This window comes from Amycolatopsis sp. NPDC104587 (assembly GCF_055583645.1).
Window position 1 is genome coordinate 700,982 of sequence record NZ_JBVJNO010000001.1, and the last position, 55,002, is coordinate 755,983.

Consider the following 55,002-nt stretch of genomic DNA (forward strand, 5'->3'; position numbering starts at 1 on the left):
GTTCCATGCCCGCCACCTTAAAGGCGTGAAAGTATACGAACGGTCGTGCTATCTTCGAGGGCATGAACGTCGACAGCGTTTACGTGGGGGAACCGAGCGTGCTGGGGTTCCGGCGGGAGCAGCCGGTTTGGAGTGGCATCACCAAAGCGCGGGTCGCGGCGCCCGAGCTGGAACTGACCGAGCTGAACCTCGACGGTGACCGGCAGGCCGACCTCACCGTGCACGGCGGCCCCGACAAGGCCGTCTACGTCTACCCGGCCGAGCACTACGCGGCCTGGGCCGAGGACGGCTTCGAGGCCTCGACGGCCGACTTCGGGGAGAACATCTCGCTGTCCGGCCTCACCGAGGAGGACGTGCGGATCGGCGACGTCTGGGCCTGGGGTGACGCGCTCGTGCAGGTCTCGCAGCCGCGTTCGCCGTGTTTCAAGCTCGCGATGAAGACCGGCCGCAAGGACGTCGTCCCGGCGATGATCGACTCCGGGCGCAGCGGCTGGTACCTGCGGGTGCTGCGGCCGGGCACGGTCCCGACGTCGGGCGCGGTCGAGCTGGTCGAGCGCGCGGACGGGCCCACCGTCGCCGAGGTGTACCTGATCTCGTTCGCCAACTACGGGCAGCTGCCGCCGGAGAAGGTCGAGCCGGCGCTCGACTTCGCCGATCGCGTGCTGGCGACCCCCGCGCTCGCCGTGTCCTGGAGCGCCGGGATCCAGTCCACTGTGGACCGCTGGCGGGCGCGGCGTGCCGGTTGACGGCCGGCTCGCCCGCGGCGACGCGACCCGGCGCGTGGTGCTGCGCCGGGCGGTGGACGTCGCGTCGGTGGACGGCCTCGACGGGCTGTCCCTCGGCCGGCTGGCCACCGAGCTGGAGCTGAGCAAGAGCGGCGTGTTCGCGCTGTTCGGCTCCAAGGAGGAACTGCAGCTCGCGACGATCGAGGCGGCGCTCGGCATCTTCGAGACGCACGTCGTGGCGCCGTCACGGGCGGTCCCGCCCGGCTTGCCGCGGCTGCGGGCGATCTGCGAGAACTGGCTGGAGTACTCGGAACAGCGCGTGTTCCCGGGTGGCTGCTTCTTCTTCAACGTCGGCGCGGAGTTCGACGCCCGCCCGGGCCGGGTGCACGACGCCGTGGCGGCGGCGAGCGGCGCGTTCGCGGAGTTCATCCGTGAGACGGCCGTCGAAGCCGTTGCCCTCGGCCACCTGGACGCCGACGCCGAAGTCCTGGCGTTCGAACTCCACGCGCTGGGCCGCGCGGCCAACGCCGACGCCGTCCTCAACGGCGGGACCGGCGCTTACGCACTGGCCAGGCGGGCGATCAGGGCCCGCCTGGCCGGCGCGTGAGCTACTTCCAGTCGACCTGCGGGGAGCGGTAGAAGTTGATCCCCTGGGTCACCCAGCGCGGAGACTGCTTCGCCAGCCGCGCGCGGTAGGCGTCCCAGTTGTGCGTCGACTTCGGCGACCAGCCGATCTCCGCGATCCCCGGCAGCCGCGGGAACGCCATGTACTCGAGGTCGGCGCTGGTCCGGAGCGTCTCGGTCCACAGCGGCGCCTCGACACCCGCGACCGACTTCTCGCCGACGCCGGTCACCAGCGAAGCCGGGTCCCAGCTGTAGCCGTCCTTGACCTCGACCAGCGCGGCCCAGTCCTGGCCCAGCGGCGTCGACTCGTCGTACTTCATGTCCAGGTACGCGTAGTTCGCCGGCGACATGAGGATCTTGTTGCCCCGGGCCGCCGCGGCCGCGACCGACTCGTTGTCCCCGCCGAAGTCCCAGTACTGCGGGATCGCCGACGTGGGGAGCGTGGACTTCGCGATCTCGTGCCAGCCGGTGACCTTCTTGCCGTACTTGGCGACGATCGGCTGCACCTTCTGCTGGAACGTCAGGTAGTCCGCGGGCGGCGTCGCGTGGGCCTCGTCGCCGCCGATGTGGAGGTACTGGCCCGGCGTGATGGCCGCGAGCTCGCGCACGACGTCGTCGACGAACTTGTACGTGATCGGCGAGGAGATGCACAGCGAGCTGTAGCCGACCTCGGTGTCCGTGCGCACCGGGACGGCCTTGCCGTCGCAGTTCAGCTCGGCGTAGGTCGACTGCGCCGCGTTCGTGTGGCCCGGCATGTCGATCTCCGGGATCACCGTGATGTGCCGCGAAGCCGCGTACGCGACGATGTCCTTGTACTGCTTCTGCGTGTAGTAGCCACCCGGGTCGCCGTCGACGGCCGTCTTGCCGCCGACCGTCGCCAGCTTCGGCCAGCTCTTGATCTCGATGCGCCAGCCCTGGTCGTCGGCCAGGTGCAGGTGCAGTGTGTTGATCTTGTACTGGGCGATCTGGTCGATGTAGCGCTTGACCTGGTCCGGCTGGAAGAAGTGCCGGGCGACGTCGAGCATCGCGCCGCGCTCGCCGAAGCGGGGGTAGTCGAGGATCGTGCCGCCCGCGACCGTCCACGTCCGGTGCTGGACGCGCTTCGCGTCGATCGCCGACGGCAGCAGCTGCCGCAGCGACTGGACCCCTTCGAAGAGGCCGTCGGCGGTGTTGGCCTTGAGCGAGACGCCGTCCCGCTTGACCTTCAGCTCGTAACCCTCGGTGCCCGTGCGGGCGTCGTGGCCCAGCTCCAGCGAGATCGCGGGCAGGCCCCACGCGTGCGGCACGACCGGCAGCGGGTAGCCGGTGGCCGGGCGCAGCAGGCCGCGCAGGTAGTCCGCGACCTGGCCGGCGCCCCGGTCGGCGCTGATGACGGTGAACGGCGTGAGCCGGAAGTCCGCCTTCGGGTCCGCCTTCGCCGAGACGGGCGCCGGGACCACGTCGGTCACGCTGCGTTCGGGCGCGGCCGGGGAGGCCGCCGCGGCGGCGGGCGCACCGACCGCCGTGAGACTCACGATCGCCGTGGTCAGGACGGCTCTGGACAAGCGCATCAGGGCACCTCCGGTCGGGGACTCCTCCCAAAGGTACAGACCAGCCGGAGCATTTGGAACAGTACTTTACGAACCGCGGAGAGCGGGCCGGATCGCGTCCAGCACCGCTGGATCCTCGATCGTCGAGGGCATCGGTTCGTCGCGGCCGTCGGCGATCGCGCGCATCGCCCGGCGCAGGATCTTCCCGGACCGCGTCTTCGGCAGTCCGTCCACAATGGACACGTCGCGGAAGGCGGCGACCGGGCCGATGTCCTCCCGGACCATGGCCACCAGCTCCGCGCGCAGCTGGTCCTCGGGGATGTCCGCGCCCGCCTTGAGCGTCACGAACCCGCGGGGCAGCTGGCCCTTGAGCTGGTCGGCGACCCCGATGACGGCGCACTCGGCCACCGCCGGGTGCGACGCCAGCACGGCCTCCATCGACCCGGTGGAGAGCCGGTGACCGGCGACGTTGATGACGTCGTCGGTGCGGCCCATGACGAACAGGTAGCCGTCCTCGTCGAAGTACCCGGAGTCGCCGGTCAGGTAGTAGCCCTCGTAGCGGGAGAGGTAGGCCTGGCGATAGCGCTCGTCGTCACCCCACAGCGTCGGCAGCGACCCCGGCGGCAGCGGCAGCTTCAGCGTGATGGCCCCTTCGCGCCCGGCCGGCAGCTCGTTGCCCGCCCGGTCGAGGATCCTGATGTCCGAACCCGGGACGGCCTTCGTCACGGACCCGGCCTTGACCGGCATCGGCTCCAGGCCGCAGAGGTTGGACGCGGTCGGCCAGCCGGTCTCGGTCTGCCACCAGTGGTCGATGATCGCCTTGCCCAGCTTCCCGTGCGCCCAGTGGTAGGTCTCCGGGTCGAGCCGCTCCCCGGCCAGGAACAGGGTCTTGAACGCCGAGATGTCGTACTTCGCCAGCTCCACGGCGTCCGGGTCGACCTTCTTGATCGCCCGCAGCGCGGTCGGCGCGCAGTAGAGCCCCCGGACCCGGTGCTCGGCGATGACCCGCCAGAACGCGCCGGCGTCCGGCGTGCCGACCGGCTTGCCCTCGTAGAGCACGGTCGTCGCGCCGACCAGCAGCGGCGCGTACGCGATGTAGGAGTGGCCGACGACCCAGCCGACGTCCGACGCGCCCCACCAGACGTCCCCCGCGTGGATGTCGTAGACGGCGTCCATCGAGTACGCCAGCCCGACCGCGTGGCCGCCGTTGTCCCGCACGACGCCCTTCGGCCGCCCGGTCGTCCCGGACGTGTAGAGGATGTACAGCGGGTCGGTGGCCGCGAGCGGCACCGGGGCCACCGGCGTGGCGTCCGCGGCCAGCCGGCGCCAGTCCAGGTCACGGCCGGTCAGCTCGGCGAGCGCCTGCTCGCGCTGCAGCACGACGACGTGCTCGGGCTGGTGCTCGGTCATCTTGAGCGCGGTCTCGATGATCGGCTTGTACTCGATCACCCGCGTCGGCTCGATGCCGCAGGAGGCCGCCAGGATCACCTTGGGCTTCGCGTCCTCGACCCGCGCGGCCAGCTCCTTCGGCGCGAACCCGCCGAAGACCACCGAGTGCACCGCGCCGATCCGGGCGCAGGCCAGCATCCCGATCACGGCTTCCGGCACGTTCGGCAGGTAGAGCAGGACGCGGTCACCCTTCGTGACCCCCAGGGAACTGAGCGCGCCGGCGAACCGTGCGACCGTGTCCCGCAGCTCCTCGAAGGTGTAGGTGCGTTGCTGTCCGGTCACGGGCGAGTCCCAGATCAGCGCGGCCTGCTCGCCCCGGCCGGCCTCGACGTGCCGGTCCAAAGTGTTGTACGAGGTGTTCAACTCCCCGTCCGGGAACCAGCGGTAGAAGGGTGGCTGCGAGTCGTCGAGGGCCGTTTTCGGCGCCTTCGTCCAGCTGATCTTTTCCGCCGCTGCCAGCCAGAACGCCTCCGGCTCGGCCAGGCTGCGCCGGTAAGCCTCGGAGTACGCGCCCATTCTCCGCTCCTTCGTGACGCCGGGGTGCCGAAATGGCGGCCCGCTGTCCCTGTCAGGTTTCCGCGAACGGGGGTGCCCCGGCGTCTTCTCGACTGCGCGGGCCGCCGGCGGAACCGGGTGACCACCGGATGCGTCACGGAAAGACCCGGCAACCTCACGGCGGCCGGGAGCGTCCTAAGCTGGACTGCGAGGAAACGCCGCACGGCGGTACGAAGTGAACACGGACAGTGAGGGGAGCCCGGCGGTGAACGGACTCGCGAGCGCGTTGCTCTCGCTAGCCCATTCCTTGTTCGGCCCGGGCTTCTGCCCCGGCGAATGGGTCTGGGCCACGAGTGCGGCCGGCGCGCTCGTCGCACTGTTGCCGCCGATCGGCGCGCTGGCGGTGTCGATCATCCGCAAGGGCACCGGCAACCGGTACGACGTGACGACACTCTCGGTGTTCGGCGGGATCGGCCTGGTCACCACGCTGGTGCTGCCGTGGCTGCTGTCCAACGGCGTGTCGGGGGTCTACCGCGCGGCGTGGGCGGGCGAGGAAAGCGGCCTGACCAGCAAGGAGTGGTCGAGCCTCAACAGCCCCGGCGGCTGCTGGGTGGACAACCAGCGCAACTACCTCGGCGGCGGCCAGTCCGTCTACGACGTGTTGTTCTCCCGCAACGGCAGCGACATCCCGTTCTTCGTCTACCTGCTCGCGTTCGTGGTGCTGGGCGCCGGCTCGCTGCTGTTCGTCATGCTGCAGGGCCGCACGGCCTTCCGCCGTGGTCCGAAGTGGCCGTCCCGGTTCTTCTGGATCCCGTTCGCCGCGATGCTGCTGTTCAGCGTCGGCATGGAGGCGAACACCGCGCTGCACTTCTGGCTCGGGTTCCTGCCGTTCAGCGTGCTGGGCCTGATCCCGGTCGCGATGGTCGGGCCGCCGCCGTGGTCGGTCATCAACCGCCCGGACGTGCCGCCGCGGCGCGACCAGGAGCGGCAGGGCCCGCCGCCGTCGCAGGTCCAGCCGCGGCCCACCCCGCCGCCGCCCCCGCCACCCCCGGTCAACCGGCCGTACCCGAAGACGGCGCTGGCCTCGGCGCCCGAGCCCCCGCCGCCGCCGATGGCCGGCGCGCTGGCCGCGGCCCCCGGCCCGGTCCCGCCGCCGCCCGGCTCGCGCAACGCCGGCGGCAGCCGCTACCGGCGTGTCAAGCAGCTCGGCGCGGGCGGCTTCGGCACGGTCTGGCAGGCCGTCGACACCCAGCTCAACCGCACGGTCGCGCTGAAGATCGCGCACGCGCCGGACCGCGACACCGCCGAGCGCATGCAGCGCGAGGCCCGCGCGCTCGCCGTGGTCAGTCACCCGAACTGCGTCAAGGTGTACGACCTGGCCGAGGAGCCGGACGGCCTCGCGCTGGTCATGGAGTACCTAGAAGGCCGTCCGCTGGCCGAGCTGGTCGACGGCCAGGGCCCGCTCGACGACGTCGCCGCCGGCCGCCTCTGGGCGACGATGGCGGGCGCGCTCGCCGCGGCCCACGAGAAGGGCGTCCTGCACCGCGACATCAAGCCGTCGAACATCGTGCTCGACCCCAGCGGCCTGGCCCACCTCATCGACTTCGGCATCGCCCGCAGCCAGGGCGACTCGAAGATGACGGCGACCGGCATGATGATCGGCACGCCCGACTTCGTCGCCCCGGAGCAGGCGATGGGCGCGACGGCCTCCCCGGCGTCGGACGCCTGGCAGCTGGCCGCGACGATCAGCTACGCGCTGTCCGGCCAGCCCCCGCGCGGCACCCGTGAGACCCCGATGGCGGCGCTGATGGCGGCCGCCCGCGCCGAACCCGTGTCCCGCCTCCCACAGCGCAGCGCCCACGCGCGGCTGCTGGCGGCGTCCCTGGACCCCGAGCCACGCCGCCGTCCGACGCTCAACGCCGTTCGGCGCGAGGTCGAGGGGTGGCTTTCGCGGGCGGGCAAGTCCGCGGACGGCCCGGTGACGCGGGTGGTGCCGCGCCAGCCGGGCAGCCAGCTGCCTCGCCGCTAGCTCACCCTTATGGATCACGTCGAGCTACCGGGGCTCGTGCGATCCTGAAGATCGTGTCCGTTGATGACCTGATCGCAAAGATCGCGGCCATCGAGGATCGGATTCCGATCGAACACCTCGCCACTGCCAAGGGCGCGCTCGTTGCCGCTCGGCAAGCTCTTGCCGAAGCGGTCGAGGGGGCTCGCGCAAGGAGCGCCGGTGAGGCTGTCTCCTCGCTGGACCTTGCGATTGAAACGCTCGAGGGCATCGAAAAAGCACTCTTGGCAGCGAAGCGGGACCTCGAGACCTACCTGGCGAGGCTCAACGGAAAACCGGCATCACACGAAATCGAAGCTTTTCGGTCTCAGCTTCCTCCTTCGGTGCCCAAACCCAACCCGAGAGGCAAGAAGACACATGGGCGCTGGGTTGATTCGGACGGAAACGAGCAGGAAACCGTGAGCGGCATCGACGAGCACTCGAAAGCTGCACGGACGCTCTTGATCGAACGTGACATGCCTCCTTTCATGGGCCCCCTGGCGCTCACGCACGTCGAAGTCAAGGTTGCCGTCCGCATGGTCCAATCCGGTCAGAAGCACGTCGACCTGGTGATCAACAATATTCCCTGCCCAGGTTTCTGGGGCTGTGGAAGCCTGGTCAGCGGTCTGCTTCCGAAGGGCGGATCGATCACCGTGTATGGTCCCGACGACTATGAAGAGACCTTTCACGGAGGCGTGGACCTGTGGTAGCTCTTGACGTTTGGTACAACGAGCAGACTCCCATCCGGGTGACAACAGCCGGCGAGCTGGACGACCTGCTCGCTCGTATCGGTCGCGAGACCGCCGGTAATGACGCTCCGCCGATGATCCAACTGGCCGCCGTCGACGAGCCCCGTCGAGGCCTGGAAGCCGGCTTGGGTCAGGAGAAGGGTTTCCTCAACTTCATGTCGCCTACCGAGGGAGGATCGACGGCTGGAAGCGGTGATCCTGAAGTCATTGTCGAGTATGTGTACGCAGGAAATCTGACCGAGGTCCCCTCGAACGTCGAGGTGTCCATCGACATTGTCCACGCGGGTCTTCACGAATTTCTGGCGACTGGTATGCGGCCGAATTCGGTGCAGCTCGCTCAGTAATTCTTGCCGCCGCTAAGCGGGCTTCACGGCTTCGAAGATCACGAGCTGCTTCGGCTCCAGCTGGACGTCGACCTGCTCGAACCCCGCCTTCTCGAGGCGGCCGGGGAACGTCGCCGCGTCGACGACGTTCATCGTGTCGCCGACGTGCAGCAGGCGGAAGCGCAGGTTGAGCTGGCCGTCGCTGCCGCAGTACGTGCCGCCCGGGCGCAGGACCCTCGCCGCCTCGGCGAAGATCGCGTCCTGCAGTGCCGCGGTCGGGACGTGGTGCAGCATCGTGAAGCAGACGACCGCGGAGAAGCGCCCGGACTCGAACGGCATCTCCGCGCCGCTGCCCTCGACGACGTCGGCGCGGTCGCCGTACTTCCCGCGCAGCAGCTCGGTTGACGCGGGGTCGATCTCCAGGACCGTCAGCTTCGGCACGACGTCGAGCAGCACCTTCGTGGTGGCGCCGAACCCGGGCCCGATCTCGAGGACGTCGTCACCCAGGTCGCGGTCCCGCAGCCACGGCGTCAGGCGCTCCTCGACGGTGTTCGCCCACTTCTCCGAGCTGCAGATCTTGCGGTGGATCAGGTTCATCGGCATGACTTCGACGCTAGGCAGCCCGACGGGTGACCGGTAGCCGATAGGCTGCCAAGTGATGTCGCTGATCGGTCATTCCGGAGCCATGCTGCTGGGCGAGGTCGACCTGCCCGCCGGCACCTGGTTCCCGCTGCACGAGCACCCCGTGCACCAGCTCGTCTGGTCCGCGCGCGGGGTCGTCGCCGTGAAGGCGGGTGACGCGGGCTGGGTGCTGCCGCCGACCCGCGCGCTCTGGATGCCCGCCGGCGTCCCGCACCGCACGGGCGCCCTCGGCCGGGTGGCGCTGCGCGGCATCTACGCCGACCCCGCACTGTCGCCGGTGAGCTGGCCGGAGCCGCGGATGGTGGCCGTCCGGCCGCTGCTGCGCGAGCTGCTGGAGTACCTGACCGGTGACGGCGTCGGGGCCGCCGCCCGGCTGCGCGCCGAAGCCGTGGCGTTCGACCTGCTGGAGCCGCTCGACGTGGTGCCGATCGCGGTGCCCTCACCGGCCGACCCGCGCGCCCGCGACGTCGAGGCGGCGGTGCTGGTCAACCCGGCCGACCCGCGCAGCCTCGCGGAGTTCGGCCGGGACGTCGGCGCGGCGGAGCGCACGCTGGCCCGGATCTTCGTGCGCGAGTGCCGGATGACGTTCGGGACCTGGCGCACGCAGGTGCGGTTGCGTGCGGCGCTGCCGTTGCTGGCCCAGCGGCTGCCGCTGGAGACGGTGGCCCAGCGCATCGGCTACAGCTCGGCGAGCGCGTTCGTGGCGGCCTTCCGCCGCGCGGTCGGCGTCACCCCAGGCGCCTACTTCGCGGGCTGAGCTACCGCCAGGACGGCAGCCAGCGCTCGGCCTCCCAATGGCCGTTCGTGATCGCGATGCCGTTCAGGATCGGCCACAGCCAGGCGAAGTTCGCCACCACCAGGCCGACGTACAGCGACACGACGAGCAGACCGGTCCCGCGTCTCTCGAACCCGCGGCGGGCGCTGCCCAGGACCTGGCCCAGGCACAACGTCAGCCCCAGCACCAGGAACGCGGCCAGCGGCGTCGCGTAGAAGAAGTACATCTGGCGGTCGATGTTGGTGAACCAGAAGACGTACCCGCCGAGGTAGCCGACCAGCACGGCCGCGTAGCGCCAGTCCGCGCGGAAGATCGAGCGCCAGACCGACCAGCCCAGCATCGGGATCGCCAGCCACCACATCGCCGGCGTGCCGACCAGCATCGTCGCGCTGACGCAGCGGGACTCGCCGCAGCCGGTGACATCGCCGTCGTAGCTGTAGAGCATCGGGCGCAGCCCCATCGGCCACGTCCACGGCTTCGACTCCCACGGGTGCGGGTTGTCCTTCGGCGTCACCAGCGTCTCGTGGAAGTGCAGGACGTTCGCCGAGTAGTCGCCGAGCGAGCGCAGCGACGCCGGGATCCAGCCCCAGACGCCGGGCGCGATGTCCTTGATCTCGGTGTAGTGCCGGTCGGTCGCCGTCTCGCTGGCGAACCACGCCCAGTACGCGCCGAGGTACATCACGAGCGGGATCAGCAGGATCGCCCACAGCGCGGGCAGCACGTCTCGGCGGATCGTGCCCAGCCAGGGCCGCTCGACGCCGGCCGCGCGCCGCGCCGCGACGTCGAAGAAGACGCACAGCAGCCCGAACGCGACGATGTAGTACAGCGCCGACCACTTGACGCCGAAGGTGAGCCCGATCATCAGCCCGGTCGCGAACCGCCACCAGCGGAAGCCCAGCTTCGGACCCCACACGGACTCGTTGACCCAGCCTTCGCGCACGGCCGTCGCGAGCCGGGTGCGCACCTGGTCGCGGTCGACCAGCAAGCAGGAGAACGCGGCGAGCACGAACAGCGCGATGAAGATGTCGAGCATGCCCATCCGCGACTGCAGGTGCAGCACGCCGTCGCTGATCACCAGGACCCCCGCGATGCCGCCGAGCAGCGTCGAGCGGGTGAGCCGGCGGGCGATCCGGATGGTCAGGAAGATGATGAGCGTGCCGGCCAGCGCGGGCATGATCCGCCAGCCCCAGCCGTTGTAGCCGAACAGCCATTCGCCGATCGCGATCAGCTGCTTCGCCAGCGGCGGGTGGACGACCAGCTCGTAGCCGTAGTTGTCCTCGTAGCCACCGTTGCGCAGCACCTGCCAGGCCTGCGGCACGTAGTGCTTCTCGTCGAAGACCGGGCTGCCCTTGTCCGTCGGCGTGCCCAGGTTCTGCAGCCGGACGATGCCGCCGATCACGGTCAGCACGAGGGTGACGACCCAGCCGCGCAGCCGGTCGGCCGGCATGCCGCGGCCGAGCAGGGTCACTTCGCGGTCGGTGGGCGGCCGGAGCTCCTCCACCGGGTCCGGCCGGACGCTTTCGTCGTCGGGACGGGTCAGCACGGCGGTCACGGGGGCGATCCTACGGGCGGACCGGGGCGTGCGTCGTCCGGATCAGCTGATCAGCCTAGGCTGGCCGGGTGAGCTCACCGGTTCCTCCCGGCCGCCTGGTCCTGGCGGCGACCCCGCTCGGCGACGTCCGCGACGCCTCGCCCCGCCTGGCGGAAGCACTGGAGGAAGCCGACGTCATCGCGGCCGAGGACACCCGGCGGCTGCGGTCGCTGACCGCGGCGCTGGGCGTGACCCCACGCGGCCGGGTGGTGAGCTTCTACGAGGACGTCGAGACGGCGCGCCTGCCCAAGCTGCTCGAATCGTTACGCGCGGGCGAGACCGTGGTGCTGGTGACGGACGCCGGTATGCCCAGTGTGTCCGATCCGGGTTTCCGCCTGGTTTCGGCGTGCGTCGCCGAGGACCTTCCGGTGACGTGCCTGCCGGGCCCGTCGGCGGTGACCACGGCGCTCGCTTTGTCCGGTTTGCCGTGTGACCGGTTCTGTTTCGAGGGTTTTGCGCCGCGCAAGCCGGGCGAGCGCTCCCGCTGGCTGTCGTCGTTGCGCGACGAGCCCCGCACGGCGGTGTTCTTCGAGTCCCCGCACCGGCTGGCGTCGACGTTGTCGGACGCGGTGTCGGTGCTGGGCGCGGACCGGCGGGCCGCGGTGTGCCGTGAGCTGACGAAGACGTACGAAGAGGTGAAGCGGGGTTCGCTCGCCTCGCTGGCCGCGTGGGCCGCGGACGGCGTCCGCGGCGAGATCACCGTGGTGCTCGACGGCGCGACGCCGAAAGCGGTTTCGGTGGCGGACCTGGTGGACGAGGTCGCGTCCCGCGTGGCGGCGGGCGAGCGCCTGAAGTCCGCGGCGGCGGAGGTCGCCGAGGCGACCGGCGTGTCCAAAAAGGAGCTTTACGACGCGGTCCTGGCTTCGCGGAAGTCCGGGCAGTGACTACGGACTTCGCCGCCGAGCTGGAAGCGCTGGCGGTCGCGGCGGAGTGGGCGGACATCGGCTCGTACCGGCCGTCCGGGCCGTTCGACGAGATCCCGCTCTACGCCCGCGACTCGGAGGTGGCCTTCTTCGGTGATCGGCCGGTGCGGGAGTCGAACGCGGTCCTGGTTCGCTTTGCCGCCGGGTTTCTCCCCGAGGTCGACCGCGCGTCGGACGACGCGCCTCGGTACCTGCGGTTGATCTCGCTCACCGAGTGGTCGGACCACCGCGACGACGGATCCGTGGTGCGCTCGGACGGTTCGCAGCTTCTGCTGGTTCCCCGGTTCTGGGTCGGGGACCTGGCGCACCCGGCCATGCGGTCGTTCGAAGTCTCTCCGGGTGCTTCGCCCGGCGCGCGGTTCGTCGCATCGGCGCTCGGACCGGGCACCGGGTTCGAGGTGTACGAGAACTTCGGCTCGGCCGACCCCGAGGTGCCCGCCCGGGTCTACGTCAGCAGCGCCGTCACGGCGGCGTGGGCCTTCCCGGCGTCGGGCGCGTCCCCGGTGATCACGTCCGTGTACACAAAGGACTCGCCGATCCGCACCAGCAGATAAGCCAGGTCCGGCACCGGAAGCGGCGTGACCAGCCGCCCGGCCTCGACCTCCGACGCCAGCAGCGACTCCAGCTCCGCGATGATCCGCCGCTGGCAGACGCTGGCCCGGGTCGTCAGCAGCCGCAGAGCCCGCTCCGGCTCGCGGCGCAGGAAGTCGCGGAACGGCGGTGAGTCGTTCGCGTACCGGACGTACCCGCTCACGAAGTCCGCGATCCCCGCGGCGCCGCGCCCGGCGCACGACGGCAGCAGCCGGGTGATCGAAGCCGCCGACAGGGACCAGAGGATCTCGCCCAGCAGCCGGTCGCGCGATCCCACCCGGCGGTGGAGCGTCGCGCGGCTGATCGAGAGCGTCTCGGCCAGCTCGCCCATGTCCACCCGCTTGCCGGACAGGAACCACTCGCGTGCCAGTTCGAACCCGTGAGACATATGCCAGAATGTCTCACATCAGCCACCGGGAGGACAGCAGATGCGCGCAGTGCAGGTGACCGAGTTCGGCGGGCCCGAGGTGCTCACGCCGGTCGAGCTGCCGGACCCGGTGGCCGGCCCCGGCGAGGTGCTCGTCAACGTCGAGCGCATCGGCGTCAACTACGCCGACACCCACCAGGCCGAGAACTCCTACCTCGCGCCCAGCAAGCTGCCCCTCGTGCCCGGCGGCGAGGTCGTCGGACGCACCGAGGCCGGCGAACGGGTCGTCGCCCTGCTCAACGGCGGGGGCGGGTACGCCGAGCGGGCCGTCGCGGCCGAGGCCATGACCTTCCCGGTGCCCGACGGCATCAGCGACCTCACCGCGCTGTCCATGCTGGTCCAGGGCGCGACCGCCTGGGTGCTGCTCCGCCGGAACGCCTACCTGGCCGAAGGCGAGTCGGTGGTCGTGCACGCCGCGGCCGGGGGTGTCGGCTCGATCGCCGTGCAGCTCGCCAAGGCGTGGGGCGCCGGCCGGGTGATCGCCACCGCCAGCAGCGAGGAGAAGCGCGCGCTCGCCCTCGAGCTCGGGGCCGACGTCGCGATCGACTCGCGCGCGGAAGACATGACGCAGGCCCTGATCGCGGCGAACGACGGCCGCCGCGTCGACATCGTGCTCGACATGGTCGGCGGGACGACGACCGACCAGAGCATCGCCGCGCTCGCGCCGTTCGGCCGGCTGGTGTTCTACGGCATGGCCGGGCGCGAAAGCCCGAAGCCGGTCGACCTCCGCAACGTCCTCGGGCACAGCACGACGATCAGCGGGATGTGGCTGCCGCACGTCTTCCGCCTGCCGGGCAACGTCTTCGGCTCGGCGCTGCGGGAGCTGTTCGGCCTGGTGCTGACCGGCCGGCTCAAGGCGATCGCGGGCGGCGAGTACGCGCTGTCGGACGCCCGCGGCGCGCACGAGGCCCTGCGCTCGCGCGCCACCGTCGGCAAGCTACTGCTCGACCCCGGCAAGTGATGTCGTGAGTGGTAATTAGGGTTCTAACCCGAATTACCACTCACGACCTCTTGGCGAGCAGAGCTTCCAGGGGTGCCGCCTTGTGCAGGCACTCCTGCCACTCCGCCTCCGGGTCCGAGTCGGCGGTGATGCCGCCGCCGACACCCAGGGCGATCCGGCCGCCGGCGATCTCGAACGTCCGGATCGCGACGTTCAGCTCCAGCCCGGCGGCCGGCGAGACCAGCCCGATCGCACCGGTGTAGACCCCGCGTCCGACGGGCTCCAGCGCCGCGATCAGGTCCAGCGCGCGGATCTTCGGCGCGCCCGTCACCGAGCCGGGCGGGAACGTCGCCGCCAGCAGGTCGGCGTCCGACACCGAAGGCCGCAGCACGCCCGTCACCGTCGAGTCCAGGTGCCAGACGCCCGGCGCCGGCCGGACCTCCAGCAGCGACGGCACCGTCACCGTCCCGACCTCGCACACCCGGCCCAGGTCGTTGCGCACCAGGTCGGTGATCATCACGTTCTCCGCGACGTCCTTGGCGGACCGCCGCAGCAGCCGGGCGTTCCCGTCGTCCTGCGGCCCGCGGCGGGGGAGCGTCCCCTTGATCGGCGTCGAACGCACCGCCCGGCCGTGCCGCGCGAGGAACAGCTCCGGCGAGAACGAGACGACCGACCCCCACGAGCCCGAGAGGAACGCCGCCCGGCGAGGCGCCAGCGAAGCCACACCGGCGGCGAACAGACCGGCGGGAGAGCCGGAGAACGACCCCGTGAACCGGCTGCAGATGTTCGCCTGGAACAGCTCCCCGGCCTCGATCGCGTGCACGCACGCCTTCACCGCGTCCCGGTGCTCCGAGGGCAGCGGCCGGTGCAGTGGCCCGGCCGTCCACGACGCGGCGGGCGGCGGCACGGCCAGCAGCGACTCCATTGTGGACACCGAGGGCCCGCCGCCGTCCAGGGACTCCAGGTGGCAGGTGCCCGAAGCGGACCACCGCAGCACGTGGTCCGCCCAGCCCCACGCGGCGCCCGGAAGCGAGCCGGAGGCGTCGTAGGCCAGGTAGCCGAACCAGCCACCGCCGACGACGTCCGGTGGAGCGTCGACTTCGTCGACCGAGGGGAAGACACGGGGAGAAACGGCGAGGGACGGCGCGATCACCGCCGGTGAGCCGAACCAGTCGCCCGACAGCATCGCCGGCGGCGGGAGCCCGCGCGAGGCGTTGTGGTGGGCGAGGGCCGAGAAAGCGCGCGCGGGTGTCACCTTCGTCCGAAGTGCCCTGCTCGTCACGCGCATGGCGCCATACCACCACACGTCAAAGCAGAAGGTCACCCAATGTGAACGGGTACACGACGGCGTTCTGCTCGACCGGCCCGGTGATGCCCGGCACGTCCGGCGCGCACGCGTGCTGGTGGATGCCGAGCCGCGAGTGGAACCAGCCCGCCCGTCCGGGGATGCCGTTGTGGCGGATCAGCCAGAGCACCACTTCGGAGTCGGCCCAGCGGTCCGGGTGCAGCCGGTGCTGCCAGCAGTCGTAGTCGGCGTAGACGAGCACACGCTCGAGGCGCGCCGCGTGCCGGACGTGCTTGATCCACGCCTTGATGAACCGGTCGTCGACGCTCGGGGCCGCCACCTCCAGCGCCGGCGCCAGCGAGCCGGGCGCGAACGCGCCGAGCTTGCTGGCCGTCCGGACGAAGTGGTCGGCCTGGTCGTGCACCGCGCCGGGCCGCGCGTAGTGCCGGCCGCCGACGTGCAGCCCGGCCTCCTGCGCGCCCGCCATGTTCCGTTCCGCGGCGGAGCTGCTCCAGTTGACGTTCTCGCTGATCGTCACCGACACGAACCGGTTCTGCGCGGCGCGCACGGCCTGCCAGTCGGCGACGCGCTCGCGGTGGGACAGCGAGATGCCGAGCTCGGCTTCCGGCTCCGTCACAGTCCGCCCCCGGCGCGTAGATGAGAGCACACCATACGTCGCCGGGAGCGGACCCGCAGTCAGCAACACCGGGTTGATCAGGCGTTTTCGCGTCGGAACGTTCTGGTGCCCCACCACACCGACAACACCGCCATCACCAGCACCACGACACCGCCGGTGAACAACGCGTCCATCGTGAAGTCGCCGCGGAAGGCGTTGCGCTCGACGTCCACCACGTGCCGGAACGGGTTGATCTGCGACACCGTGTACAGCCACTGCGGCGCCTTGCCCGCCGTGATCGGCAGCAGGATCCCGGAAAGCAGCAGCAGCGGGATGAGCACGGCGTTGAGCAGCGCCGGGAACGTCTCCTCGCTCTTCAGCGTCAACGCCAGCGCGTAGGAGCACGATGCGAGCGAAACCGCCAGCAGGAAGACGATCACCAGGCTCAGCAGCACCCCGCCGACCGGCGCGTCGAGGTCGAACGCCAGGTACGCCAGCACGATGATCAGCACCGCCTGCACGATCGCCTGCAAGGCGCTGGCCAGCACCTTGCCCAGCAGCAGCGCGCCGCGGCTGACCGGCGTCACCCGGAACCGCTCGACCACGCCGGAGCGGTACTCGGCCAGCAGCCCGAACCCGACGAACGAGCTGCCGAACAGCGCCAGCTGCGCGACCAGCGCCGGGGTGAGCAGCATCCAGCCGTCCGCTTCGGGCAGGCCGACGGCCTTGACCATCAGCGGCCCGAACAGGAACAGGTACAGCAGCGGCTGCATGATCCCGATCAGGATCCACGTCGGGTTGCGCAGCGCCGCGGCCATGTCGCGGCGGAAGATCAGCCAGGTGTCACGCAGCACGGGTGCCCTCCTCGGCTTCGCGCAGCGAGCGCCCGGTCAGGGTCAGGAAGACGTCGTCCAGCGTCGGCCGGTGGACCTGCATCGACACCATCGGGATGCCCTTGGCGTCCAGCGCCCGCAGCAGCTCCGGCAGCGCGACGTCGCCGCGCGGCACGCGGAAGCGGACCAGTCCGTCGGTGACCGACAGCTCGTGCGCGCCGGCCAGCCGCCCGGCGATCTCGGCGGCGTCCGTGCCCTGCTCGGGGTCGACGCCGACCTCGACGCGGTCGCCGCTGACCCGCGCCTTCAGCGCGTCCGGCGTGCCCTCGGCGACGATCCGGCCGTCGTCGATGACGATCAGCCGGTCGGACAGCGCGTCGGCCTCGCCCAGGTAGTGGGTCGTGAGGGAGACCGTGACGCCCTGCTCGGCGCGCAGCCGGCGGATGTGCTCCCACAGGTTGGCGCGGCTCTGCGGGTCGAGCCCGGTCGACGGCTCGTCGAGGAAGACCAGGCCGGGCGAGTGGATCAGCCCGAGCGTGATGTCGAGCCGCCGCCGCTGCCCGCCGGAGAGCGTCTTGGTCAGCCGCTGGTCCAGCCCGGTGAGATCGAGCTGGTCGGCGAGCTCGGCGCCGCGGGCGATCGCGTCGGCCTTGCTCATCCGGTAGAGCCGCCCCTGCAGCTCCAGCTCGTCGGCGACCTTGCTTTCGGGCGCGCTGCCGCCGCCCTGGGCGACGTAGCCGATCCGCTCGCGCACGCCCAGCGGGTCGGTCAGCAGGTCGCGGCCGCCGACGGTCGCGGTGCCCGCCGTCGGCTTCAGCAGCGTGGTCAGCATGCGCAGCGTCGTGGTCTTCCCGGCGCCGTTCGGGCCGAGGAAGCCGACCAGCTCGCCCGCTTCGACGTCGAGGTCGACGCCCTTCACCGCGTGGACGTCGCCCCCAGTGCGGCCCTTGCGGCGGAACCGCCGCTCGAGGCCGCGTGCCGTGATCATGAGTGCCCCTCTCTAATCAAGTTTGACTAGCGTGAGCGTCCGCTGTGCCCCGGGAAGGGCTCGCTAGTCAAACTTGATTACCGGGGCGGTCCCTCGTCGGCCATCACGTACTCGCCCGCTTCGAGCCGGGCGATCAGGCCTTCGAGCCAGGTCAGGCTCGCGTCCGTGATCCCGCCCCACAGCCGGTACAGCTCACCGACGTGCTCGGGCGTGCCCAGCTCCATGCTGGCCTTCACCTCGTCGAGCATCAGCACGGCCTGCCGCTGCTCGGCCTCCAAGTGCACCAGCCGGTGCCGGAGCAGGTTGACCACCCGGGCCCGCGGCAACGTCGTCATGAGCGAGATCCCGGCCGACAGGTCCGGGTGGTTGAGCTCCGGGTCCGACAGGGCCTTCGAGAGCAGGACCTGGTACTCCTGCTCGCCGACGTCGGTGAGCCGGTAGGCGACGCGGTCCGGGCCGCCGTCGCCCGGCTCGACGTCGACCTGCTCCAGCAGCTCCTCGGTGGTCATCTTCTTCAGCGCGTGGTAGATCGACCCCGGCTGGACGTTGGCCCACTTGTCCGCCGACCAGCTGAGCAGTTCACGCCGCACCTGGTACCCGTGCGCGCGGCCGTACATGCGGACCACACCGAGCACCAGCAACCGTGTCGCGGACAACTGGGCCTCCCTCCCGACAAAGCGCGTGACGCCCTCCGTAGGCTAATAAGGTATGAGCACCCCCGTGTTGACCGCGGTGGCCTGGCCCTACGCCAACGGCCCCCGCCACATCGGCCACGTGTCCGGATTCGGCGTTCCGTCCGACGTCTTCTCGCGCTACCAGCGAATGGCCGGCAACCGGGTGCTCATGGTGTCCGGGACCGACGAACACGGCACCCCGATCACGGTCCAGGCCGACAAGGAGAACTCGACCCCGCAGCTGACGGCGGACAAGTACACCCGCCAGATCGGCGCCGACCTGCAGGGCCTCGGCCTTTCCTACGACCTGTTCACCCGGACCACGACCGGCAACCACGCCGAGGTGACGCAGCAGATCTTCCTCGCGCTGCACCGCAACGGCTACGTCGTGCCGAAGACCACGCGCGGGGCGATCAGCCCGTCCACCGGCCGCACGCTGCCCGACCGCTACGTCGAAGGCACCTGCCCGATCTGCGGGTACGACGGCGCGCGCGGCGACCAGTGCGACAACTGCGGCAACCAGCTGGACGCCGCGGAGCTGATCAACCCGAAGTCGCGGATCAACGGCGAGACGCCGAAGTTCGTCGAGACCGAGCACTACTTCCTCGACCTGCCGGCGTTCACCAAGACCCTCGGCGACTGGCTGGGCACCAAGACCGACTGGCGCCCCAACGTCCTCAACTTCACCAAGAACCTGATCGACGACATGCGGCCCCGGCCGATCACCCGCGACCTCGACTGGGGCGTCAAGATCCCCCTCGACGGCTGGCGCGACCAGCCGCTGAAGCGGTTCTACGTCTGGTTCGACGCGGTGATCGGGTACTTCTCGGCCAGCGTCGAGTGGGCCCGGCGCTCCGGTAACCCGGACGCGTGGCAGGAGTGGTGGAACAACGCCGACGCCCGGTCGTACTACTTCATGGGCAAGGACAACATCACCTTCCACGCCCAGATCTGGCCGGCGCTGCTGTTCGGCCACAACGGCGAGGGTGACAAGGGTGGCGAGCCCGGCAAGTACGGCAAGCTGCACCTGCCCGACGAGATCGTCTCCAGCGAGTTCCTCACCATGAGCGGCTCGAAGTTCTCGACCTCGCGCGGGCGCGTCATCTACGTCGAGGACTTCCTGCGCGACTTCGGCCCGGACACGCTGCGGTACTTCATCTCGGTCGCCGGCCCGGAGACCCAGGACACGGACTTCACCTGGGACGAGTTCGTCCGCCGGACCAACTTCGAGCTGGCCAACGAGTGGGGCAACCTGGTCAACCGGTCCATCTCGATGGCGCACAAGAACGTCGGCGCCATCCCGCGCCCGGAGGCTCCGACGGCGGCCGACGAGGAGCTGAAGGCCCTGTCCCGCAAGGCCTTCGACACCGCGGGCGCGCACCTGGCCCGGTCCCGGTTCAAGCTGGCGGCGGGCGAGGCGATGAAGGTCGTCACCGCGGCGAACAAGTACATCTCCGACCAGGAGCCGTGGAAGCTCAAGGACGACCCGACGCGGCGCGACACGGTGCTGCACACCGCGCTGCAGGTGGTCTCCGACGCCAACACGCTGCTGACGCCGTTCCTGCCGCACTCGGCGCAGAAGGTGCACGAGGCCCTCGGCGGCACCGGCGTCTGGGCCGCTCAACCAGAGCTGCGCGAAGTCGACGACCTCGACATCGACGGCCGGGTCAACCCGATCCTCACCGGCGACTACGCGGCCGAGCAGGCCAGGTGGGAGTCGAAGCCGATCGAGGTCGGCAAGCCGCTGGCCAAGCCGACCCCGCTGTTCACCAAGCTCGACCCGGCGCTCGGCGAGACCGGTCCGGAGTGGGCGCCGATCACCAAGGAGTAAGAAGAACGCATGGGTGACGAGAAGCGCGAGCTGCCGCCGGTCCCGGACCGGCTCCCGGTGTCGGTGGTGGACGCGCACACCCATCTCGACGCGTGCGGCGCGGTCACCGCGGCCGAAGTCACGGCCATGGTCGACCGCGCCGAGCGCGCCGGCGTCGCCCGCGTCGTCACGGTCGCCGACGACCTCGCCTCCGCCCGGTGGGCGGCCGAGGCGGCGACCTGGGACCCGCGCGTGTGGGCCGCCGTGGCGATCCACCCGACGCGGACCAAGGCCTTCGGCGAGGCCGAGAAGTCCGAAGTGGAGCGCCTGGCCGGCCAGGACCGCGTGGTCGCCGTCGGCGAGACCGGCCTCGATTACTACTGGGACTACTCGCCGCACGACGCCCAGCAGGAGGCGTTCCGCTGGCACATCGACCTCGCCAAGCGGCTGGACAAGCCGCTGATGATCCACGACCGCGAGGCCCACGACGACGTGCTGCGCATCCTGGCCGAAGAGAATGCGCCGAATGCCGTAATCTTCCATTGTTTTTCCGGGGACGCGGAAATGGCGCGCAAGTGCGTCGATGCGGGGTACGTCCTTTCCTTCGCGGGCACGGTCACGTTCAAGAACGCGAAGGGGCTCCACGAGGCGGCCCGGCTCTGCCCGGCGGACCAGTACCTCGTCGAGACCGACGCGCCGTTTCTGACCCCCCACCCGTTCCGTGGGCGGCCGAACGAGCCGTTCGGCGCGGCTTACACCGTCCGTCACCTCGCCGCGCTCAGGGGCGAAGCTGTCCACGAAGTCGCCGAATCGGTCCGGACCACTGCCGAGCGGGTCTATCGACTCCCCAGTGTCACAACGGGATAAACGCACTGCGACATCGGTGTTCCTTGATCGCCCACTCGATCTAGTGACCCAGATCACGACACTCCGGGGGGTGTTTGCGCAACCCGGCGAGACCCGTTACTGTCCCGTGATCGTGCCGGTCGGGCCTGCGCTCAGCAGCTTCCGATCGTCACGCCCAGTCGTAGAGACGGCGCCCCCGACCGCCGTCTCGTGAAAGGGAACGATCCCCGGTGACAGGTAGCAGACAGGCTGGAGCACGCTCCGCCGTCCTCGAACGGAGCTATTTCGAGGACACCGCGTACGGCCAGCTCGACTTCTCCGACGACCCGAACATCACGCAGCAGGACATCCTCGCCGCGCTCGGCCCCGACGCCGACGCGATGATGGCCGAGATCGACGTCGACGTCGACGAGCTGATCCGGCTCATCAACGCCGAGACGACCTACCTGCCGCCGATCGTCATCCCGGACGAGATCGAGGCGGACCGCACCGCGTCTCCGCAGGCCAAGCGGGCCATGCTGGACGAGGGGCTGCGCGAGACCACCAAGGTCTGGAAGCGCCGGTTCCTGAAGGGCGCCGTCCTCAGCGTCATGATCAGCATCGCCGGTGGTGGCGCCGCCGCGCTGGCGATGAACAAGAGCGTCACCGTCGACGTCGACGGTCAGCAGCAGACCGTGCACTCGTTCGGCGACACCGTCGGCGAGGTGCTCGAGGACGCGGGCCTGTCCGTCGGCGCGCACGACTCGCTCTCCCCGTCCCCGCAGGCCGAGGTCGGCGACGGCGGGGTCATCAAGCTCGAGCGCGGCCGCCAGCTGAAGATGATCGTCGACGGCGCGGAGCACACCTCCTGGGTCCGCGCGACCCACCTGGGTGAGGCGCTCAGCCAGCTCGGCATGACCGGCATGGACAAGCCCGGCACGTGGATGTCGATGGCGAAGGACGGCGAGCTGCCCCTCCAGGGCGCCACCGTCGAGATCAAGACCCTCAAGAACATCACGCTGTACGACGGCGCCAACGCGCCGAAGCCGGTCAAGACGACCGCGGTCACCACGAAGGAGTTCCTGGGCGAGTACAAGCTCACCCTGGGCCCGGAGGACGCCGCCGAAGGTGGTCTGGACGTCAAGCTGACCGACGGCGCCGAGGTGCACATCAGCCGCACCGGCGTCTCGACGGTCGTCCAGAAGGAGTCCATCGACCCGCCCGAGCAGAAGGTCGACGACCCGAACCTCGAGAAGGGCAAGACCGAGGTCGAGGACCCCGGCACGCCCGGCGAGAAGATGGTGACCTACAAGGTCACGCAGAAGAACGGCAAAGAGGTCTCGCGCGAGAGCGTCTCCGAGCAGGTCATCACGGAGGCCAAGCCGAAGATCATCCACGTCGGCACGAAGAAGCCGGCGAACCCGGTCATCGGCGACGCGTCCTCGTGGGACCGCATCGCGCAGTGCGAGTCGGGCGGCAACTGGGCCACCAACACCGGCAACGGCTACTACGGCGGCCTCCAGTTCGACAAGCAGACCTGGAACGCCTACGGCGGCTCCCAGTACGCGGCGCTGCCGAGCCAGGCGACGCGCGAGCAGCAGATCTCGGTGGCCGAGAAGGTCCGCGACGCCCGCGGCGGTTACGGCGCCTGGCCGGTCTGCGGCAAGAAGGCCTGACCCGCTTTTCCGAACCGGCCCCCGTCCTCCCCGGACGGGGGCCGGTTCGCGTGCGCCGAGGGGCATCACGCGTGTCCGGAGAGGCATCACCCGTGATTGGCGGGGCATCACACCCGATGCCCGCCCAATCACGCGTGATGCCCGCTCAATCACGCGAGATGCCCCGCCAATCACGCGAGTTCTGCGCTCAATCACGCGAGTTCCGTCCCTGATCACGTGAGTTCCGTCCTCGATCACCGCGTACGGACCGTCCGGGGGCGCTAGATGTCCCCTCGGTAAGCTCGGCCGGTGGTTGAACTGCTGGGACCTGCCGAGATCCGCGGGCTGGCGGCCGAACTGGACGTGCGGCCGACGAAGAAGCTCGGGCAGAACTTCGTGCACGATCCCAACACCGTCCGCCGGATCGTCGAGCTCGCCTCGGTCGGTCCGGACGACGTCGTGCTCGAGGTCGGGCCCGGCCTCGGGTCGCTGACGCTGGGGCTGCTCGCCACCGGCGCGCGGGTCGTCGCCGTCGAGATCGATCCCAAGCTCGCCGAACGGCTGCCGAAGACCGTCGCCGAGCGGGGGCCGGACGCCGCCGGGCGCCTCACCGTCCTCGAGGCCGACGCCATGCGCGTCACCGACGCCGAGCTGCCGGCGCCGACCGCCCTCGTCGCCAACCTCCCCTACAACGTCGCCGTGCCGGTGGTGCTGCACCTGCTCGCCGAAGTGCCGTCGCTCACCTCCGGCCTCGTGATGGTCCAGACCGAGGTCGCCGACCGGATGGCGGCCGGCCCGGGCAGCCGGATCTACGGCGTGCCGAGCGTCAAGCTCGCCTGGTACGGCCCGGCGCGCAAGGTCGCCGCGGTGCCACGCTCGGTGTTCTGGCCGGTACCGAACGTCGACTCCGCGCTCGTTGCCTTCGAGCGCGGCGACGCGCCGGCGTCCGACGACCGGGAACGGCTCTTCGGGCTCGTCGACGCCGCTTTCTCACAGCGCAGGAAGACGCTCCGCGCCGCGCTGGCGGGCTGGGCGGGCTCGGCCGAGCGCGCCGGCGAGCTGCTGGCGGCCGCCGGGATCGACCCGAAGACGCGCGGCGAGCAGCTCGACGTCCACGACTTCGCCCGGCTCGCCGCCGCCCGCTAGCCCCGGGCGACGTCCACTGTGGATGTCAACCGGCACGGTGCTCGCCGACGTCTCCCGGCGTGCGCGTCTCGTCATCCGGACGCCGCCAGTCGTGTGATCTGGGCCAACGGGCTTGCGTTCGCTCTGCGGGATCGGTTTACTCAGTATGTCCATCCCGAGCGACTGAGAGACCTGGCTCGCCGAAGTCGCAGCAACCACCCTCCACAGGGCAGGTGCTACCGCCAGGACCGATGGAGGCCGTTTCCGATGAAGAGGGTAGCTCGCCCCCTGCTGCTGACCAGGCGTCGCGTAGTCGACGAAGGCCGCCGCTCCGTGACCGCATGTCGACGCTCCAACTGAGCTTTCCCGAGCCGGTCCACCTCTTCTTCTCGCACCGTCCATAGAGGACGGATTTCGCATGCGGCCGGGCGCCTCCGAGTGAGCGCGCCCCGTTTTCTGGAGCCTTCGTGATCACCGTCGAAAATCTGTCCAAGTCCTTCGCCACCAACGGAAACTCAGTCGTCGCCCTGCGCGACGTGAGCGTCGACGTCCAGGCCGGCTCGCTGTTCGGCGTGGTCGGTCCCGCCGGTTCGGGCAAGTCCGTCCTCGCCCGTTGCATCGCGCTGCAGGAGCGTCCCGACCGTGGTGTCGTCCGGCTCGACGGCCTCAACACCGGCACCCTCGACGGCCGCCGGCTGCGGGAGATCCGCCGCCAGCTGGGGATCGTCGGCTCGAAGCCGGAGCTGATCGCCGAGCGCACCATCGCCGGCAACATCGCCTCCCCGCTGGAGCAGCTCGGGGTCGACGGCCCGCAGCGCCGCAGCCGGGTCGGCTCCCTGCTCGACCTCGTCGGCCTGACGCCGCGCGCCGCGCAGCGCCCCTCGGAGCTGTCCGTCGGTCAGCTCCGCCGGGTCGCGGTCGCGAAGGCGCTCGCAGCGGCCCCCGCCGTGCTGCTCGCGGACGACCCGACCGCCGGCGTCGACCCGGAGGAGGCCGGCGCGGTGCTCACCGTGCTCGACCGGGCCCGGTCCGAGCTGGGGGTGACCGTGGTGGTCACCACGCCGGACGCCGGGGTGGTCCGCCGGGTCTGCGACGACGTCGCGGTCCTGGAGGACGGCACGGTCGTCGAGCGCGGCACGGTGCTCGACCTGATCTCCAACCCGGCCAGCCGCACCGCGCAGGCGCTGCTGCCGGCCATCGAGACCCCCCGCTCGCAGGGTGCGCGGTACGACCGTTCGGTCGACGTCGTGCTGGTCGGCTTCGCGTCGGTCGGCGCGCTGCTGCCCGAGGCGGCGGGCCGGTTCGACGTCGAGTTCGCCACCATCGGCGGCGGCCTGACCCGGATCGGCGACACCCCGGTCGGCCGCTTCCGCCTCGGCGTCCGTGGCGAGCGCGCCGACGCGGCCCTCGCGTGGGTCACCGAGCGCGGTGGCCACGTCACGCACACGGCTCGTGGCCCCCAGGGTGTCGCGGCCGCCTGACCCCAGCGCCCCAAGGCGGCCTTGGGTGCGTTGAACGCACCGAAGGCCGCCTTGGGTGCGTTCAACGCACCGAAGGCCACATTGGGGCGCTCCGGGGTCAGCGGGTGCCGCGCGGCAGGACCAGCAGCGCGGTGAGCGCCGCGGCGCCGATGAGGCCCGCCGCCCAGGCCGCGGCCGTCGTGTAACCGTGGACGATCGCCGCCGGCGTGGTCAGCCCGGCCGCCGCCGCGGTGGCGATCGTGTTCAGCGCCGCCGTCCCGAGCGAGGCTCCCACCTGCTGTGACGTCGTCACGAACGCCGACGCCGCGCCCGCGTCACGCGCGCCGACCCCGCGGGTCGCGACGTTCAGCACCACCGGCATGCTCAGCCCGGCGCCGACCCCCAGCAGCAGCTGCATCGGCAGGATCACCTTGACGTACGAGGCGTCCGGCGTCAGCCGCGTGGCGAGCAGGAGCCCGCAGCCGAGCACGAACAGCCCGCCCGCCAGCAGCGGCCGCGGGCCGACGCGGGCCAGCAGCCGGCTCGACACCTGCGTGGACGTCAGCATGTTCGCGCCGAGCGTCGGCAGGAACGCCAGCGCCGCGGCCAGCGCGCCGTACCCCATCACGACCTGCAGCTGGTAGGTCAGGAACAGGAACATCCCGAACGCGCCGAACGACGCCGCCCCGATCGTCAGGTACGCGACGGCGCGGGCGCGGGCGCGCACCACCGTGAGCGGCAGCAGCGGGTGCGGGTGCCGGGCCTGCCGGCGCACGAACAGTCCGAGCAGCACTATGGACGCCGTCAGGGAACCCAGTACCACCAACGAGTTCCAGCCCTCAGTGGCCACTTCGGACAGTGCGTGCACGAGCAGCACGACCCCGCCGCAGCTGAGCAGCGCACTGGTCCAGTCCAGCTTGGTCTCCCGGTGCGCGGCGGCCGCGGGCACGGCGAACCAGGCGCCCAGCCCGGCCAGCACGGCGATCGGCACGTTGACGTAGAGGCTCCAGCGCCAGTCGAGGAACTCCGTCAGCGCGCCGCCGACGGTGAGCCCGAGCGCGGAGCCCGACATCATGATGGCGCTGAAGATCCCGAACGCCCTCGCGCGTTCACGCGGTTCGGTGAAGGTCAGCGTCAGCAGGGACATCGTCGACGGCGCGAGCAGCGCCGCGAACACGCCCTGCGCGGCCCGCGCGCCGATCAGCCAGGCCGGCGACGGCGCCGCGCCGCCGATCGCGGACGCGACGGCGAACCCGGCGACCCCGACCATCAGCGTGGTGCGGCGGCCGATCCGGTCGGCGAGCCGGCCACCGAGCAGCAGCAGGCCGCCGAAGGCCAGCGTGTACGCCGAAATCGTCCACTGGCGGCCGGTGTCGGACATGCCCAGTGCGCGTTGCGCCGACGGCAGGGCGATGTTCACGACGGTCGTGTCGAGCACGACCATGAGCTGGGCCAGGCCCAGTGCGCCGAGGGCGAGCCACCGGCTCGCTGTGCGTGGTGGTGCGGTTGTGGTCATGACGGACCCCCGAGGTAAGCTGTGGATACATTGCTTGTCGGCCGACAAGCAATGCCTAAGCTAAGCCATTACTAGTCGGCCGTCAAGTAAGTTGAGGGGTGAGGCATGGCCGGGCGGCGCACCGACACCCGCGAGCGCATCCAGCGCGTCGCGCTCGAGCTGTTCGCCGAGCAGGGGTACGAAGGCAGTTCGCTGCGGGAGATCGCCGAGCGGCTCGAAGTCACGAAAGCCGCGCTGTACTACCACTTCCGCACGAAGGAAGACATCGTCTCGAGCCTCCTCGAGGACTGGGGCGCCGCGCTCGACGAGCTCCTGGCGCGCGAAACCCGGCCGGCCGAGCTGCTCACCGCGTACGCCGCGCTGGTCGAAGATCGTTTCGGCCCGGTGATGGGCCTGGTGCAGCGCAACACGACGGCGTTGAAGGCCATCGCGGCGGGCGCCGGGCTGGCCGAGCGCATGCTCGAGCTGCACAGGCGGCTGAGCGGCGGGTCCGGCGACCCCGAGGCCGGCCTGCGGGCGCGGCTCGCCCTGGTCGCCGTCCAGCTCAACAGCGTCGAGGCCGAGCCGAGCACCCCGCCGGACGTCGCGCTCGCCGTCGCGCTGGACGTCCTTTCTCCTGGCCGGAGCGCGACCGGTGCGGGGACGTAGGCTGGTCGCGTGCTCGCCGTAGTTCCGCCCCCAGTCACCGTCCGGGTCCCGGCCAAGGTCAACCTGCACCTTTCGGTCGACGACCTGCGCGACGACGGTTACCACGAGCTGGTCACCGTGTTCCAGGCGCTTTCGCTGACCGACGAGGTGACCGTCGCGGTCGCCGACGATCCCGGCCTGGAGATCTACGGCGAGGGTGAGGGCACGGTGCCCACCGACGGCACCAACCTGGCCTGGCGGGCGGTCGAGGCGCTGGCGGCGCACGCCGGCCGCACCGAGGAGCCGAAGGTCCGCGTGGTGCTGCGCAAGGGCATCCCGGTCGCGGGCGGCATGGCGGGCGGCAGCGCCGACGCGGCGGCGACGCTGGTCGGGCTGGCCTCGCTCTGGAACCTCGAAGTGACGCGTGACGAGCTGGCGGAGATCGCCGCCGGCCTGGGCAGTGATGTCCCGTTCGCGCTCTACGGCGGCACCGCGCTCGGCACCGGGCGCGGTGAGCACCTGGTGCCGGTGCTGTCGCGACACACCTTCCACTGGGTGCTGGCTTTCGACTCCGAAGGGCTCTCGACGCCGAAGGTGTTCGGCGAGCTGGACCGCCTGCGCGCGGACGGCAACCCACCGCGCATCGGCTCCCACACGCCGGTCGTCGAGGCGCTGGCCTCGGGCGACCCGCGCCAGCTGGCCTTGCTGCTGGGCAATGACCTCCAGGCGGCGGCGGTTTCGCTGCGCCCCGGCCTGCGCCGCACGCTCCGGGCGGGCGTCAACGCGGGTGCGTTGGCGGGCACGGTGTCCGGCTCGGGCCCGACGTGCGCGTTCCTCTGCGAAGACGCGCATTCGGCGGTGGAGGTGGCGGCCGAGCTGTCGGGCGCGGGAGTGTGCCGCACGGTCCGGGTGGCACACGGCCCGGTCCCGGGAGCCCGGGTGGTCGGCGGCGACGACGCGCCGCGGCCGACGCCGCCGCGGGTGCACGCATGAAGAAGGCGGAGTTCGCGTTTCCGGGGCCGCTGCGGGACAAGCTGGTCGCGGCGATCTTGCGCGGGGAGAAGACGTCGACGACCGGCCTGGTCGCCGAATACGAGAAGTACGGCGAAGAGCTGCCTGTCGTCGGCGAACGTGAGCTGATGATCGACTCGGCGGGTGTGGGCGTCGCGGTACTCGAAACCACCGAGGTGCGCGTGCTTCCGCTGTCCGAAGTGGACTTGCGGCACGCGCTCGACGAGGGCGAGGGCTTCACGAGCGTCGCCGAGTGGCGCGCCGACCACACGGACTACTGGCAGAGCGCCGAACTGCGCGCCGCGCTGGGAGATCCGGAATTCACCGTGGACGACACGACCCAGGTCGTGGCGACGCGGTTCGTCATCGTGGAAAGGAACGGCTGAGCGGATGGCCAACCTGGTCAACCTGGAGGCGGTGAGCAAGTCCTACGGGGTGAAGCCGCTGCTGGACGGCGTCTCATTGGGCGTCGCGGCCGGGCAGCGCATCGGTGTTGTCGGCCTCAACGGTGGTGGCAAGACCACGCTCCTGGAAGTCCTTTCCGGACTCGCCGAGCCGGATTCCGGGCGGGTGAGCCATGTCGGCGGCCTGCGGATGGCCGTCGTCACGCAGCGGACCGAGCTCCCGGATGGCAGCACCGTCGGCGAGGTGGTGCTCGAACGCTACGGCGCCGAGCACGAATGGGCCGCCGACGCGCGGGTCCGATCCATTGTGGACGGACTGGGCATCACCGCGATCGGGCTCGACACGCCCACCGCCAACCTCTCCGGCGGTGAGCGGCGGCGGGTCTCGCTGGCCGCCGCGCTGACCGGGGAGCTCGACCTCGTCGTGCTCGACGAGCCGACCAACCACCTGGACGTCGAAGGTGTCCAGTGGCTCGCCGACCACTTGCTGACCCGGCGGATCGCGGTCGTGGTCGTCACCCACGACCGGTGGTTCCTCGACACCGTCGCGAGTGTGACCTGGGAGGTCGCCAACGGCCGCGTCGAGAGTTACGAAGGTGGTTACGCCGACTGGATCTTCGCGCGCGCCGAGCGGGCGCGGCTGGCCGCGACGGCCGAGGAGAAGCGGCAGAACCTGGCGCGCAAGGAGCTGGCGTGGCTGCGCCGCGGCCCGCAGGCGCGCTCGTCCAAGCCGCGCTACCGCATCGACGCGGCCGAGGCGCTGATCGCCGACGTGCCGCCGCCGCGCGACTCCGTCGAGCTGATGGCGTTCGCGAAGCGGCGCCTGGGCAAAACCGTGCTGGAGCTGGAAGACACGACGTACACGGTCGGCGACCGGACGCTGCTCGACCACGTCACCTGGCGGGTCGGGCCGGGTGACCGGATCGGCCTGGTCGGCGTCAACGGCTCGGGCAAGACGTCGCTGCTCAAGCTGCTCGGCGGCGACGTCCAGGGCTCGACCGGGCGCCGGATCGAGGGCAAGACCGTCGCGCTCGCGCACCTGCGCCAGGAGCTCGACGACCTGCCCGGCGACCTGCGTGTGCTGCAGGCGATCGAGCAGGTGGCCGGGCGCGTGGTGTTCGGCAAGCAGGAGATGACGGCGTCACAGCTGGGGGAGAAGCTCGGTTTCCCGCAGGCGCGCCAGTGGACCCCGGTCGGCGACCTGTCCGGCGGCGAGCGCAGGCGGCTGCAGCTGTGCCGGCTGCTGATGGCCGAGCCGAACGTCCTGCTGCTCGACGAGCCGACGAACGACCTGGACATCGACACCCTGCAGCAGCTGGAGGACCTCCTCGACGGCTGGCCGGGCACGATGGTCGTGGTTTCGCACGACCGCTACCTGGTCGAACGCGTCTGCGACACGATCGTCGCCCTCTTCGGCGACGGCCGCATCACCCACCTCCCGGGCGGCATCGAGGAGTACCTGAACCGCCGGGCGGTCGCCAAGGAACCGGCGGCCGCGACCGCCCCGACGGCGGCGAAGGCCGAGGCGAAGAAGTCGGCGGCGGACCTGCGCGCGGCCCAGAAGGACCTGGGCCGGCTTGAGCGCAAGCTCGACCAGCTGCACAGCAAGGAGCAGAAGCTCCACGCGTCGCTGCTGGAGGCCGCGACGGACCCGGCGAAGCTGATGGAGCTCAACGCGGAGCTGAAGGGCGTCCAGGGCGAGATCGAGGACGTCGAAGGCCGCTGGCTGGAGACGTCCGAACTGCTGGAGTGACACGGCTGCCAGTAATGTCTGCCCCATGAGCAGGTTCGTGGACACGCTCGTCGCCACCGCGACGGCGCGAGGTCAGCAGCGGGGCATGGTCACCGGGGAGCCGAAGGAGCCGGTCCGGCGGACCTGGGCCGAGGTGCACGAACAGGCCCGGCGGATCGCCGGCGGCCTGGTCGCCGGCGGGTTCGAGCGGGGCGGGGCCGTTGCGGTGCTGGCCGCCGCGCCGGTGCTGATCGCGCCGACCGTGCAGGCCGTCTGGCTGGCCGGGGGCAGTGTCACCATGCTGCACCAGCCGACTCCGCGGACCGACCTCGCCGAGTGGGCCGAGGACACCGTGCGGGTGCTCGGCATGATCGGCTCGGACCTGGTCCTGCTGGGCGAGCCGTTCGACCAGCTCGCCCCGGTGCTCGCCGAGAAGGGCATCGGCTTCCGGCTCATCAACGAGCTGGCCGACGCCGAGCCGCTCGCCGACGTCGTCACCACCGACGAGGACGAGACCGCGCTGCTGCAGCTGACCAGCGGCTCGACCGCCGACCCGAAGGCCGTGCGGATCACCTACGGGAACCTGTACTCCAACGTCAAGGCCATGGTCGACCGCGCGGAGTTCGACTTCGACACCGACGTGATGGTGTCCTGGCTGCCGACGTTCCACGACATGGGGATGGTCGGCTTCCTGACGGTGCCGATGACCTTCGGCGTCGAGCTCGTCAAGATCACGCCGGTCGAGTTCCTGTCCGGGCCGCTGATCTGGCCCGAGCTGATCACGAAGTACCACGGGACGACCACGGCGGCGCCGAACTTCGCGTACGCCATCGTCGGGCGCCGGATGGCGCGCGTCGACGACGACAACGCCTACGACCTCTCGAAGCTGCGGATCGCGCTGAACGGCGCCGAGCCCGTCGACGAGACCGCCGTCCAGACCTTTGTGGACGCCGGCGCGCGGTTCAAGATGCCCGCGGAATGCGTGTTCCCGGCCTACGGCATGGCCGAGGCGACACTCGCGGTGTCGTTCGCGCCGCTGTTCACCGGGCTCACCCTGGACGTCGTCGAGGCCGAAGCGCTGGAGGCCGGCAACCGCGCGGTCCCGGTCCCCGAAGGCGATCCGCGGCGCGGCACCGAAAACGTCCGGTCGTTCGCCGTGCTCGGCCGCCCGCTGGACGGCCTCGAAGCCGAGATCGTCGACGACGCGGGTGCGCGGCTCGGCGAGCGGGAGGTCGGCGAGATCCGGCTGCGCGGAGAGGCCGTGACACCCGGCTACCTGACCATGGACGGCCCGGTCGCCACGCAGGACGCCGACGGCTGGCTGAACACCGGTGACCTCGGGTACCTGGTCGACGGCCAGATCGTCATCTGCGGCCGCCGCAAGGACGTCATCATCATGGGCGGCCGCAACCTGTACCCGACGGACATCGAGCGCGCGGCGACGTCGGTCGAGGGCGTGCGCGCGGGCAACGCCGTGGCGGTGCGGCTGGACGCGGGAAGCCGTCGCGAGCGCTTCGCGGTCGTTGTCGAGTCGAAGCTGGCGGGCGACGCCGAGGCCGAGAAGAACCTGACGAAGCAGGTCTCGGCCCGGGTCCGCGACGCCGTCGACATGCGGCCGTACGCGGTGGTGGTGCTGCCGGCGGGGAGCCTGCCGAAGACGCCGTCCGGCAAGGTCAAGCGCGCGGCGACGGCGCAGCAGTTCGCGGACAAGATCAAGAAGAACGCCGACTCCTGACCGACCCGAGCGCCCCAATGTGGCCTTCGGTGCGTTCAACGCACCGAAGGGCCCCTTGGGTGCGTTGAACGCAACCAAGGCCACATTGGGGTGCTCGGGTTTAGCGCTGCTGCAGGCGTTCGGCGCGGATCGTCGGCGGGGCCGCGCGCTCGGCCGTCGCCTCCGAAGGCGAGCGGGCGCCCGGGAGGTCCGGGGCGTGGCCCGTGCGGGCGGCGAGCTGGTCCTCCACCCGGTCGAGGAACTCGTCGACCTCGCGCTCGTCGTAACCGCGCTTGCCGATCAACGGCTTCGCGAACATCACGTGGTGCACTTCGGCGGCGGTCAGGTCGTCCTCCTCGGTGATCGTCTTGGCGATCCGCCGGACGAACTCGTCGACCTCGTGCTTCGCGTAGCCACGGCGGCCGATCGGGGCGTTACCGAAGGTGACCTCGGCGAGGTCTTCGGCGGTGAACGACATGGAGTCTCCGATTCCGGGGTTGGGCGGTACGAAACTGCCGTACACCGTCCTAGCCCGGGGACGGGCTTCCCGGAAGGGGCCGACCTCGAAGCTCACCCCGACGGGCGCCTGCCGTCCGCCTGTGAGTGAGCCGGGACTACGCAGCGCTGTGTGGGCGGACTCACACCGTCAGGACCGGCCGAACCACTTCCGCGGCCCCTGGGGCCGCCGCTCCTCGGCCACCGGCTGCGGGTTCCGCAGCGCCACGAGCGCGGCCTCGGCCTCGTCGAGGAACAGGTCGACCTGGGACTGGTCGTAGCTGCGCATCCCGACCGCCATGATCGTGAACTCGACGTAGTGGATGTCGTCGGCGGTCAGGATGTTGCGCCCCGCCAGCGCCTCGGCGATCAGGTCGAGGAAGGCGTCGACCTCGTCCTCGTTGTAGCCGCGCCGGCCGAAGCGGGGTTTGCCGAACGCGATCGCCCGGACTTCGTCAGGGGTCATGGCCTTACCTAACCACCGTTGTCAGCCTGCATGGAAGGCGTTTTGCGCGGCCGCGAGACCGGTGCCGACCAGCGCTTCGGTCGCGTCCGCGCAGCGGTCCACCTCGAACGGGAGCTCCTTGCGCTCGACCGTCGAGAAGTCCTTCAACACGAAGTCCGCCGGGTCCTGCCGGCCGGGCGGGCGGCCGATGCCGAACCGGACGCGGTAGTAGTCACGCGTGCCGAGCGACTTCGTGATCGAACGCAGTCCGTTGTGGCCGTTGTCGCCGCCGCCGAACTTCAGCTTCAGCGCGCCGAAGTCGACGTCCAGCTCGTCGTGGACCACGACCACGCCGGTCGGCGGCACCTTGTAGAACCGGGCCGCGCCGACCACCGGGCCGCCGGAGAGGTTCATGTACGACCGCGGCTTCACCAGCACGACGCGGCGGCCACCCAGCCGCCCCTCGAGGACTTCGCCGCCGCTCTTGTGCGTCTTGAACTTGCCGCCGATGCGGGCGGCGAGCTCGTCCAGCACCATGAACCCGACGTTGTGCCGGTTTCCGGCGTACTGGGGCCCGGGATTGCCAAGGCCGGCGAGCACAATCAGCTCGCCGGCCCCGGGCAGGTCTTCGGTCATGCGGAAATGCTATTCGGCGGCTTCGGCCGACTCTTCGCCCGCCTCGGCAGTGGCCTCGTCCTCGTCGGCCTCTTCACGCTGCGGCTCGTTGACGGCGGCGACCAGCGACTCGGGGTCGGTGACCAGGGTGGCGCCCTTCGGCAGCTCGACCTGGCTGGCCAGGAACTGGGTGCCGATCTCGGCGCCCTCGATCGAGAGCTCGAACTGCTCCGGGATGTGCAGCGCCTCGACCTCGACCTGCAGGGTGTCGATCGCCTGGTTGACCAGTCCGCCGGGGCCGGGGTTGCCCGAGACGACCAGCGGGACGTCGACGACGATCTTCTCGCCGCGCTTCACGACCAGCAGGTCGACGTGCTCGATGTAGTTCTTGAGCGGGTGCACGACGATCGTCTTCGTCAGCGCGAGCTCGTCGGAGCCCTCGAGGGCGAGGGTGATGACGGCGTTGGAGCCGTTCTCACGGACGACGCGGGCGAACTCGATGGCCGGCAGCGCGAAGTGCCGCGGGTCCGAGCCGTGGCCGTACAGGACGGCGGGGATCTTGCCGGCGCGACGCGTGCGGCGCGCGGCGCCCTTGCCGAACTCGGTGCGCGGCTCGACGGACAGACGTACCTCGGACACGGTGTGGCACTCCTTCAAATCAAAGACAGCATGCTGCGGCGGGGGGAAGCCGGTGTTTTCAGAAGTTTCGGCGGCGAGTTTCCGGGCGTGCACGACGACGGGGGCTACTCGAGCCGCCGCGTCGATCACGCCGGGCACCCCAGAAGGGCCCCGCCTCGCCGAGACAACCTCAAGAGTGTAAACCAACCTCATCACGGTGGGTTGCGGCGGGTGCCCACGCCACGCTAGAACCCTCCTGGACCCCGGTTTGTGACGACACAAATCCGGTGGCGGGACTTCGCCGGCCGAGGTGTGCTCGGGTGGCGGCAGAGCAGGGGGCGGGGAAGATGCGGGCTCGACAGAGCAGGGTGGCGGCGGTGCTGCTGCTGGGCGGGCTGCTGGCCGGCTGCCAGGTGGCGGTCCCCGGCACCGCCGGCGTCTCCGCGGCCGGGCAGCAGACGGCCGATCGCCGCGCGGAGCAGCGCGCCGCCGTCGACGCCGCCCTGACCGCGCTCGCCCAGGCGCCGGCGCTCTCGCTGAAGTCGACGACCAAGGGCGCCGACCAGCAGTTCCGGGTCACCCGCGGCGGCAGCGCCGTCGGCGGGCTGCCGCTCGAAGGCCGCGTGGTGCACGTGACGGCCGCGGCCGGTCAGTTCTACCTGCAGGCCGACGCCGACTACTGGAAGGCCCACGCCATCGACGAGGGCACGCAGTTCGGCACGAGCTGGGTGCGTTCGCTCGGCTCCGAACTGCCCTTCGACCCGGCGGCCCGGTTCGCGCCCAAGGCCCTCGCCGACGGGCTGCGCAAGGCGCTGGCCGGGCTCGACCGGTTCAGCGAGCCGGTGAAGGCGAAGCTCCCCGACGGCACCGAGGTCTACCAGCTCGGCGCCGTGCCGAGCGTCCTGCGGGTCACGACGGCCAAGCCGAACCGCGTGGTCAGCTTCGCCCCGGTGCTGCTCGACCCGCAGGCCGGGCCGAAGTACGGCGCGGAGTTCCGGGTCGACCCGGTCACCGGTGACGCGCTCAAGACGTTCCACACCGACCTGGACAACACGGTCGGCGGGCTGGGCCAGCCGTTCGAGGGCCTGGTGCAGGCCAGCGCGGTGGTCACGAACGACACCCTCGACTGCAAGGACTTCGTCGGCTCGTGCACGACGACGGTCGACGTCTCGACCAGCGTGGTCGGCACCCCGGCCTCGGGCGAGAAGAGCGTGGTCCACATCACCCTCTCGGTCGAGGTGAGCGCCGACTCGCTCGGCGCGCAGACCTGCACCTCGGCGGCCGACGCCGAGCCGTACGCGACGATCAAGATGTCCTGCACGGTCAAGTTCAAGCTGCCCAACCGCACGGCCAGCTACCAGGTGCTGTCCAAGCCGAACGCGACGGCGGAGGTCCGCGCGGCCCTCGACGTCAACGCGGTGAAGCAGAAGGTCGCGGCGGAGTTCGCGGGCCTGGGCGGCTGAGCTGGACACCTACCCGGGGGTGCGTTGCTTCCGTTGAAGTAGGTGATCTTCCGTTCTTAGCATCGGCTGGAGACAGCCGAATTCGAACGGGAGAAACAGACATGGCCAAGCTGGTGGTTTTCGGGGGGACCGGGTACGCCGGGGGCAGGATCGGCGCCGAGGCGCTGCGGCGCGGGCACGAGGTGGTCGGCGTCGCGCGCACCACCGGCACGGTGCCCGAAGGTGTTGAAGCGGTGCAGGGTTCGTTGCACGACGAGGAGTTCGTCTCGCGAGTCGTCAAGGACGCGGAAGTCATCGTCGTCGCCACGCCGGCCCGCGCGCTCGACGGCGAGAAGCTGATCGACGCCGTGCCGTCGCTGGCGCGGATCGCGCGCGAGAACGACGTCCGGCTGTCGTTCGTCGGCGGCGCGGCGAGCCTGCTGGTCGCCGAGGGCGGCCCGCGGCTGTTCGACACCCCGGAATTCCCGGACGAGTACAAGGAAGAGGCCGGCAACCACGCCGAGGTACTCGGCCTGCTGCGCTCGCAGCCCGAGGGCCTCGACTGGTTCTACGTCAGCCCGGCCGCCGAGTTCGGCGCCTGGATCCCGGGCGAGCGGCGCGGCGGGTTCCGCGTCGGCGGCGACATCCTGCTGACCGACGAGAACGGCAAGTCGCACATCGGCGGTGACGACTTCGCGACCGCGTACGTCGACGAGATCGAGCAGCCGAAGCACCGCCGCGCACGGTTCACCGTCGCTTACTGAAGCTCTTTCAGGACAGGCGCGAAGGTCTCGAGGAACGGCTCGAAGACGGTGATGTATTCGAAGCCGTAGCGCTCGCGCCGGGTTTCCAGCTGTCCGGCGATCTCCTCGACCGTGCCCAGCAGGAGCTGGGGCGCGTCGAGGAGATCTTCGGCGGTTTCGACGGCACTTCGCTGGGTTTTCTCGTGCCACGCCTCGGCGGCCGTTCGCCGGTCGTCGGTGACCTCGACGTGCTGGACCAGCATGTTGTACTCGACGTCTCGGTGCGCTTTGGCGCGGAAGTACGCGACGCGCTCGTCCATGTCGACGTCGAGCTTGAAGGTGCCGGGTGGCTTGCCGGGCTGCTGCCTCAGGCCCGCGAAGCCGACGACGTCGGCGTGCTCGGCGGCCAGGTCGAGGACGCCGTCGCTGTTGCCCGCGAGGAGCAGCCGGGGCATGGGGATGCCCTCGTCGTCGAAGTGTTTCCGCAGGTAGGCGAGGCTTTCTTCGAGGTAGCCGATGCGGCCGGCGGCGTTCTGCCACGGCAGCCCGGCGTTGTCGAACTCGGCCTTCATGTGCCCGGCGCCGAGGCCCAGGTCCAGGCGCCCGTCGAGCAGCGCGGCCGTCGAGGAGGCTTCGCGGGCGAAGAGGGCGAGGTTGTAGAAGGGCACGTTGGAGACGAGAGTGCCGAGCCGCGGCCGTTCGGTGACGGCGGCGGCCATGGCCAGCGCCGGGAACGGCGCCGGCGACCCGGCGCCCAGGTGGTCCGGGATGGTGATGACGTCGTAGCCGAGCTCTTCGGCCCGGCGGCACTTGGCGATCCACGCGTCCCGGCCGCCGATGCCCCGGAGACTGACGCCGAACTTGAACTGGCTCATGTCGGCGACGGTAACGCCGGAAACCCCCGCCGGGCGCGAAGTTCGCGCCCGGCGGAAGGGTTCTCAGGCGTTGCCGTCGAAGAGGGACGTGACCGAGCCGTCCTCGAAGACCTGCTGGATGGCTTCCGCCAGCATCGGGGCGATCGACAGGACCGTCAGGCCCGGGAACCGCTTCTCCTCCGGGATCGGCAGCGAGTTCGTCACGATGACCTCGCGCGCCTTGCAGGCCGAGAGCCGCGAAGTGGCCGGGTCGGACAGGATGCCGTGGGTCGTCGCGATGACCACGTCCGCCGCGCCCTCGTCGATCAGGGCCTCGGTGGCCTTCACGATCGTGCCGCCGGTGTCGATCATGTCGTCGATCAGGACGCAGAGCTTGCCCTCGACCTTGCCGACCACGCGGTTCGCCACGGCCTGGTTCGGCTTGTCCGGGTCGCGCGTCTTGTGGATGAACGCGATCGGCCGGTCACCCAGCTGCTGCGCCCACTTCTCGGCCAGCCGCACGCGGCCCGAGTCCGGCGAGACGACCGTGATGTCGGCGTTGCCGTAGGTCTTCTTGATGTGGTCGGCCAGCACGGACTGCGCCATCAGGTGGTCGACCGGGCCGTCGAAGAAGCCCTGGATCTGCGCGGTGTGCAGGTCGACCGTCATGATCCGGTCGGCGCCCGCGGTCTTGAACAGGTCCGCGATCAGCCGCGCCGAGATCGGCTCGCGGCCCTTGTGCTTCTTGTCCTGGCGCGCGTACGGGTAGAACGGCATCACCACGGTGATCCGCTTCGCGCTCGCCCGCTTGAGCGCGTCCACCATGATCAGCTGCTCCATCACGTACTCGTTGATGGGCGTGGTGTGTGCCTGGATGACAAAGGCGTCGGTGCCGCGGACGGACTCCTCGAACCGGACGAACAGCTCACCGTTGGCGAAGGTGTGCGCCGTCTGGGGGGTGATCGTCACGTTGAGGTGCTCGGCGACCTCTTCCGCGAGCTCCCGGTGCGCCCGTCCGGAGAAGAGCATCAAGTTCTTCTTCGGCGTACCTGACTTCGGACTCATGCTGGCGACTCCCCGTCGGTTCCTGCTGCTGACTCGGCGTCGAGGGCGGCCTGAGCCGCCTCCGCCGCGGGCGTACCCGGCCGGCGCCGGATCGCCCAGCCTTCGATGTTGCGCTGGGGCGGCGCCGACACCGCGAGTGTGCCCGGGGGGACGTCCTCGCGGATCACGGCACCCGCCCCACTGTAAGCGCCGTCACCGACCTGCACCGGGGCGACGAACGTGTTGTCCGCGCCCAACCGGACATACGACCCGATAACGGTCCGGTGCTTGTGCACGCCGTCGTAGTTCACGAACACGCTGGAGCAGCCGATGTTGCTGTGCTCGCCGATCGTGGCGTCGCCGACGTAGGTCAGGTGCGGCACCTTCGTGCCGGCGCCGATGTCGGCGGCCTTCGTCTCGACGAACGCGCCGAGCTTGCCCTTCTCGCCCAGCTTCGTGCCGGGACGCAGGTAGGTGAACGGGCCGACGTTGACGCCGTCGCCCAGCTCCGAGTCCGAGCCGTGCACCCGCACCACGGAGGCGCCCGCGCCGATGGTCATGTTCGTCAGGGTGCTGTCCGGCCCGACCGTCGTGCCCTCGCCGACCGACGTGGCGCCCTTGAGCTGCACCCCGGGGTTGATGACGACGTCGCGCGACAGCGTTACGCCGGCGTCGATCCAGGTCGACGCGGGGTCGACGACCGTGACGCCCTCGCGCTGCCAGCGCTGCACGATCCGGCGGTTCAGCTCGGCGCCGAGCACCGAGAGCTGGACGCGGTCGTTGACCCCCTCGGTCAGCCACGGGTCGTCGACGACCAGCGCGCCGACGTGCAGGCCGTCGCCGTTCGCGATGCCGAGGACGTCGGTGAGGTAGAGCTCGCCCTGCGCGTTGTCGGTCGACAGGCGCGACAGGCCGTCGCGCAGCACAGCGGCGTCGAAGGCGTAGACGCCGGAGTTGATCTCGGTGATCTCCGCCTGCTCCGGGGTGGCGTCCTTGTGCTCGACGATCCCGGTGACCTTGCCCGCCGCGTCACGCGTGATGCGGCCGTAGCCCGTCGGGTTCTCGACGACCGCGGTCAGCACGGTGACGGCGTTCTTCGCCTCGGTGTGCTCGTCGAGGAGGGCGCCCAGCGTCGCGGTGTCGAGCAGCGGGACGTCGCCGTAGCTGACGATCACGGTGCCGGTGAGGTCGGCGGGCAGGGTGGCGAGCGCGCAGGACACGGCGTGGCCGGTGCCCTTCTGTTCGGCCTGCACGGCGGTGCCGACCGCGCGGCCGAGGGCTTCCCCGACCCGCGCCAGGTGCGCTCCGACGGCTTCGCGGCCGTGACCGGTCACGACCACGAGGTGCTCGGGGTCCAGACCGGCGGCGGCCCGGACGGCGTGCTCGACGAGGGGCCGCCCGGCGATCGGGTGCAACACCTTCGGGGTCGCGGATCGCATGCGGGTGCCCTCACCCGCGGCGAGGATCAACGTGCTCAGCGGGCCGGTCAACGGCGCTCCCAACGATGGCTCTTGCCGGCACTTTCACGTGAAAGTGATCCGGAGGCGCCCTCCAGATCACTTTCACGTGAAAGTGCGCTTTGGTCGGGGACCGATCCTAACTGGGCTCTTCGGGCTCCCACGTCGGGTCGGTGGGTAGGCCTTCACCGGCCCACGCGGCCTGCGGGTCGGCGGCCATCGAGTTGGCCGACGCCACCTGGTTGCCACCCCCGCGTTTCGCCTGGTACATGGCCGCGTCCGCGCGGGCGAGGACCTGCTCGCCCCGCTCCTGCGGCCGGAGGGAGACAAGCCCGATCGACAGCGTGACGCCGTGCGAAAGGTGGTGCGGCAGGCCCGCGACGGACTTCACCGCGCGGCCGAGCGCCATCTTCGCCGCGGACGCCGGGGTGCCCGGCAGCAGGACGATGAACTCGTCCCCGCCGTAGCGCGCCACGAGGTCGTCACCGCGCAATGCGTCACGAAGCGTGCTCGCGACAACACGCAGCACGTTGTCACCTTCGGCGTGCGACTGCTTGTCGTTGACACCCTTGAAGCCGTCGAGGTCGACCAGCGCGACCGCCAGTGGCTGCGCGTCCGCCGACGACGCGAGCTGGCGCAGTTTCTCGTCCAGCGCGCGCCGGTTGGGCAGGCCGGTGAGCGGGTCCTGCAGGGCCTGCTGGGTGATCGCGCCGTGCTCGGCCGACAGCCGCTCGTGCTCGCGGCGGGCGTTCAGCGTGGCGATCTGCGACTCGCGGAGGCTCCACATCTCGGTCTCGAGCCGCCGCGCGTAGTCGATCAGCGACTCGCTGGCCCCGGACGCGTAGTCCGGGCTCGTGTCGAGCCGAGCCAGCTCACGCGCGATGTTCAGCCGCATCGACGGCTGCGAGGTGTCGTCACCGAGCGACTCCCGGGCCGACCGCAGCACGTCGAGGGCCTCGCCGCGGCGGCCGGCCTTGTCCAGGCACCGGGCCAGCGCGATCGCGACGATCTCGCGTTCACCCGGGTAGCCGGTGCCCTCGTGCAGCTGCCGGAGCCGGTCGATCTGGTCGGCGCTCGGGCCGTGCAGCGCCTGCGCCGCGGCGAGCACCCCGACCTGGTCGACGGCCGGGACGTTCGCCTTCCGCGGGAACAACGACTCGGTGAACGGACCCTCGGCGGCCACGGCCATGGACGCGGCCGTGCGGAACTTCTCGGCGCTTTCGTCGTACTCGTCGATGCGCTCCAGCCGCAGGCCCCAGCCGAGCAGCATCTTGACGCGGTTCATCAGCTGCAGCGTGATCTCGTGCGGGCTCGCGCTCTCGCGGATCGCGGCGGCCGCGCGGCCGATGACCTCCTCGGCGGCCTCGTACACGCCGAGCTGGTTGAGCACGATCCAGCAGTCGTTCAGCGTCGACCACAGCATCCGGTTCCAGGCGCGGATGCCGATCTGGCGGTTCGGGATCGCCGAGTCGTCGAGGATGGCCAGCGCGCGGGCGATCTCGGTGAGCGCGGGGTCCTCCTGCGCGGCGATCACCAGCCGGCGGCCGCGCAGCGCGTGCGCGTCGGCCCGCAGCAGGGCCAGGCCGTGGCGGCGGGTGTGCGCGAGCATCTCGTCGAGCCGGGGCTCGGCCTCCGCGGCCAGGCCGCGGGTGATCAGCCGGGCGATCGCCGACGCGCGCAGCAGCTGCGCCACCATCGTCGGCTCGCCGCGCCGCTGGGTCTCGTCGAGCAGCTCGTCCATCAGCTCGACGATCTGCAGCTGCTGGGTGTACTCCTGTCGCTGGACCGCGGCGATCAGCTCGCGCGCACGTCCGACCAACCACGCGTCGGACATTTCGGCGAGGGCGGGCCGTCTGGCCGCCACCGGGTCGGTCGCCTCTTCGGTCAGCGCCAACCTCCCGGTGTCGTGGGTTCGGTCCTACTGCTGCTCCGCCGCCAGGATTCGAACCTGAACTGTCAGAACCAAAATCTGAAGTGCTGCCGATTACACTACGGCGGATCGATCCTGGTCAGGATAGCGACGATCGGGTGTAGCCCGCGCGCGGGATGCGTTAGGTGCCCGTCCGCCGGGCACCCGGTTCCGAAGTACCGGTGTGAGGTTCCGGCACTCCCCAGCCGCCGAAACCTCCTGTACCGTAACTTACGGCATCGTAGGTTAGGCGACCCTATGCAGGGCACCGCGCAGGAAGAAGTGAAGCGTATGACGGCCACGCTCGACCGTTCGCAGCCCACCGGGGAGCCTCCGGCGCCCAAGGGGCCCAAACCTGTCATCGAGGGCAAGCGCGGCATCGGCGTGCAGCTTTCGGTCTACTTCGGCGTGATCGCGCCGTTGGTGGCACTGCTGGTCGCGGTGCCGTTCGCCTGGGGCTGGGGACTGAGCTGGGTCGACGTCGGCATCTTCGTGGTGTTCTACGCGATCAGCGGGCTCGGCATCACGGTGTCGTACCACCGCTACTTCACGCACGGCTCGTTCAAGGCCAAGCAGTGGCTGCGCGTGGTCATGGCCATCGCCGGCAGCATCGCCCTGCAGGGCCCGGTGATCACCTGGGTCGCCGACCACCGCCGCCACCACGCCTTCTCCGACCGCGACGGCGACCCGCACTCGCCGTGGGCGTTCGGCACTTCGCCGTGGGCCATCGCGAAGGGCTTCTGGCACGCCCACATGGGCTGGCTGTTCGAGCGTGACCAGACCAATGCCGAGCGCTTCGCGCCGGACCTGGTCAAGGACCCGGCGATCAAGAAGGTCGACGACCTGTTCTGGCTGTGGGCGCTGATCAGCCTGGTGCTGCCGGGCATCGCCGGCGGCCTGATCTCGTGGTCGGTCTGGGGCGGGGTCACCGCCTTCTTCTGGGCCGGCCTGGTGCGCATCTGCGTGCTGCACCACGTGACGTGGTCGATCAACTCGATCTGCCACATGATCGGCGACCGCCCGTTCACCGCGCGCGACAACTCGGCCAACTTCTGGCCGCTGGCGATCTTCAGCTTCGGCGAGTCGTGGCACAACCTGCACCACGCCGACCCGACGTCCGCGCGCCACGGCGTCAAGCGCGGCCAGATCGACATCTCCGCCCGGCTGATCTGGATCTTCGAGAAGTTCGGCTGGGTGCACGACGTGCGCTGGCCGACGCCGCAGCGGCTGGCCCGTATCACGACGGAGAAGCACTAGTCCCGTAGGCTGCCGAGAGTGGCGGGGAGACGACGTTCGAAGCGTGAGCAGCAGGTCACCGGGGCACGTCCGGCCGCCCCGGTGACCCGTGTCCGGATGACGGGCAGCGAGCGCCGTCAGCAGCTGCTGAACGTGGCGCGTGCGCTGTTCGCGGAAAAGGGGTTCGACGGCACGTCGATCGAGGAGATCGCGCACCGCGCCAACGTCTCGAAACCCGTGGTGTACGAACACTTCGGCGGCAAAGAGGGCATCTACGCGGTGGTCGTCGACCGCGAAACCCAGCTGCTGCTCGACCGCATGGTTTCCACCCTGCACGGCGGCCACCCGCGCGTGATGCTGGAACAGGCCGCGATCGCTTTGCTTTCCTACGTCGAGGATTCCCACGACGGCTTCCGGATTCTCGTCCGCGACTCACCGGTGGCGAGCTCGACGGGGACGTTTTCGACGGTGCTGAACGACATCGCGAGCCAGGTGGAGCACATCCTGGCCCAGCAGTTCGCGGCCCGAGGGTACGACGAGAAACTGGCGGCGCTGTACGCACAGGCGTTGGTGGGGATGGTCGCGCTGACCGGCCAGTGGTGGCTGGACGCGCGCAAGCCGAAGCGTGACGAAGTGGCGGCGCACCTGGTGAACCTGGCGTGGAACGGGCTGTCCCACCTGGAAGACAAGCCGAAGCTGCTCGGGTGACGGTCGCGGTTTCCGGGCCGGGGGACACGGTGGTGTATTTCCTGGCGCGGGCCGAGTGCGCCGGTTTGTCGGCGTCGGTCAGCGTGGAGACCGACCGGGGTGACGGCCTCGGCGCGTTCGCCACCGGTCTTGAGCGGGACTTCCGCGGCCGGGCGAGCGGGAGTGGAGCTGGCGTGGACGCGGGCGAAGAGCTGCGGCGCCTCAGCGCGGACCTGGCGGAGTTCCTGGCTACCTGAGCCCGCCGACGGTGTGCAGGTGGTCGAAGATCAGCAGCGCCACCAGCGAAACCCGCGGCCGGTCGGCGTACCCGAGCCAGTCGATCTCCTCGATCTCGCTGCAGGCCCGCGGTGTTCCCTCGTACTCCGCCGAATAGCACGTCGTTCGCACGACCGTGCCTTCCGCGCGGCCGTGCGCCTGGCCTTCGAAGACACCCGCCGGGGTGATCGACTCCGGCTTGATCTCGACGCCGACCTCCTCGCGGATCTCGCGGACCAGCGTCTCGACGTCCGTCTCGCCCGGCTCGCGCTTGCCGCCCGGCAGGTAGAACAGGTCCTTGCCGCGAGAGCGCGTGGCGAGGACGCGGCCGTCCACGACATGCAGCCAGGCGATCTTGTCGATCACGCCAAGCCCGCCAGCGCTTCTTCGGTCGTCACGACCGTGCCGAGGCGGGGGAAGATCTTGGTGATCGCGTTTTCGTGGGAGATCTCGGCGAGCGCGGTCATGGCGTCCGACACCGCGACCGTGTCGTAGCCGTGGTCGGACGCCGCGCGCAGCGTGGACTCGACGCCGAACTCCGTCGCGATGCCGCCGAAGTAGACGGTCCGGACTCCCTTTCCGCGCAGGTACTCGTCCAGGTCGGTGTTCGCGAAGCCGCCGATCGTGTACTTGGTGACGATCTTGTCGTCCTGGGCGTCGAACACCAGCTCGTTGCCCGGCGGGTTGTCCGGCCGCGACACCTGCACGACCACGACCGGCGCCCCGGCCGCGCGGAAGGCGGCCCGCAGCCGCAGCGCGTTCGCGACGACTTCTTCGCCGCTGTACGGCGTGGTCGGCAGCGCCACGATCCGCTCCTGCAGGTCGACGAGCACGAGCGCCGAGGTGGCCGGGTCGATCTTGGTCATGCCCCGATCCTAGGCGCACCCCGCGATCCCCGGTTTCTGGCGAGGCCCCGCCGCCGGGCACGACGCCGGTCCGGCGGTGCACGTCAGCGGCGGGGCCCACCTCGGCAACCAGGCACGGTTTGGAATGCCGGTCCCCGACCGCCAGGTCGGCGGTGGCGCTCGGGGACCGGCGCGGTGCTGCCGCGGGAACGCTATCTTCGGACCGCGTCCAACACTCGTCGGTGGCGGGCGAAAACTCCTGGTACCGACCATGTTCCGCGATCCGGTGGCCGGGCGACAGTGTCCGTGACACCGGCTCGGCGTGGCTTTTTCATACCCGGGTCAGCAGCCGGCCGAGGGTGCGCGCGGCCGAGCGCCGCATCGATCGCTTCGGCGCGAACACCGACGCCAGCGCGACGGCGGAGAAGGTGAAGACCACCACCACGACGACACAGCCGGCCAAGAGGAGCAGCAGCCGGTCACCGGCCAGCACGGCGACCGTGCCGGGCGCGACCAGGCGCCCGGCGAGCGACCGGCGGGGGTCGCGATCCGAGGTGGACTTCATGGGGACAGTCAGCCAGACCGGGCCGAGTTTTTTCGGGAGGACTTCGCGGGGTTCTAAAGTGGCGCATGGTCCGAACTGGTCCGAGCATCGCCGACCGGGCGTTGCTCGACGAGCTGGCTGCGCGAGGCGTACGGGTGTCTCCGGCCCAGCTGGAGCGCTGGCGCGGGCACGGCTTGGTGCCCGGCAACGATCGCCACGGCCGCGGTCGTGGGCCCGGGACGACTTCCGAGGTTCCGCCGGGCGTGCCCGAGACGGTCGAGGCCCTGGTGCGGCACGCCCGCCAGGGTCGTGACCTGCGGCTGACGGTAGTGGACTGGTTCGCCGAAGCCGGACGGCCCGCGCTGCGCGCGTCACCGGTGCCGGAGCCGCCGGACGATGCGGTCCGGGAGGCGATGACCTGGGTATTGGAGGGCGATCCGTTGTACTCGCTGCTTCGGACCGCACGGTCGGCGAAGACCGATGAGGAGCGTGACGAGGTCTATCGCGACCTCGACGAGTTTGTCGCAAGACACGGCGCGCTGGAGCGGCTGTCCGACCCGGACGCGGTTCGCCGCGCGCTCGCCGAGGACACCGAGCTCCCCGAACGCGAAGAGTCGGCCGAAGAAGCGCGTTCGGCCACGATCCAGGTTGCCGCCGCCACCGCGCTGGGTGTCGAGGAGGTGGGAACCGACCTGTTCTCCGCGGGGTTCGAGCGGCTTTTTTCGATACCGGGAGCTGCGAATCTGAAGGTCGTCACGAACAACGACCCGCTCGAAGACCTGAAGCGGTGCACTGCCGACCAGCTTCGCTACGCCCGCACGGTCGCCGACGGTCTGAGTGGCTTCGGTGCCCTATATGTTTTCCACATCCTGCAAATGCCCGACACCCCCGGGCTGTCCCGGCTGCGGAAGGCGATCGATTCCCTGAAGGTGCGAGACGTGCTGATCATGAGTGCGTTCCGGACGTGGCGCACCAAGTGGTACGCGACCCACGTCGCTTCCTGCCTCGACGAATCGATCGCCAAGCTGTACGAATTCCTCGTGCAGGTGGTGAAGTCCGGGCCGAGCCTCGTGGACCGGCCCGGCACCGACGCGACCGCCCACGACTACCTCGCCGACTGGCTCACCGCCGTCGAAGCACTCAGGCGGGCGTGACCTTCAGCAGCTTGTCATCCGTCCCATCCGACGTGGTCACGTACAGCGCGCCATCCGGCCCGCTCCGAACCGCCCGCAGCCGGCCGAACTTGTCGTCGAACTCCGGGGGCAATGTCACGTCCAGGACCTTGCCCGCCGGGTCCAAGTGGTACAGCAGCAGCTTCTGCCCCTTCAGCGCCACCACCACCAGCGCGCCGTCGTTCGGGCCCCACTGGGGGCCCGTCAGGAACGCGTCGCCGCTGATCGCCTCGGTGATCTTGCCGGACGTCCACAGTGGACTCACCGCGTCCGGGAAGCGCTTGAGGTCCGTCATCGGGACGCTCTCGTCGTAGCTGGAGTCCGTGCCGCCCTTCGACGGGTCCCAGCCGTAGTTCGCGCCCGGCTTCAGTAAGTTGACCTCGTCGTCGAAGGTCGGGCCGTGCTCTGCCGTGATCACCTGGCCGCTGCCCGGGCGGATCGCCACGCCCTGGACGTTGCGGTGCCCGTAGGTGTAGATCAGCCGCTCGTGCGGGTCGGCCGAGGTGATGAACGGGTTGTCCGGCAACGGGTTCCCGGTCTTCGCGTCCAGCCGCAGCACCTTGCCACCCAGGGAGTGGCGGTCCTGCGCGATCGTCGAGCGGGCCGTGTCGCCGGTGCCGACCAGCAGCGCGCCGTCCGGGGCGAACGTCGGGCGGCAGCCGGAGTGGCGGCCGCTCGGGTTCACCGGCAGCCCGGTCAGCAGGGTCTTGACGCGGGTCGCGCTCGCGCCGTCGTCGGCCAGCTTCCACGTCACCAGCCGGATGTCGACGGCCTTGCCGCCCTCCTGGTGGTCCTGGCAGGTGATGAACTCGCGGCTGGTCGCGAAGTCCGGGCTGATCACCATCCCCAGCAGCCCGCCCTCACCCTGCACGAGGACGTCGGAGAAGTCGGCGCGGACCTCGCTCGCGCGCCCGTCGCGGACCAGCGCGAGCTTGCCGGGCCGCTGCGGCACGAGGAAACCGCCGTCGGGCAGGAAGCCGATGTCCCAGCCGTGCTCCAGGCCGGCGGTCACCGTCTCGACCTTGAACTTCCCGGTCGTCGCGGCCGGCGTGGCCGCGGGCGGGACGCTCTGGACCGGCTGGCTCGCCGCCCCCGAGCAGCCCGCGACCAGCAGGGACACCACACCGAGGAGACCCAGCACACTCCGCATACGGCCCATCCTGCCAGCAACCGGTGAAATCGCCGTGCGGGATCGGGGCCCGGCGTCAGGAACCCGGTCGCACCAGCCCGGACTCGTACGCGAAGACGACCGCGTGCACCCGGTCGCGCAGCCGCAGCTTCCCGAGGATCCGTCCGACGTGCGTCTTCACCGTCGTCTCGCCGATGTACAGCTTCGTCGCGATCTCGCCGTTCGACAGCCCGCGCGCGATGAGCCCGAGCACGTCCTTCTCGCGCTCGGTGAGCGCGTCGAGCTTCGCGGTGTCGACGGGGTCGCGCTCGTCGGCGAGGTAGCGGTCGAGCAGCCGCCGCGTGACCGACGGCGAGACCATCGAGTCGCCGCGCAGCACCCCGCGGACCGCGACGAGCATCTCCTCCGACGGCGCGTCCTTCACCAGGAACCCGCTGGCCCCGGCCCGCAGCGCGGCGTAGGCGTACTCGTCGAGGTCGAACGTCGTGACGACGAGGACCCGCACGTCCGGCAGCTCGGCGCAGATCCGCCCGGTCGCCGCGACCCCGTCGAGCACCGGCATCCGGACGTCCATGAGCACCAGGTCCGGCCGCAGCTCCCTGGCCTTCGCGACGGCGTCCTCGCCGTTCACCGCCTCGCCCACGACCACGAGGTCGTCCTGGCTTTCGAGGATCATCCGCAGCCCGACGCGGACCAGCTCCTGGTCGTCGCAGAGCAGCACCCGGATGGTCACGGCGCGACCACCAGGCTCGCGCGCACCCGGTAGCCGCCGTCCGGCAGCGGCCCGGTCTCCAGGTCGCCGTGGAACATCTCGACGCGCTGGCGCATCCCGCCCAGGCCCCGGCCCGACGCCGGCAACGCCGCGGCCGGCGGGGCGCCGCCGCCGGTGTTCGTCACCTCGATCCGGACGTCGCCGGGCCCGAAGGCGACCCCGACGCGGCCGGTCGCGTCGGCCGGTGCGTGCTTGATCATGTTGGTCAGCGCCTCCTGGACGATCCGGTACACCTGCAGTGCGGCGCTCGCGGGCAGCCCGGCCGGGTCGCCGGTGACGTCGAGGCTGACGTCCCGCCCGGCCTGCTCGACGAGCCGCCGCAGCTCCTCGACCGTCGGCTGCGGGCTGCGCGCGGCCTGGCCGGCGTGCAGGACTTCGAGGAGCCGCCGCAGCTCGGCGAGCGCGTCGCGGCCGGTGCGGCTGATGGTGTCGAGCGTGCGGTCGACGGCGGCGGGATCGCGGTGCCTCGCGAGCTTCGCGCCTTCGGCGTTCAACACGATCACGCTCATGCTGTGGGCGAGGACGTCGTGCAGCTCGCGCGCGATCCTCGTGCGTTCTTCGGCGGCGGCCGCGCGGGTCTGGGCGTCGGCCCGCTTCTCCTCCTCGACGGTGAGCTGCTCCTTGGTGTGGAAGAACTCCCCGAGCGCCCAAGCGGCGATGTGCAGCGGGATGATCCCGACGATCGTGAGGGTCGGGTTCGGCGAGTACGTGCCCCACGCGAAGCCCCACATGAAGTCGAGGACGACGATGCACGCGCCGATCAGCGCGGCGAAGCGCCGGTCGCCCAGCTTCACGAGGGTGAACAGCACCACGGCCATGCTGAGCTCGGCGCGGCCGCGGTCGAACGCCCAGATCTCGTTCGTGTAGGTGGCCGTCGCCCCGGCGATGATCAGCGCCGCGGCGATCCGCGGGAACCGCCGCCGGACCAGCAGCGGGAGCAGGAACAGCATCGGGACCGCGCGCACCGTCCACGGGGTCTGGCCGGTCAGGTTGGGCGCGAGGAAGAGGAACACGGCGTACAGCGGCAGGTCCACCGGCCACCGGTGCCGGCGCACCCAGACCACGAGTCGTTCCACGCACCGAACGTAACGCGATCCGCCCGCCACGGCGTCCTACCCGAGGGCGGTCCTTGTCCTCTCGCGGGCGGACAAGGGCGGCCGGACCGGGGGATTCGCGGCCACCCGGGTGGTTCCTAGCGTCGGGGCCATGTCGATCACCAGGGAGTTCCTCCGCCACCCGATGCTGACCGGCGCGATCGCGCCGAGCTCGGCCCGGCTGGCCGAGACGATGACCGCGGGCCTCGGCCTGGAGCGCGCGACGTCCGTCGTCGAGCTCGGGCCGGGCACCGGCGTGTTCACCGAAGCGGTCCTCACGCTGCTTCGCCCCGAAGCGCGTCTCACGGCTTTCGAGATCAACCCGCGATTCGCCGACGCGCTGTGCGCACGGTTTCCGCAGGTGGACGTCGTGACCGCCTCCGCCGAGAAACTGGCCGCCACGGACGTCGACGTCGTCGTCTCGGGCCTGCCGTGGACGGCCATGACCGCGGACCGGCAGTGGCGCATCCTCGACGCGGTCACCACGGCGCTGGCCGCGAACGGCCGGTTCACGACGTTCGTGTACGCCCACACGGCCTGGACACCGCCCGCGCGTCGCTTCGCCGCTTCGCTGCGAAGCCGTTTCGCGGTCGTGGAGCGCACTTCGGTGGTCTGGGGGAACCTGCCGCCGGCGTTCGTCTACCGCGCGGCGCTGCCGGTGGCGGTGGGAAGGACCCGGCATGGACAGCCTGCTGCGGCCACTGCTTGACGCGCCCCCGCTGGTCGTCTACCTGGTCTGCGCCGCCCTCGTGACGGCGGAAACTGCGCTGCTGCCGGGCATCGTGCTGCCGACGTTGTCGGCGTTGCTGCTGATGGGGTTCCTCGCCGAGCGGGGCACGCTCGACCTGGGCCTCGCGCTGGCGGTCGCGGTCGCGGCGGCCGTCCTCGGCGACCAGCTCGCCTACCTCGAAGGACGGCACTGGGGACGTCGGCTGGCCCGCCGCGTCGGCCAGGACCGCTGGGAACGCGCGGAGGCGGCCGTCGCGCGCTACGGCGTCCCCGCGGTGATCGCCGGGCGCTGCCTGGTCGGCGTCCGGACGGTGATGCCGCGCGTCGCGGGCTCCGCCGCGATGCCGTACCGGCGGTTCGCGGTGGGCAGCGTGAGCGCCGCGGTGCTGTGGGCGAGCGCGGAGCTGCTGGTGGGTCACCTGACCGGGCTGGTGGTCTGAAGCCGTTCCGCGGTTTCGGCGTCCGCGGGCAGGAACGTCTCCAGCTTCAGCTCGGACACGGTCACGTCCGCCGCCGTCGCGAACGTCGTGATCGCGGTGATCAGGCGCAGCTCGCCAGCCGAGGTGGCCAGCCGGACCGGCACCGCGAACCCCAGGTGCTCCGGGCCGGGCGCCGACGCCGGCGGCAGGTAGCCCGTCAGCTCGGCGAGCTGCCGCGCGAGCCGGTCGTCCGGGGTGCGGGCCAGGTCGTTGCGGATGCGCTCGAGGATGTGGCGCGCCCAGTCGTCGAGGTTGCGGACGCGCCGCGCCATCCCGCGCGGGTGCAGCGCGAGGCGCAATGTGTCGACCGGCTCTTCCAGGAGCTCCGGCGCGACGTCTTCGGTGAGTAGGCCGAAGGCGTCGTTCTTCGCGACCAGCACGCCGTAGCGGTCGACGACGATCGCGGGGTAGGGCCGGTGGCCGTCGAGCAGCCGCCGCAGGCCGTCGAGCACCGGCCGGATCGCCGGGTCGTCGAGCCGCGTCTCGGGGTACGTCGGCGCGTAGCCGGCGGCGTGCAGGAGGCCGTTGCGCTCGCGCAGGGGCAGTTCGAGCGACTCGGCGACCCGCAGCACCATGCCGCGGCCGGGCACCGAGCGCCCGCTCTCCATGAAGCTGACGTGCCGCTGGGTCGTGCCCGCGCGCAACGCCAGGTCGAGCTGGCTGAGGCGGCGCCGGGTCCGCCAGTCCTTGAGCGCCGTTCCGAAGTCCACGGGTCCATCCTGCTCGGGCGGGCCATTCCCCGTGGGGAATTGAGCGCATACCCCGGTTCGCGGAGGCTTCCGGCATGACGAAATACGGCCTGGTCGTGCCGACCTACCAGCCCATCCTCGACGCCGGGCGGACCGCGCCCGAGCTGGTCGACGCCGCGGTCTCCGCCGAAGAGCTCGGGCTCGACTCGGTGTGGGTGGGCGACACTCTCGCGCGGGCCCCGCTCGACGCTTTCGCGATGCTCGCGGCCTTCGCCGCCCGGACGTCGCGGGTGACTCTGGGGACGTCCGCGCTGCTCCCGGCGCTGCGGGACCCGCTGCTCTCGGCGAACCAGCTGCTTTCCCTGGACCTGCTCAGCGCCGGCCGGCTCACGGTCGCCGTCGGCGCCGGGTTCGCGGGGCGCAGCGAACCGGAGTTCGCCTTTGTCGGCGTCCCGTGGGAGCGGCGGCGGGCGCGACTGGACGACATCGTGGGCCTGTGGCGGGCGGCGTGGAACGGCGAGCCGTCGTTCCACGGCGAGGTGCTGCACTACGACTCGCTGCCGTCGTTCCCGGCGCCCGCGCGGCCGGGCGGGCCGCCGGTGTGGCTGGCGGCGTACACGCCGGGCGCGCTGGAGCGCGTCGGACGGCTGTACAACGGCTGGCTGCCGTACCCGCCTTCGCCGGCCGACTACGTGTCAGGCCTGGCGAAGATCCGGTCGTCGCGCCCGATCACCCCCGCCTTGTTCGCGACGGTTCTGGTGGAGGACGACGCGGACCGCGGCCGCGCGCTGCTGGAGGAGTACTGCCTGACCAACTACGGGATGCCCGCTTCGTTCGTGCAAGGGATCCAGATGCAGGTGACGGGTAGCGCGGCGGAGGTCGCTTCGCGGCTTCGGGAGTACGAAGGCGCGGAGCACGTTCTGCTGCGCATTGCGAGCACGGAGCCGAAGGTGTTCGACGAGCAGCTGCCCCGGCTCGCGGAGGTGGCGGAACTGGTGCGCGACCAGCCGTGATCGGAAACCTGTCGGGGGTGGCACGTAGGCTGGGACCGTGACCGACGCTCCACTGTCCGGACTCCTCACCGCCATCCTTCCCGACCCGGCGCTGCGCGGCGTGGTCGAGCGCGCCGGTGCGCCGCTGCTCGAATTGCAGGGCCCGATCGCCGCTCGCCAGCTCGTCGCGGCCGCCCTCGCCAGTGACGAGGGCGCGGCCAGGCCCGTGCTCGCCGTGACCGCCACCGGCCGCGAGGCCGACGAGCTGACCGCGTCGCTCGGCGCCCTGCTCGGCCGCGGCCGCGTCGCCGACTTCCCCTCCTGGGAGACCCTGCCGCACGAGCGGCTCTCGCCGCGCGCCGACACCGTCGGCCGCCGGCTCGAGGTCCTGCACCGGCTCAAGACCGGCGAGGACGACCTGCGGGTGGTCGTCGCGACCGTCCGCAGCCTGATCCAGCCGATGGCCCCCGGCCTCGGCTCGCTGAAGCCGATCGACCTCGTGGTCGGCGAGGAGCAGCCGTTCGAAGAGCTGCTCGAACGGCTCGTCGAGCTGGCCTACTCCCGCGTCGACATGGTCGAGAAGCGCGGCGAGTTCGCCGTGCGCGGCGGCATCCTCGACCTCTTCGGGCCGACCGCGCAGCACCCGGTCCGCGTCGAGTTCTGGGGCGACGAGGTCAGCGAGATCCGCGCGTTCGCCGTCTCCGACCAGCGGTCGCTGCCGGGCGAGATCGCGAGCGTGACCGCGCCGCCGTGCCGTGAGCTGCTGCTCACCGCGCCGGTCAAGGAGAAGGCCGCGGAGCTCGCGAAGACGTACGAAGCCGACGCCCACCTGGCCGAGATGCTCACCAAGCTCGCCGACGGCATCCCCGTCGAGGGCATGGAAGCGCTCATCCCGGTGCTCTGCGAAGACGAGCTGGAGCTGCTCACCGACGCGATGCCGGTGGGCTCGCACGTGCTGCTCACCGACCCGGAGAAGATCCGCGCCCGCGCCGCCGACCTGGTCCGCACCGGCCAGGAGTTCCTCGAGGCGTCCTGGACGACGGCCGCCGCGGGCGGCCAGGCCCCGATCGACCTCGGCGCGTCCGCCTACCGCGGCCTCGACGAGATCGCGTCCCACGCCCAGGACACCAAACGCGCCTGGTGGACGCTCACCCAGCTGACCAGCGAAGACCCCGACGTCTTCCGTGTTTCGGTCGAGGCTGCGCCGTCTTACCGCGGCGAGCTCGAACGCGCGACGACGGACTTGCGCGCGCACATCGCCTCGGGTGGTACGGCGGTGCTCGTCGTCGCCGGGCACGGCACGGCGACCCGCGCGGTCGAGCAGTTCTCGGCCGCCGACGTCCCGGCCGCCCTGGCGGGCGACGGGCTGAAGAGCGCGCCGGCGCCGGGGGTCGTCACGGTCACCTGCGGCGGCCTGACCGACGGCTTCCTCTCGCCCGAGCGTGCGCTGGTCGTGCTCACCGAGGCGGATCTGACCGGCCGCGGCGCGGGCGCCGGAACGTCCACAAAGGACCTGAACACCAAGATGCCGTCGCGGCGGCGCAACGCCGTCGACCCGCTGGCGCTGAAGAACGGCGACTACGTCGTCCACGAGCAGCACGGCATCGGCCGGTTCGTCGAGATGGTGCAGCGGACGGTCGCGGGCGCCACCCGCGAGTACCTCCTGCTGGAGTACGGCTCGTCCAAGCGCGGCCACCCCGGTGACCGCCTGTTCGTGCCGACCGACCAGCTCGACGAGGTGTCGAAGTACGTCGGCGGCGAGCTGCCGACGTTGAACAAGCTCGGCGGCTCCGACTGGAAGAACACCAAGGCGCGCGCCAAGAAGGCGGTCAAGGAGATCGCCGCCGAGCTGGTGCAGCTCTACGCCGCGCGCCAGGCCGCGCCCGGGCACGCGTTCGGGCCGGACACGCCGTGGCAGGGCGAGCTCGAGGACGCCTTCCCGTTCACCGAGACCAACGACCAGCTCGCCGCGATCGACGAGGTCAAGTCGGACATGCAGCGCGGCGTCCCGATGGACCGCGTCATCTGCGGCGACGTCGGCTACGGCAAGACGGAGATCGCCGTGCGCGCGGCGTTCAAGGCGGTGCAGGACGGCAAGCAGGTCGCGGTGCTCGTCCCGACGACGCTGCTCGCGCAGCAGCACCTGAGCACGTTCCACGAGCGGATGCGCTCGTTCCCGGTGACGATCAAGGGACTGTCCCGGTTCACGAACAAGCAGGAGTCGGACGTCATCCTCGAGCAGCTCGCGAGCGGCGAGGTCGACATCGTGATCGGCACGCACCGCCTGCTGCAGACCGGGATCCGCTACAAGGACCTGGGCCTGGTGATCGTCGACGAGGAGCAGCGCTTCGGCGTCGAGCACAAGGAACACATCAAGGCGCTGCGCACGCACGTCGACGTGCTCACGATGTCTGCCACGCCGATCCCGCGCACGCTCGAGATGTCGCTGGCCGGCATCCGCGAGATGTCGACGATCCTGACCCCGCCGGAGGACCGCCACCCGATCCTGACCTACGTCGGCGCGTACGACGACAAGCAGGTCGGCGCGGCGATCCGGCGCGAGCTGCTGCGCGACGGCCAGGTGTTCTACGTCCACAACCGCGTCTCGTCGATCGAGAAGGCCGCGCGGCACAT

General features: G+C 70.9%; 56 protein-coding genes, 1 tRNA gene and 1 riboswitch (2 of these 58 only partly in view). Of the genes, 29 read left to right on the plus strand and 28 right to left on the minus strand.

Features of this window, described 5'->3' with window-relative positions; genetic code table 11:
• Positions 1-7, minus strand: partial view of a M20 family metallopeptidase gene (locus ACZ61C_RS03430; RefSeq protein ID WP_465302335.1) — the 5' end (the start) only. Its footprint begins 1,349 nt before the window's first position; only the first 7 of its 1,356 coding nucleotides appear in the window; the start codon lies at positions 5-7; its stop codon lies beyond the left edge, outside the window.
• 55 nt (positions 8-62) lie between these two features.
• On the opposite strand from ACZ61C_RS03430, the gene ACZ61C_RS03435 reads away from it, so the two are divergent.
• Positions 63-746 (plus strand): MOSC domain-containing protein, encoded by a 684-nt coding sequence (locus ACZ61C_RS03435; protein WP_465302336.1) that lies wholly within the window; start codon positions 63-65, stop codon positions 744-746.
• On the plus strand, positions 736-1,332 hold the full coding sequence (locus ACZ61C_RS03440) for a TetR/AcrR family transcriptional regulator (RefSeq protein ID WP_465302338.1): 597 nt from the start codon (positions 736-738) through the stop codon (positions 1,330-1,332). Before ACZ61C_RS03435 ends, ACZ61C_RS03440 begins: the two co-directional genes overlap by 11 nt.
• A gap of 1 nt (position 1,333) precedes the next feature.
• On the opposite strand, the gene ACZ61C_RS03445 is transcribed toward ACZ61C_RS03440, so the two are convergent.
• Both ACZ61C_RS03445 and ACZ61C_RS03450 read right to left on the minus strand, forming a co-directional pair.
• Positions 1,334-2,899, minus strand: a complete 1,566-nt coding sequence (locus ACZ61C_RS03445; protein ID WP_465302340.1) for a beta-N-acetylhexosaminidase — start codon at positions 2,897-2,899, stop codon at positions 1,334-1,336.
• A 66-nt stretch (positions 2,900-2,965) separates the two neighbouring features.
• A complete protein-coding gene (locus ACZ61C_RS03450) occupies positions 2,966-4,843 on the minus strand; it encodes a propionyl-CoA synthetase (RefSeq protein WP_465302342.1) in 1,878 nt (625 codons plus the stop codon).
• A gap of 244 nt (positions 4,844-5,087) precedes the next feature.
• On the opposite strand from ACZ61C_RS03450, the gene ACZ61C_RS03455 reads away from it, so the two are divergent.
• Genes ACZ61C_RS03455 through ACZ61C_RS03465 form a run of 3 tightly spaced genes read left to right on the plus strand, consistent with a single transcriptional unit; the run spans position 5,088 to position 7,959 of the window.
• A complete protein-coding gene (locus ACZ61C_RS03455; protein ID WP_465302344.1) occupies positions 5,088-6,851 on the plus strand; it encodes a serine/threonine-protein kinase in 1,764 nt (587 codons plus the stop codon).
• 53 nt (positions 6,852-6,904) lie between these two features.
• Entirely contained in the window at positions 6,905-7,576 is a 672-nt protein-coding gene (locus ACZ61C_RS03460; RefSeq protein ID WP_465302346.1) for a DddA-like double-stranded DNA deaminase toxin, read from the plus strand.
• The gene (locus tag ACZ61C_RS03465) at positions 7,570-7,959 is read left to right on the plus strand and encodes an Imm1 family immunity protein (RefSeq protein ID WP_465302348.1); all 390 of its coding nucleotides are present in this window, start codon (positions 7,570-7,572) and stop codon (positions 7,957-7,959) included. The genes ACZ61C_RS03460 and ACZ61C_RS03465 overlap by 7 nt, the downstream gene beginning before the upstream one ends.
• 12 nt (positions 7,960-7,971) lie before the next feature.
• Here ACZ61C_RS03465 and ACZ61C_RS03470 read toward each other — a convergent pair whose 3' ends face one another.
• Positions 7,972-8,541 (minus strand): class I SAM-dependent methyltransferase, encoded by a 570-nt coding sequence (locus tag ACZ61C_RS03470; RefSeq protein ID WP_465302350.1) that lies wholly within the window; start codon positions 8,539-8,541, stop codon positions 7,972-7,974.
• A gap of 82 nt (positions 8,542-8,623) precedes the next feature.
• Here ACZ61C_RS03470 and ACZ61C_RS03475 point away from each other — a divergent pair, with 82 nt between their 5' ends.
• Positions 8,624-9,337: an AraC family transcriptional regulator gene (locus ACZ61C_RS03475; RefSeq protein WP_465302774.1), complete on the plus strand. Its 714-nt coding sequence runs from the start codon at positions 8,624-8,626 to the stop codon at positions 9,335-9,337.
• Position 9,338: 1 nt separating this feature from the next.
• On the opposite strand, the gene ACZ61C_RS03480 is transcribed toward ACZ61C_RS03475, so the two are convergent.
• Positions 9,339-10,907, minus strand: a complete 1,569-nt coding sequence (locus ACZ61C_RS03480; protein WP_465302352.1) for a dolichyl-phosphate-mannose--protein mannosyltransferase — start codon at positions 10,905-10,907, stop codon at positions 9,339-9,341.
• Between the two features lie 68 nt (positions 10,908-10,975).
• On the opposite strand from ACZ61C_RS03480, the gene rsmI reads away from it, so the two are divergent.
• Together rsmI and ACZ61C_RS03490 are read left to right on the plus strand one after the other, a co-directional pair.
• Positions 10,976-11,830 (plus strand): 16S rRNA (cytidine(1402)-2'-O)-methyltransferase, encoded by an 855-nt coding sequence (gene rsmI / locus ACZ61C_RS03485; RefSeq protein ID WP_465302354.1) that lies wholly within the window; start codon positions 10,976-10,978, stop codon positions 11,828-11,830.
• On the plus strand, positions 11,827-12,423 hold the full coding sequence (locus tag ACZ61C_RS03490; protein WP_465302356.1) for a hypothetical protein: 597 nt from the start codon (positions 11,827-11,829) through the stop codon (positions 12,421-12,423). The genes rsmI and ACZ61C_RS03490 overlap by 4 nt, the downstream gene beginning before the upstream one ends.
• Here the strand turns inward: ACZ61C_RS03490 and ACZ61C_RS03495 are convergent.
• A complete protein-coding gene (locus ACZ61C_RS03495; RefSeq protein ID WP_465302358.1) occupies positions 12,315-12,848 on the minus strand; it encodes a QsdR family transcriptional regulator in 534 nt (177 codons plus the stop codon). The two genes, ACZ61C_RS03490 and ACZ61C_RS03495, sit on opposite strands and share 109 nt — an antisense overlap.
• Before the next feature lie 40 nt (positions 12,849-12,888).
• Here ACZ61C_RS03495 and ACZ61C_RS03500 point away from each other — a divergent pair, with 40 nt between their 5' ends.
• Complete coding sequence (locus ACZ61C_RS03500) at positions 12,889-13,848, plus strand: quinone oxidoreductase family protein (RefSeq protein ID WP_465302360.1); 960 nt, start codon at positions 12,889-12,891, stop codon at positions 13,846-13,848.
• Positions 13,849-13,888: 40 nt separating this feature from the next.
• Here the strand turns inward: ACZ61C_RS03500 and ACZ61C_RS03505 are convergent, their stop codons facing one another.
• The 5 genes from ACZ61C_RS03505 to ACZ61C_RS03525 form a co-directional block, all read right to left on the minus strand.
• Positions 13,889-15,115, minus strand: coding sequence for an aminodeoxychorismate synthase component I (locus ACZ61C_RS03505; RefSeq protein WP_465302362.1), 1,227 nt, complete (start codon positions 15,113-15,115; stop codon positions 13,889-13,891).
• Between the two features lie 19 nt (positions 15,116-15,134).
• A complete protein-coding gene (locus ACZ61C_RS03510) occupies positions 15,135-15,749 on the minus strand; it encodes a glycoside hydrolase family 25 protein (protein ID WP_465302364.1) in 615 nt (204 codons plus the stop codon).
• 77 nt (positions 15,750-15,826) lie between these two features.
• Complete coding sequence (locus ACZ61C_RS03515) at positions 15,827-16,582, minus strand: ABC transporter permease (RefSeq protein ID WP_465302366.1); 756 nt, start codon at positions 16,580-16,582, stop codon at positions 15,827-15,829.
• Positions 16,572-17,549: an ATP-binding cassette domain-containing protein gene (locus ACZ61C_RS03520; protein WP_465302368.1), complete on the minus strand. Its 978-nt coding sequence runs from the start codon at positions 17,547-17,549 to the stop codon at positions 16,572-16,574. Before ACZ61C_RS03520 ends, ACZ61C_RS03515 begins: the two co-directional genes overlap by 11 nt.
• A gap of 77 nt (positions 17,550-17,626) precedes the next feature.
• A complete protein-coding gene (locus ACZ61C_RS03525) occupies positions 17,627-18,205 on the minus strand; it encodes a PadR family transcriptional regulator (RefSeq protein ID WP_465302369.1) in 579 nt (192 codons plus the stop codon).
• 52 nt (positions 18,206-18,257) lie between these two features.
• Between ACZ61C_RS03525 and metG the strand changes: the two genes are divergently transcribed.
• From metG to ACZ61C_RS03550, 5 genes are all read left to right on the plus strand, one after another.
• Positions 18,258-20,054 (plus strand): methionine--tRNA ligase, encoded by a 1,797-nt coding sequence (gene metG / locus ACZ61C_RS03530; protein WP_465302371.1) that lies wholly within the window; start codon positions 18,258-18,260, stop codon positions 20,052-20,054.
• 9 nt (positions 20,055-20,063) lie between these two features.
• A complete protein-coding gene (locus ACZ61C_RS03535) occupies positions 20,064-20,900 on the plus strand; it encodes a TatD family hydrolase (RefSeq protein WP_465302373.1) in 837 nt (278 codons plus the stop codon).
• Between the two features lie 209 nt (positions 20,901-21,109).
• Positions 21,110-22,534: a transglycosylase family protein gene (locus ACZ61C_RS03540; protein ID WP_465302375.1), complete on the plus strand. Its 1,425-nt coding sequence runs from the start codon at positions 21,110-21,112 to the stop codon at positions 22,532-22,534.
• A gap of 288 nt (positions 22,535-22,822) precedes the next feature.
• Positions 22,823-23,659, plus strand: coding sequence for a 16S rRNA (adenine(1518)-N(6)/adenine(1519)-N(6))-dimethyltransferase RsmA (gene rsmA, locus ACZ61C_RS03545; protein WP_465302377.1), 837 nt, complete (start codon positions 22,823-22,825; stop codon positions 23,657-23,659).
• A gap of 146 nt (positions 23,660-23,805) precedes the next feature.
• Positions 23,806-23,912: riboswitch (SAM riboswitch) on the plus strand.
• A gap of 193 nt (positions 23,913-24,105) precedes the next feature.
• Positions 24,106-25,119, plus strand: a complete 1,014-nt coding sequence (locus ACZ61C_RS03550; RefSeq protein ID WP_465302379.1) for a methionine ABC transporter ATP-binding protein — start codon at positions 24,106-24,108, stop codon at positions 25,117-25,119.
• A gap of 97 nt (positions 25,120-25,216) precedes the next feature.
• On the opposite strand, the gene ACZ61C_RS03555 is transcribed toward ACZ61C_RS03550, so the two are convergent.
• The gene (locus ACZ61C_RS03555) at positions 25,217-26,614 is read right to left on the minus strand and encodes an MFS transporter (RefSeq protein ID WP_465302381.1); all 1,398 of its coding nucleotides are present in this window, start codon (positions 26,612-26,614) and stop codon (positions 25,217-25,219) included.
• A 105-nt stretch (positions 26,615-26,719) separates the two neighbouring features.
• Here ACZ61C_RS03555 and ACZ61C_RS03560 point away from each other — a divergent pair, with 105 nt between their 5' ends.
• The 5 genes from ACZ61C_RS03560 to ACZ61C_RS03580 are packed head-to-tail and all read left to right on the plus strand — an operon-like array spanning position 26,720 to position 32,123.
• Positions 26,720-27,262, plus strand: coding sequence for a TetR/AcrR family transcriptional regulator (locus ACZ61C_RS03560; protein WP_465302383.1), 543 nt, complete (start codon positions 26,720-26,722; stop codon positions 27,260-27,262).
• Between the two features lie 9 nt (positions 27,263-27,271).
• Positions 27,272-28,234, plus strand: a complete 963-nt coding sequence (locus tag ACZ61C_RS03565; protein WP_465302385.1) for a 4-(cytidine 5'-diphospho)-2-C-methyl-D-erythritol kinase — start codon at positions 27,272-27,274, stop codon at positions 28,232-28,234.
• Positions 28,231-28,638, plus strand: coding sequence for an ASCH domain-containing protein (locus tag ACZ61C_RS03570; RefSeq protein WP_465302387.1), 408 nt, complete (start codon positions 28,231-28,233; stop codon positions 28,636-28,638). Before ACZ61C_RS03565 ends, ACZ61C_RS03570 begins: the two co-directional genes overlap by 4 nt.
• Before the next feature lie 4 nt (positions 28,639-28,642).
• Positions 28,643-30,409, plus strand: coding sequence for an ABC-F family ATP-binding cassette domain-containing protein (locus ACZ61C_RS03575; RefSeq protein WP_465302389.1), 1,767 nt, complete (start codon positions 28,643-28,645; stop codon positions 30,407-30,409).
• 25 nt (positions 30,410-30,434) lie between these two features.
• Positions 30,435-32,123, plus strand: coding sequence for a fatty acyl-AMP ligase (locus ACZ61C_RS03580; RefSeq protein WP_465302391.1), 1,689 nt, complete (start codon positions 30,435-30,437; stop codon positions 32,121-32,123).
• A 100-nt stretch (positions 32,124-32,223) separates the two neighbouring features.
• Here the strand turns inward: ACZ61C_RS03580 and ACZ61C_RS03585 are convergent, their stop codons facing one another.
• The 4 genes from ACZ61C_RS03585 to ACZ61C_RS03600 all read right to left on the minus strand — a co-directional run bounded on the left by ACZ61C_RS03585 (position 32,224) and on the right by ACZ61C_RS03600 (position 34,296).
• A complete protein-coding gene (locus ACZ61C_RS03585) occupies positions 32,224-32,580 on the minus strand; it encodes a DivIVA domain-containing protein (protein WP_465302393.1) in 357 nt (118 codons plus the stop codon).
• Between the two features lie 168 nt (positions 32,581-32,748).
• Positions 32,749-33,063 carry a DivIVA domain-containing protein gene (locus ACZ61C_RS03590; protein WP_465302395.1) on the minus strand — a complete coding sequence of 105 codons (315 nt, stop codon included), beginning with the start codon at positions 33,061-33,063 and terminating at the stop codon, positions 32,749-32,751.
• Between the two features lie 21 nt (positions 33,064-33,084).
• Complete coding sequence (gene pth, locus ACZ61C_RS03595; RefSeq protein WP_465302397.1) at positions 33,085-33,678, minus strand: aminoacyl-tRNA hydrolase; 594 nt, start codon at positions 33,676-33,678, stop codon at positions 33,085-33,087.
• Between the two features lie 9 nt (positions 33,679-33,687).
• On the minus strand, positions 33,688-34,296 hold the full coding sequence (locus ACZ61C_RS03600) for a 50S ribosomal protein L25/general stress protein Ctc (protein WP_465302399.1): 609 nt from the start codon (positions 34,294-34,296) through the stop codon (positions 33,688-33,690).
• A gap of 347 nt (positions 34,297-34,643) precedes the next feature.
• Here ACZ61C_RS03600 and ACZ61C_RS03605 point away from each other — a divergent pair, with 347 nt between their 5' ends.
• Positions 34,644-35,738, plus strand: coding sequence for a hypothetical protein (locus ACZ61C_RS03605; protein ID WP_465302776.1), 1,095 nt, complete (start codon positions 34,644-34,646; stop codon positions 35,736-35,738).
• A gap of 101 nt (positions 35,739-35,839) precedes the next feature.
• On the plus strand, positions 35,840-36,481 hold the full coding sequence (locus tag ACZ61C_RS03610) for an NAD(P)-dependent oxidoreductase (RefSeq protein WP_465302401.1): 642 nt from the start codon (positions 35,840-35,842) through the stop codon (positions 36,479-36,481).
• Here ACZ61C_RS03610 and ACZ61C_RS03615 read toward each other — a convergent pair.
• The 5 genes from ACZ61C_RS03615 to ACZ61C_RS03635 form a co-directional block, all read right to left on the minus strand.
• Positions 36,475-37,335, minus strand: a complete 861-nt coding sequence (locus ACZ61C_RS03615) for a TIGR03621 family F420-dependent LLM class oxidoreductase (RefSeq protein ID WP_465302403.1) — start codon at positions 37,333-37,335, stop codon at positions 36,475-36,477. The two genes, ACZ61C_RS03610 and ACZ61C_RS03615, sit on opposite strands and share 7 nt — an antisense overlap.
• Before the next feature lie 63 nt (positions 37,336-37,398).
• Positions 37,399-38,379, minus strand: coding sequence for a ribose-phosphate diphosphokinase (locus ACZ61C_RS03620; protein WP_465302405.1), 981 nt, complete (start codon positions 38,377-38,379; stop codon positions 37,399-37,401).
• Entirely contained in the window at positions 38,376-39,848 is a 1,473-nt protein-coding gene (gene glmU, locus ACZ61C_RS03625) for a bifunctional UDP-N-acetylglucosamine diphosphorylase/glucosamine-1-phosphate N-acetyltransferase GlmU (protein ID WP_465302407.1), read from the minus strand. The genes ACZ61C_RS03620 and glmU overlap by 4 nt, the downstream gene beginning before the upstream one ends.
• A 106-nt stretch (positions 39,849-39,954) precedes the next feature.
• The gene (locus ACZ61C_RS03630; RefSeq protein ID WP_465302409.1) at positions 39,955-41,709 is read right to left on the minus strand and encodes a GGDEF domain-containing protein; all 1,755 of its coding nucleotides are present in this window, start codon (positions 41,707-41,709) and stop codon (positions 39,955-39,957) included.
• A gap of 33 nt (positions 41,710-41,742) precedes the next feature.
• Positions 41,743-41,814: transfer RNA gene (locus ACZ61C_RS03635), tRNA-Gln, on the minus strand.
• A gap of 201 nt (positions 41,815-42,015) precedes the next feature.
• Here ACZ61C_RS03635 and ACZ61C_RS03640 point away from each other — a divergent pair.
• From ACZ61C_RS03640 to ACZ61C_RS03650, 3 genes are all read left to right on the plus strand, one after another.
• Entirely contained in the window at positions 42,016-42,981 is a 966-nt protein-coding gene (locus tag ACZ61C_RS03640) for an acyl-CoA desaturase (protein WP_465302411.1), read from the plus strand.
• 96 nt (positions 42,982-43,077) lie between these two features.
• Complete coding sequence (locus ACZ61C_RS03645) at positions 43,078-43,668, plus strand: TetR family transcriptional regulator (RefSeq protein ID WP_465302778.1); 591 nt, start codon at positions 43,078-43,080, stop codon at positions 43,666-43,668.
• The gene (locus ACZ61C_RS03650) at positions 43,665-43,904 is read left to right on the plus strand and encodes a hypothetical protein (RefSeq protein ID WP_465302413.1); all 240 of its coding nucleotides are present in this window, start codon (positions 43,665-43,667) and stop codon (positions 43,902-43,904) included. Before ACZ61C_RS03645 ends, ACZ61C_RS03650 begins: the two co-directional genes overlap by 4 nt.
• Here the strand turns inward: ACZ61C_RS03650 and ACZ61C_RS03655 are convergent.
• The 3 genes from ACZ61C_RS03655 to ACZ61C_RS03665 form a co-directional block, all read right to left on the minus strand.
• Complete coding sequence (locus ACZ61C_RS03655; protein ID WP_465302415.1) at positions 43,897-44,289, minus strand: NUDIX hydrolase; 393 nt, start codon at positions 44,287-44,289, stop codon at positions 43,897-43,899. The two genes, ACZ61C_RS03650 and ACZ61C_RS03655, sit on opposite strands and share 8 nt — an antisense overlap.
• A complete protein-coding gene (locus ACZ61C_RS03660; protein WP_465302417.1) occupies positions 44,286-44,789 on the minus strand; it encodes an isochorismatase family protein in 504 nt (167 codons plus the stop codon). The genes ACZ61C_RS03655 and ACZ61C_RS03660 overlap by 4 nt, the downstream gene beginning before the upstream one ends.
• A 310-nt stretch (positions 44,790-45,099) precedes the next feature.
• Positions 45,100-45,333, minus strand: a complete 234-nt coding sequence (locus ACZ61C_RS03665; RefSeq protein ID WP_465302419.1) for a hypothetical protein — start codon at positions 45,331-45,333, stop codon at positions 45,100-45,102.
• A 242-nt stretch (positions 45,334-45,575) separates the two neighbouring features.
• On the opposite strand from ACZ61C_RS03665, the gene ACZ61C_RS03670 reads away from it, so the two are divergent.
• Positions 45,576-46,466: a hypothetical protein gene (locus ACZ61C_RS03670; protein WP_465302421.1), complete on the plus strand. Its 891-nt coding sequence runs from the start codon at positions 45,576-45,578 to the stop codon at positions 46,464-46,466.
• Here the strand turns inward: ACZ61C_RS03670 and ACZ61C_RS03675 are convergent.
• The 3 genes from ACZ61C_RS03675 to ACZ61C_RS03685 are packed head-to-tail and all read right to left on the minus strand — an operon-like array spanning position 46,453 to position 49,461.
• Positions 46,453-47,634, minus strand: coding sequence for a PQQ-dependent sugar dehydrogenase (locus tag ACZ61C_RS03675; protein WP_465302423.1), 1,182 nt, complete (start codon positions 47,632-47,634; stop codon positions 46,453-46,455). The genes ACZ61C_RS03670 and ACZ61C_RS03675 overlap by 14 nt on opposite strands.
• Positions 47,635-47,689: 55 nt before the next feature.
• Positions 47,690-48,346: a response regulator gene (locus tag ACZ61C_RS03680; RefSeq protein ID WP_465302425.1), complete on the minus strand. Its 657-nt coding sequence runs from the start codon at positions 48,344-48,346 to the stop codon at positions 47,690-47,692.
• Positions 48,343-49,461: a sensor histidine kinase gene (locus ACZ61C_RS03685; protein ID WP_465302427.1), complete on the minus strand. Its 1,119-nt coding sequence runs from the start codon at positions 49,459-49,461 to the stop codon at positions 48,343-48,345. Before ACZ61C_RS03685 ends, ACZ61C_RS03680 begins: the two co-directional genes overlap by 4 nt.
• A gap of 130 nt (positions 49,462-49,591) precedes the next feature.
• Between ACZ61C_RS03685 and ACZ61C_RS03690 the strand changes: the two genes are divergently transcribed.
• Positions 49,592-50,188 (plus strand): class I SAM-dependent methyltransferase, encoded by a 597-nt coding sequence (locus ACZ61C_RS03690; RefSeq protein ID WP_465302429.1) that lies wholly within the window; start codon positions 49,592-49,594, stop codon positions 50,186-50,188.
• A complete protein-coding gene (locus tag ACZ61C_RS03695; protein ID WP_465302431.1) occupies positions 50,160-50,648 on the plus strand; it encodes a DedA family protein in 489 nt (162 codons plus the stop codon). Before ACZ61C_RS03690 ends, ACZ61C_RS03695 begins: the two co-directional genes overlap by 29 nt.
• On the opposite strand, the gene ACZ61C_RS03700 is transcribed toward ACZ61C_RS03695, so the two are convergent.
• Positions 50,624-51,397: an MmyB family transcriptional regulator gene (locus tag ACZ61C_RS03700; RefSeq protein ID WP_465302433.1), complete on the minus strand. Its 774-nt coding sequence runs from the start codon at positions 51,395-51,397 to the stop codon at positions 50,624-50,626. The genes ACZ61C_RS03695 and ACZ61C_RS03700 overlap by 25 nt on opposite strands.
• A 74-nt stretch (positions 51,398-51,471) precedes the next feature.
• Between ACZ61C_RS03700 and ACZ61C_RS03705 the strand changes: the two genes are divergently transcribed.
• Both ACZ61C_RS03705 and mfd read left to right on the plus strand, forming a co-directional pair.
• Entirely contained in the window at positions 51,472-52,389 is a 918-nt protein-coding gene (locus ACZ61C_RS03705; protein WP_465302435.1) for an LLM class flavin-dependent oxidoreductase, read from the plus strand.
• Positions 52,390-52,441: 52 nt separating this feature from the next.
• Positions 52,442-55,002 carry the 5' portion of a transcription-repair coupling factor gene (mfd, locus tag ACZ61C_RS03710; RefSeq protein ID WP_465302780.1) on the plus strand. 994 nt of this gene lie beyond the right edge of the window, so only the first 2,561 of its 3,555 coding nucleotides appear in the window; the start codon lies at positions 52,442-52,444; its stop codon lies off the right edge, out of view.

Bases quoted from the DNA above. Each gene is read 5' to 3' on its own strand.
- ACZ61C_RS03590 (WP_465302395.1), bottom strand. From the start codon at position 33,063: ATGACCCCTGACGAAGTCCGGGCGATCGCGTTCGGCAAACCCCGCTTC.
- ACZ61C_RS03505 (WP_465302362.1), bottom strand. From the start codon at position 15,115: ATGCGCGTGACGAGCAGGGCACTTCGGACGAAGGTGACACCCGCGCGC.
- ACZ61C_RS03575 (WP_465302389.1), top strand. From the start codon at position 28,643: ATGGCCAACCTGGTCAACCTGGAGGCGGTGAGCAAGTCCTACGGGGTG.
- ACZ61C_RS03610 (WP_465302401.1), top strand. From the start codon at position 35,840: ATGGCCAAGCTGGTGGTTTTCGGGGGGACCGGGTACGCCGGGGGCAGG.
- ACZ61C_RS03475 (WP_465302774.1), top strand. From the start codon at position 8,624: ATGCTGCTGGGCGAGGTCGACCTGCCCGCCGGCACCTGGTTCCCGCTG.
- ACZ61C_RS03445 (WP_465302340.1), bottom strand. From the start codon at position 2,899: ATGCGCTTGTCCAGAGCCGTCCTGACCACGGCGATCGTGAGTCTCACG.
- ACZ61C_RS03470 (WP_465302350.1), bottom strand. From the start codon at position 8,541: ATGCCGATGAACCTGATCCACCGCAAGATCTGCAGCTCGGAGAAGTGG.
- ACZ61C_RS03665 (WP_465302419.1), bottom strand. From the start codon at position 45,333: ATGAAGTCCACCTCGGATCGCGACCCCCGCCGGTCGCTCGCCGGGCGC.
- ACZ61C_RS03520 (WP_465302368.1), bottom strand. From the start codon at position 17,549: ATGATCACGGCACGCGGCCTCGAGCGGCGGTTCCGCCGCAAGGGCCGC.
- ACZ61C_RS03615 (WP_465302403.1), bottom strand. From the start codon at position 37,335: ATGAGCCAGTTCAAGTTCGGCGTCAGTCTCCGGGGCATCGGCGGCCGG.
- ACZ61C_RS03435 (WP_465302336.1), top strand. From the start codon at position 63: ATGAACGTCGACAGCGTTTACGTGGGGGAACCGAGCGTGCTGGGGTTC.
- ACZ61C_RS03570 (WP_465302387.1), top strand. From the start codon at position 28,231: ATGAAGAAGGCGGAGTTCGCGTTTCCGGGGCCGCTGCGGGACAAGCTG.
- ACZ61C_RS03585 (WP_465302393.1), bottom strand. From the start codon at position 32,580: ATGTCGTTCACCGCCGAAGACCTCGCCGAGGTCACCTTCGGTAACGCC.
- ACZ61C_RS03495 (WP_465302358.1), bottom strand. From the start codon at position 12,848: ATGTCTCACGGGTTCGAACTGGCACGCGAGTGGTTCCTGTCCGGCAAG.
- ACZ61C_RS03690 (WP_465302429.1), top strand. From the start codon at position 49,592: ATGTCGATCACCAGGGAGTTCCTCCGCCACCCGATGCTGACCGGCGCG.
- ACZ61C_RS03580 (WP_465302391.1), top strand. From the start codon at position 30,435: ATGAGCAGGTTCGTGGACACGCTCGTCGCCACCGCGACGGCGCGAGGT.
- ACZ61C_RS03645 (WP_465302778.1), top strand. From the start codon at position 43,078: ATGACGGGCAGCGAGCGCCGTCAGCAGCTGCTGAACGTGGCGCGTGCG.
- ACZ61C_RS03560 (WP_465302383.1), top strand. From the start codon at position 26,720: ATGGCCGGGCGGCGCACCGACACCCGCGAGCGCATCCAGCGCGTCGCG.
- ACZ61C_RS03640 (WP_465302411.1), top strand. From the start codon at position 42,016: ATGACGGCCACGCTCGACCGTTCGCAGCCCACCGGGGAGCCTCCGGCG.
- metG (WP_465302371.1), top strand. From the start codon at position 18,258: ATGAGCACCCCCGTGTTGACCGCGGTGGCCTGGCCCTACGCCAACGGC.
- ACZ61C_RS03500 (WP_465302360.1), top strand. From the start codon at position 12,889: ATGCGCGCAGTGCAGGTGACCGAGTTCGGCGGGCCCGAGGTGCTCACG.
- ACZ61C_RS03555 (WP_465302381.1), bottom strand. From the start codon at position 26,614: ATGACCACAACCGCACCACCACGCACAGCGAGCCGGTGGCTCGCCCTC.
- pth (WP_465302397.1), bottom strand. From the start codon at position 33,678: ATGACCGAAGACCTGCCCGGGGCCGGCGAGCTGATTGTGCTCGCCGGC.
- ACZ61C_RS03705 (WP_465302435.1), top strand. From the start codon at position 51,472: ATGACGAAATACGGCCTGGTCGTGCCGACCTACCAGCCCATCCTCGAC.
- ACZ61C_RS03675 (WP_465302423.1), bottom strand. From the start codon at position 47,634: ATGCGGAGTGTGCTGGGTCTCCTCGGTGTGGTGTCCCTGCTGGTCGCG.
- ACZ61C_RS03535 (WP_465302373.1), top strand. From the start codon at position 20,064: ATGGGTGACGAGAAGCGCGAGCTGCCGCCGGTCCCGGACCGGCTCCCG.
- ACZ61C_RS03450 (WP_465302342.1), bottom strand. From the start codon at position 4,843: ATGGGCGCGTACTCCGAGGCTTACCGGCGCAGCCTGGCCGAGCCGGAG.
- ACZ61C_RS03620 (WP_465302405.1), bottom strand. From the start codon at position 38,379: ATGAGTCCGAAGTCAGGTACGCCGAAGAAGAACTTGATGCTCTTCTCC.
- ACZ61C_RS03660 (WP_465302417.1), bottom strand. From the start codon at position 44,789: ATGACCAAGATCGACCCGGCCACCTCGGCGCTCGTGCTCGTCGACCTG.
- ACZ61C_RS03695 (WP_465302431.1), top strand. From the start codon at position 50,160: ATGGACAGCCTGCTGCGGCCACTGCTTGACGCGCCCCCGCTGGTCGTC.